Annotated in this window: 52 protein-coding genes and 1 riboswitch (1 of these 53 cut by a window edge); of the genes, 25 read left to right on the top strand and 27 right to left on the bottom strand. The window is 70.5% G+C overall.

What is annotated here, in order from left to right; genetic code table 11:
* Positions 1-291: 291 nt before the first annotated feature.
* From ACWDR3_RS12415 to ACWDR3_RS12430, 4 genes are all read left to right on the top strand, one after another.
* Complete coding sequence (locus ACWDR3_RS12415; RefSeq protein ID WP_450352433.1) at positions 292-975, top strand: FkbM family methyltransferase; 684 nt, start codon at positions 292-294, stop codon at positions 973-975.
* Positions 976-1,117: 142 nt separating this feature from the next.
* Positions 1,118-2,140 (top strand): glycosyltransferase family 2 protein, encoded by a 1,023-nt coding sequence (locus ACWDR3_RS12420; RefSeq protein ID WP_450352434.1) that lies wholly within the window; start codon positions 1,118-1,120, stop codon positions 2,138-2,140.
* The gene (locus ACWDR3_RS12425) at positions 2,133-2,558 is read left to right on the top strand and encodes a GtrA family protein (protein WP_450352435.1); all 426 of its coding nucleotides are present in this window, start codon (positions 2,133-2,135) and stop codon (positions 2,556-2,558) included. The genes ACWDR3_RS12420 and ACWDR3_RS12425 overlap by 8 nt, the downstream gene beginning before the upstream one ends.
* Positions 2,555-3,820: an NAD(P)/FAD-dependent oxidoreductase gene (locus tag ACWDR3_RS12430; RefSeq protein WP_450352436.1), complete on the top strand. Its 1,266-nt coding sequence runs from the start codon at positions 2,555-2,557 to the stop codon at positions 3,818-3,820. The genes ACWDR3_RS12425 and ACWDR3_RS12430 overlap by 4 nt, the downstream gene beginning before the upstream one ends.
* On the opposite strand, the gene ACWDR3_RS12435 is transcribed toward ACWDR3_RS12430, so the two are convergent.
* From ACWDR3_RS12435 to ACWDR3_RS12445, 3 genes are read right to left on the bottom strand one after another with little or no spacing between them, the layout of a single operon-like run.
* Complete coding sequence (locus ACWDR3_RS12435; RefSeq protein WP_450352437.1) at positions 3,810-5,516, bottom strand: hypothetical protein; 1,707 nt, start codon at positions 5,514-5,516, stop codon at positions 3,810-3,812. The two genes, ACWDR3_RS12430 and ACWDR3_RS12435, sit on opposite strands and share 11 nt — an antisense overlap.
* 2 nt (positions 5,517-5,518) lie before the next feature.
* Positions 5,519-7,852 (bottom strand): glycosyltransferase, encoded by a 2,334-nt coding sequence (locus ACWDR3_RS12440; RefSeq protein WP_450352438.1) that lies wholly within the window; start codon positions 7,850-7,852, stop codon positions 5,519-5,521.
* Entirely contained in the window at positions 7,849-9,315 is a 1,467-nt protein-coding gene (locus ACWDR3_RS12445; RefSeq protein WP_450352439.1) for a glycosyltransferase family 29 protein, read from the bottom strand. Before ACWDR3_RS12445 ends, ACWDR3_RS12440 begins: the two co-directional genes overlap by 4 nt.
* A 207-nt stretch (positions 9,316-9,522) precedes the next feature.
* Between ACWDR3_RS12445 and ACWDR3_RS12450 the strand changes: the two genes are divergently transcribed.
* Complete coding sequence (locus ACWDR3_RS12450) at positions 9,523-10,614, top strand: acyltransferase family protein (protein WP_450352511.1); 1,092 nt, start codon at positions 9,523-9,525, stop codon at positions 10,612-10,614.
* 97 nt (positions 10,615-10,711) lie between these two features.
* Here ACWDR3_RS12450 and ACWDR3_RS12455 read toward each other — a convergent pair whose 3' ends face one another.
* Positions 10,712-11,365: a TetR/AcrR family transcriptional regulator C-terminal domain-containing protein gene (locus tag ACWDR3_RS12455; RefSeq protein WP_450352440.1), complete on the bottom strand. Its 654-nt coding sequence runs from the start codon at positions 11,363-11,365 to the stop codon at positions 10,712-10,714.
* A 71-nt stretch (positions 11,366-11,436) separates the two neighbouring features.
* On the opposite strand from ACWDR3_RS12455, the gene ACWDR3_RS12460 reads away from it, so the two are divergent.
* On the top strand, positions 11,437-12,900 hold the full coding sequence (locus ACWDR3_RS12460; RefSeq protein WP_450352441.1) for an FAD-dependent oxidoreductase: 1,464 nt from the start codon (positions 11,437-11,439) through the stop codon (positions 12,898-12,900).
* A 4-nt stretch (positions 12,901-12,904) separates the two neighbouring features.
* On the opposite strand, the gene leuE is transcribed toward ACWDR3_RS12460, so the two are convergent.
* On the bottom strand, positions 12,905-13,555 hold the full coding sequence (leuE, locus tag ACWDR3_RS12465) for a leucine efflux protein LeuE (RefSeq protein ID WP_450352442.1): 651 nt from the start codon (positions 13,553-13,555) through the stop codon (positions 12,905-12,907).
* A 160-nt stretch (positions 13,556-13,715) separates the two neighbouring features.
* Here leuE and ACWDR3_RS12470 point away from each other — a divergent pair, with 160 nt between their 5' ends.
* Positions 13,716-14,582 (top strand): L,D-transpeptidase family protein, encoded by an 867-nt coding sequence (locus tag ACWDR3_RS12470; protein WP_450352443.1) that lies wholly within the window; start codon positions 13,716-13,718, stop codon positions 14,580-14,582.
* 203 nt (positions 14,583-14,785) lie between these two features.
* Here the strand turns inward: ACWDR3_RS12470 and ACWDR3_RS12475 are convergent, their stop codons facing one another.
* The 4 genes from ACWDR3_RS12475 to ACWDR3_RS12490 all read right to left on the bottom strand — a co-directional run bounded on the left by ACWDR3_RS12475 (position 14,786) and on the right by ACWDR3_RS12490 (position 17,719).
* Positions 14,786-15,847 (bottom strand): hypothetical protein, encoded by a 1,062-nt coding sequence (locus ACWDR3_RS12475; RefSeq protein ID WP_450352444.1) that lies wholly within the window; start codon positions 15,845-15,847, stop codon positions 14,786-14,788.
* Positions 15,847-16,509 carry an RNA polymerase sigma factor gene (locus ACWDR3_RS12480; RefSeq protein WP_450352445.1) on the bottom strand — a complete coding sequence of 221 codons (663 nt, stop codon included), beginning with the start codon at positions 16,507-16,509 and terminating at the stop codon, positions 15,847-15,849. Before ACWDR3_RS12480 ends, ACWDR3_RS12475 begins: the two co-directional genes overlap by 1 nt.
* Positions 16,510-16,862: 353 nt before the next feature.
* On the bottom strand, positions 16,863-17,051 hold the full coding sequence (locus tag ACWDR3_RS12485; protein ID WP_450352446.1) for a hypothetical protein: 189 nt from the start codon (positions 17,049-17,051) through the stop codon (positions 16,863-16,865).
* A gap of 47 nt (positions 17,052-17,098) precedes the next feature.
* Complete coding sequence (locus tag ACWDR3_RS12490; protein ID WP_450352447.1) at positions 17,099-17,719, bottom strand: RNA polymerase sigma factor; 621 nt, start codon at positions 17,717-17,719, stop codon at positions 17,099-17,101.
* A gap of 306 nt (positions 17,720-18,025) precedes the next feature.
* Here ACWDR3_RS12490 and ACWDR3_RS12495 point away from each other — a divergent pair, with 306 nt between their 5' ends.
* Positions 18,026-20,170 carry a peptidoglycan recognition protein family protein gene (locus ACWDR3_RS12495; protein WP_450352448.1) on the top strand — a complete coding sequence of 715 codons (2,145 nt, stop codon included), beginning with the start codon at positions 18,026-18,028 and terminating at the stop codon, positions 20,168-20,170.
* Positions 20,171-20,198: 28 nt separating this feature from the next.
* Here ACWDR3_RS12495 and ACWDR3_RS12500 read toward each other — a convergent pair whose 3' ends face one another.
* From ACWDR3_RS12500 to ACWDR3_RS12510, 3 genes are all read right to left on the bottom strand, one after another.
* The gene (locus ACWDR3_RS12500) at positions 20,199-21,677 is read right to left on the bottom strand and encodes an MFS transporter (protein WP_450352449.1); all 1,479 of its coding nucleotides are present in this window, start codon (positions 21,675-21,677) and stop codon (positions 20,199-20,201) included.
* A gap of 101 nt (positions 21,678-21,778) precedes the next feature.
* Entirely contained in the window at positions 21,779-22,282 is a 504-nt protein-coding gene (locus ACWDR3_RS12505) for a hypothetical protein (protein WP_450352450.1), read from the bottom strand.
* An 82-nt stretch (positions 22,283-22,364) separates the two neighbouring features.
* Entirely contained in the window at positions 22,365-23,975 is a 1,611-nt protein-coding gene (locus ACWDR3_RS12510) for a family 20 glycosylhydrolase (RefSeq protein ID WP_450352512.1), read from the bottom strand.
* 242 nt (positions 23,976-24,217) lie between these two features.
* Here ACWDR3_RS12510 and ACWDR3_RS12515 point away from each other — a divergent pair, with 242 nt between their 5' ends.
* The 6 genes from ACWDR3_RS12515 to ACWDR3_RS12540 all read left to right on the top strand — a co-directional run bounded on the left by ACWDR3_RS12515 (position 24,218) and on the right by ACWDR3_RS12540 (position 29,158).
* The gene (locus ACWDR3_RS12515; protein WP_450352451.1) at positions 24,218-24,766 is read left to right on the top strand and encodes a 2-oxo-4-hydroxy-4-carboxy-5-ureidoimidazoline decarboxylase; all 549 of its coding nucleotides are present in this window, start codon (positions 24,218-24,220) and stop codon (positions 24,764-24,766) included.
* Positions 24,767-24,956: 190 nt separating this feature from the next.
* Positions 24,957-25,337 (top strand): succinate dehydrogenase, cytochrome b556 subunit, encoded by a 381-nt coding sequence (gene sdhC, locus ACWDR3_RS12520; RefSeq protein WP_402352882.1) that lies wholly within the window; start codon positions 24,957-24,959, stop codon positions 25,335-25,337.
* Positions 25,338-25,342: 5 nt separating this feature from the next.
* Positions 25,343-25,825, top strand: a complete 483-nt coding sequence (locus ACWDR3_RS12525; protein WP_450352452.1) for a succinate dehydrogenase hydrophobic membrane anchor subunit — start codon at positions 25,343-25,345, stop codon at positions 25,823-25,825.
* A gap of 31 nt (positions 25,826-25,856) precedes the next feature.
* Positions 25,857-27,611: a succinate dehydrogenase flavoprotein subunit gene (gene sdhA, locus ACWDR3_RS12530; RefSeq protein WP_450352453.1), complete on the top strand. Its 1,755-nt coding sequence runs from the start codon at positions 25,857-25,859 to the stop codon at positions 27,609-27,611.
* Positions 27,611-28,390, top strand: a complete 780-nt coding sequence (locus ACWDR3_RS12535) for a succinate dehydrogenase iron-sulfur subunit (RefSeq protein ID WP_123998168.1) — start codon at positions 27,611-27,613, stop codon at positions 28,388-28,390. Before sdhA ends, ACWDR3_RS12535 begins: the two co-directional genes overlap by 1 nt.
* Before the next feature lie 159 nt (positions 28,391-28,549).
* The gene (locus tag ACWDR3_RS12540) at positions 28,550-29,158 is read left to right on the top strand and encodes a Uma2 family endonuclease (protein WP_450352454.1); all 609 of its coding nucleotides are present in this window, start codon (positions 28,550-28,552) and stop codon (positions 29,156-29,158) included.
* Here ACWDR3_RS12540 and ACWDR3_RS12545 read toward each other — a convergent pair.
* Together ACWDR3_RS12545 and ACWDR3_RS12550 are read right to left on the bottom strand one after the other, a co-directional pair.
* Positions 29,155-31,629 carry a DUF4132 domain-containing protein gene (locus ACWDR3_RS12545; RefSeq protein WP_450352455.1) on the bottom strand — a complete coding sequence of 825 codons (2,475 nt, stop codon included), beginning with the start codon at positions 31,627-31,629 and terminating at the stop codon, positions 29,155-29,157. The genes ACWDR3_RS12540 and ACWDR3_RS12545 overlap by 4 nt on opposite strands.
* Complete coding sequence (locus tag ACWDR3_RS12550) at positions 31,629-32,021, bottom strand: hypothetical protein (RefSeq protein ID WP_450352456.1); 393 nt, start codon at positions 32,019-32,021, stop codon at positions 31,629-31,631. Before ACWDR3_RS12550 ends, ACWDR3_RS12545 begins: the two co-directional genes overlap by 1 nt.
* Before the next feature lie 68 nt (positions 32,022-32,089).
* Here ACWDR3_RS12550 and ACWDR3_RS12555 point away from each other — a divergent pair, with 68 nt between their 5' ends.
* Positions 32,090-32,500, top strand: coding sequence for a VOC family protein (locus ACWDR3_RS12555; protein WP_450352457.1), 411 nt, complete (start codon positions 32,090-32,092; stop codon positions 32,498-32,500).
* A gap of 78 nt (positions 32,501-32,578) precedes the next feature.
* A complete protein-coding gene (locus ACWDR3_RS12560; protein ID WP_450352458.1) occupies positions 32,579-33,388 on the top strand; it encodes a TetR family transcriptional regulator in 810 nt (269 codons plus the stop codon).
* A gap of 4 nt (positions 33,389-33,392) precedes the next feature.
* Here ACWDR3_RS12560 and ACWDR3_RS12565 read toward each other — a convergent pair whose 3' ends face one another.
* Positions 33,393-35,813, bottom strand: coding sequence for an MMPL family transporter (locus tag ACWDR3_RS12565; protein WP_450352513.1), 2,421 nt, complete (start codon positions 35,811-35,813; stop codon positions 33,393-33,395).
* A 168-nt stretch (positions 35,814-35,981) separates the two neighbouring features.
* Between ACWDR3_RS12565 and ACWDR3_RS12570 the strand changes: the two genes are divergently transcribed.
* Entirely contained in the window at positions 35,982-36,671 is a 690-nt protein-coding gene (locus ACWDR3_RS12570; protein ID WP_123998176.1) for a response regulator transcription factor, read from the top strand.
* On the top strand, positions 36,668-38,149 hold the full coding sequence (locus tag ACWDR3_RS12575) for a sensor histidine kinase (RefSeq protein WP_450352459.1): 1,482 nt from the start codon (positions 36,668-36,670) through the stop codon (positions 38,147-38,149). The genes ACWDR3_RS12570 and ACWDR3_RS12575 overlap by 4 nt, the downstream gene beginning before the upstream one ends.
* Before the next feature lie 82 nt (positions 38,150-38,231).
* Here the strand turns inward: ACWDR3_RS12575 and ACWDR3_RS12580 are convergent, their stop codons facing one another.
* From ACWDR3_RS12580 to ACWDR3_RS12595, 4 genes are all read right to left on the bottom strand, one after another.
* Positions 38,232-38,633, bottom strand: coding sequence for an ATP-binding protein (locus tag ACWDR3_RS12580; protein WP_450352460.1), 402 nt, complete (start codon positions 38,631-38,633; stop codon positions 38,232-38,234).
* A gap of 97 nt (positions 38,634-38,730) precedes the next feature.
* Positions 38,731-40,287 (bottom strand): ABC transporter substrate-binding protein, encoded by a 1,557-nt coding sequence (locus tag ACWDR3_RS12585; protein ID WP_450352461.1) that lies wholly within the window; start codon positions 40,285-40,287, stop codon positions 38,731-38,733.
* A 303-nt stretch (positions 40,288-40,590) separates the two neighbouring features.
* Positions 40,591-41,853 carry a metallophosphoesterase gene (locus tag ACWDR3_RS12590; RefSeq protein ID WP_450352462.1) on the bottom strand — a complete coding sequence of 421 codons (1,263 nt, stop codon included), beginning with the start codon at positions 41,851-41,853 and terminating at the stop codon, positions 40,591-40,593.
* Positions 41,854-41,936: 83 nt separating this feature from the next.
* Positions 41,937-42,176, bottom strand: a complete 240-nt coding sequence (locus ACWDR3_RS12595; protein WP_450352463.1) for an SCO4848 family membrane protein — start codon at positions 42,174-42,176, stop codon at positions 41,937-41,939.
* 91 nt (positions 42,177-42,267) lie between these two features.
* Here ACWDR3_RS12595 and ACWDR3_RS12600 point away from each other — a divergent pair, with 91 nt between their 5' ends.
* Positions 42,268-43,563 (top strand): D-alanyl-D-alanine carboxypeptidase family protein, encoded by a 1,296-nt coding sequence (locus ACWDR3_RS12600; protein ID WP_450352464.1) that lies wholly within the window; start codon positions 42,268-42,270, stop codon positions 43,561-43,563.
* On the opposite strand, the gene ACWDR3_RS12605 is transcribed toward ACWDR3_RS12600, so the two are convergent.
* The 4 genes from ACWDR3_RS12605 to ACWDR3_RS12620 form a co-directional block, all read right to left on the bottom strand.
* Entirely contained in the window at positions 43,511-44,464 is a 954-nt protein-coding gene (locus tag ACWDR3_RS12605; RefSeq protein WP_450352465.1) for a YihY/virulence factor BrkB family protein, read from the bottom strand. The two genes, ACWDR3_RS12600 and ACWDR3_RS12605, sit on opposite strands and share 53 nt — an antisense overlap.
* Positions 44,452-44,904, bottom strand: coding sequence for a GtrA family protein (locus ACWDR3_RS12610; protein ID WP_450352466.1), 453 nt, complete (start codon positions 44,902-44,904; stop codon positions 44,452-44,454). The genes ACWDR3_RS12605 and ACWDR3_RS12610 overlap by 13 nt, the downstream gene beginning before the upstream one ends.
* 92 nt (positions 44,905-44,996) lie before the next feature.
* Complete coding sequence (locus ACWDR3_RS12615; RefSeq protein WP_450352467.1) at positions 44,997-45,989, bottom strand: decaprenyl-phosphate phosphoribosyltransferase; 993 nt, start codon at positions 45,987-45,989, stop codon at positions 44,997-44,999.
* 101 nt (positions 45,990-46,090) lie between these two features.
* Entirely contained in the window at positions 46,091-46,621 is a 531-nt protein-coding gene (locus tag ACWDR3_RS12620) for a phosphatase PAP2 family protein (protein WP_450352514.1), read from the bottom strand.
* A 160-nt stretch (positions 46,622-46,781) separates the two neighbouring features.
* Between ACWDR3_RS12620 and ACWDR3_RS12625 the strand changes: the two genes are divergently transcribed.
* Together ACWDR3_RS12625 and ACWDR3_RS12630 are read left to right on the top strand one after the other, a co-directional pair.
* A complete protein-coding gene (locus ACWDR3_RS12625; protein WP_450352468.1) occupies positions 46,782-48,149 on the top strand; it encodes an FAD-binding protein in 1,368 nt (455 codons plus the stop codon).
* Between the two features lie 109 nt (positions 48,150-48,258).
* Positions 48,259-49,014 carry a decaprenylphospho-beta-D-erythro-pentofuranosid-2-ulose 2-reductase gene (locus ACWDR3_RS12630; protein ID WP_450352469.1) on the top strand — a complete coding sequence of 252 codons (756 nt, stop codon included), beginning with the start codon at positions 48,259-48,261 and terminating at the stop codon, positions 49,012-49,014.
* Between the two features lie 75 nt (positions 49,015-49,089).
* Here the strand turns inward: ACWDR3_RS12630 and ACWDR3_RS12635 are convergent, their stop codons facing one another.
* Positions 49,090-49,668: a 2'-5' RNA ligase family protein gene (locus ACWDR3_RS12635; RefSeq protein ID WP_450352470.1), complete on the bottom strand. Its 579-nt coding sequence runs from the start codon at positions 49,666-49,668 to the stop codon at positions 49,090-49,092.
* 140 nt (positions 49,669-49,808) lie between these two features.
* Positions 49,809-50,801, bottom strand: coding sequence for a tryptophan--tRNA ligase (trpS, locus tag ACWDR3_RS12640; RefSeq protein WP_450352515.1), 993 nt, complete (start codon positions 50,799-50,801; stop codon positions 49,809-49,811).
* Between the two features lie 174 nt (positions 50,802-50,975).
* Here trpS and ACWDR3_RS12645 point away from each other — a divergent pair, with 174 nt between their 5' ends.
* The 4 genes from ACWDR3_RS12645 to ACWDR3_RS12660 all read left to right on the top strand — a co-directional run bounded on the left by ACWDR3_RS12645 (position 50,976) and on the right by ACWDR3_RS12660 (position 54,329).
* Positions 50,976-51,578: an RNA polymerase sigma factor gene (locus tag ACWDR3_RS12645; protein WP_450352471.1), complete on the top strand. Its 603-nt coding sequence runs from the start codon at positions 50,976-50,978 to the stop codon at positions 51,576-51,578.
* Positions 51,571-52,665: a hypothetical protein gene (locus ACWDR3_RS12650; protein WP_450352472.1), complete on the top strand. Its 1,095-nt coding sequence runs from the start codon at positions 51,571-51,573 to the stop codon at positions 52,663-52,665. The genes ACWDR3_RS12645 and ACWDR3_RS12650 overlap by 8 nt, the downstream gene beginning before the upstream one ends.
* A gap of 96 nt (positions 52,666-52,761) precedes the next feature.
* Positions 52,762-53,535, top strand: a complete 774-nt coding sequence (locus ACWDR3_RS12655; RefSeq protein WP_450352473.1) for a hypothetical protein — start codon at positions 52,762-52,764, stop codon at positions 53,533-53,535.
* Positions 53,532-54,329, top strand: coding sequence for a hypothetical protein (locus ACWDR3_RS12660; protein ID WP_450352474.1), 798 nt, complete (start codon positions 53,532-53,534; stop codon positions 54,327-54,329). Before ACWDR3_RS12655 ends, ACWDR3_RS12660 begins: the two co-directional genes overlap by 4 nt.
* A 30-nt stretch (positions 54,330-54,359) precedes the next feature.
* On the opposite strand, the gene ACWDR3_RS12665 is transcribed toward ACWDR3_RS12660, so the two are convergent.
* Together ACWDR3_RS12665 and ACWDR3_RS12670 are read right to left on the bottom strand one after the other, a co-directional pair.
* Positions 54,360-55,814 (bottom strand): glycine hydroxymethyltransferase, encoded by a 1,455-nt coding sequence (locus tag ACWDR3_RS12665; RefSeq protein ID WP_450352475.1) that lies wholly within the window; start codon positions 55,812-55,814, stop codon positions 54,360-54,362.
* Positions 55,815-55,845: 31 nt separating this feature from the next.
* Positions 55,846-55,936, bottom strand: a riboswitch (ZMP/ZTP riboswitch).
* 74 nt (positions 55,937-56,010) lie between these two features.
* Positions 56,011-56,401: the 3' portion of a glutathionylspermidine synthase family protein gene (locus tag ACWDR3_RS12670; protein WP_450352476.1), read on the bottom strand. It continues 797 nt past the right edge of the window; the window shows 391 of its 1,188 coding nt (coding positions 798-1,188); its start codon lies off the right edge, out of view — the gene reads right to left on this strand; its stop codon occupies positions 56,011-56,013.

Genomic DNA, 56,401 nt, shown 5'->3' on the forward strand with positions numbered 1-56,401 from the left:
CTGGGCTGTGGAGGCGGCTGCGGGCCGACCCTAGACCTGCGGTATCAATTGCCTGGTCTGCACGGGTCGCGGCCCGCTCGCATATGTTCCGGGAACCTGCAACAAACCGGGACAGGGCCCTACGATCGCAGCATGCGTATACCCCAGCTCCAAGAAGCGAATGCCCGCATGCTGGACCACGCACCATCCGTACGACCGGTCAGCACGAGCGACATCATCGTCACCCATCGAAAGAAGTATCCCTACAGAGGTTACGTAGAGATCAACTCGCCGCATTGCCCACCATTCGTCATGTTCTGTGTGAACGACGACGCGGTCGCCCTCGACACCTTGTGGAACGGCGAGTTCGGCTACGAACCCGGCAGTCTCGCCACCTGGTCCCGGCTGGCCGCGAAGAGCACGACGATCGCCGACGTCGGAGCGCATGTCGGCTATTTCTCGATGATCGCCGCCCTCGCCAACCCCAAGGCGAAGATCCATTCCTTCGAGCCGGTGGACCAGATCCACGCCCGCCTCTCGGTGAACGTCCGCTCGAACGGCCTGCAGAACATCAAGCTCTACCAGGCGGGCGTCTCCAGCCAGGCGGGCTGGGCCGAGATCAGCGTCCGCTTCTCAGGGAACCTGCTCTCCACGGGATCGACCCTGGAGACGGGCGCCGCGGGCGCCGAGTTGAAGCGGATCCGGCTGCTGCCGCTGGACGAGGTGTTCGCCGACACCAAGCTGGACCTCATCAAGATCGACGTCGAGGGCCATGAGATGTCGGTCCTCGAAGGAGCCCGTCAGGTACTGAAGCGCGACCGGCCGACCGTGATCCTGGAAGCGCTGGCGGACGCGGAGATGGACGGACTGCTCGCCGAGTTCAACCCCCTCGGCTACGAGTGCAACTGGGTCACCGAGGCCGACGGGACCCTCGTGCCGTGGTACGCGCCCCGGCCGCGCAAGACGCGGAACCTGCTGTTCACACCCAGCGACTGAGCGGACTGTGAAGTTCCGGCTATCGCCGTGGAGCATGGTAAATAGGAACGTAAGAGAAATAGGTACGAAGAGATACACGGAAGATTGCATTCCGACGCCATGTGTTGGTCGGGAGTTAACAACTGCTCCATAGCTTCCACCAATGGCGCAAACAGCTTCGCCGCCCGCCCCTGCTCCGGCTCCCGTCGCACTCGCGGCGGTCGAGCCGGAGTCGGCCCGGCGGCCGCTCATCTCGTATGTCCTGCCGGTCTACAACGAGCAGGACGGCATCACCGCATTCCACACCGAGCTCATCGCCGCGCTCGGCACCCGACCGGAGCTCGACTTCGAGCTGGTCTACGTCAACGACGGCTCCGCCGACGGCTCGCTCGCCCTGCTCAAGGGCCTGGCGGAGCAGGACGCCCGGGTCAAGGTCGTCGACTTCGCCCGTAACTTCGGGCACCAGATCGCCATCACCGCGGGCCTCGACCTGGCCACCGGCGATGCCGTGATCGTCATGGACACCGACCTCCAGGATCCGCCGAAGGTCAGCCTGGAGCTGGTCGACGCCTGGCAGGCGGGCGCCGAGATCGTGCACGCGCGCCGCCGCACCCGGCAGGACACCGCGTTCAAGAAGGCCACCGCGCACCTGTACTACCGCATGCTGCGCTCCTCCACCGAGGTCGACATCCCGCTGGACACCGGGGACTTCCGCCTGCTGGACCGCAAGGTCGCCGACGAGCTGCGCAAGTACCGCGAGCGCAGCCGCTTCGTGCGCGGCATCGTCGCCTCGATGGGCTACGCCCAGACCGAGGTCTCCTTCGACCGTGACGAGCGGTTCGCCGGCGAGACCAAGTACCCGCTGCGCAAGATGGCCCGCCTCGCGGTCGACGGCATGACGAGCTTCTCCACCACCCCGCTGAAGATGATCACCCGGCTCGGCTTCGTGGTCCTCGCGCTGTCGCTCGTCGGCATCGTCTACGCGCTCGCCATGAAGTTCTTCCAGCCCGAGATCACCGTCTCCGGCTGGACGATGCTGATGTGTGTGGTGCTGTTCCTGGGCGGCACCCAGATGCTCTCGCTGGGGGTCATAGGCACCTACATAGGGCGGATATACAGCGAGGCCCAGGGCCGGCCGCTGTATCTGGTGCGCGAAGTGATCGGCGGACCCGAGTCCGATGACTGAGATCACCGCCACCACCCCCGCGGTGACCGCCGAGAACCCCCGCTCCCAGACCGTGCGCCAGCTGGTGCGCTACACGGTGATCGGCGGCAGCGGCGTCGTCATCGACTTCGTCGTCTTCCTGCTGCTGCACAACCTCGCGGGCATGGACGAGCAGCTCGCCAACGCGCTGAGCACCACCCTCGGCATCGCCAACAACTTCGTCCTGAACGCCCTGTTCACCTTCGAACGCCGGGACCGGCTGGTCGTCCGCTTCCTGCGGTTCTACGCCGTCGGCCTGACCGGCATCGTCTTCACCAACCTGCTCTTCCTCGCCTTCACCGACGGCCTCGGCATCAATGCCAATGTCGTCAAGGCCGCCTCGCTGCCGCTGGTGCTGGCCCTTCAGTTCGTGCTCAACCGAAAGTGGAGCTTCGCATGAATCTCGGCATCATCGGCGCGGGTGCCACCGGCCTGACCGCCGCCTGGGACGCCGTACGCGCCGGCCACCAGGTCACCGTCCTGGAGGCGGCCGACGAACTCGGCGGTCTGGCGGCCTCGTTGGAGGTGGGCGGCGTTCCGCTGGAGCGCTACTACCACCACATCTTCCGCAGCGACAAGGCGATGATCTCCCTGATCGGGGAACTCGGCCTCGGTGACGCCCTGCGCTTCCACCGGCCCACCACCGGCATCTACCGCGGCGGCAGGCTGGTCGACTTCACCACGCCGTTCGACATGCTGCGCTACCCGGAGTTCAACCCGGTCGACGCCGTGCGCTTCGCCGGTTCCTCGGCGGTGCTGAAGGCGGTGCGGAACGGCGAGCGCTTCAACGACCTGACCGCGCTTGCCTGGTTGCGCCGCTGGGCCGGCAAGAAGGCCACCGCCGCGATCTGGGAGCCGCTGCTGCGCGGCAAGTTCGGCGACCGCGCCGAGCAGGTGTCGATGGCCTGGCTGTGGGCCCGTATCCACTGCCGTACCTTCGAACTCGGCTATGTGGACGGCGGGTTCGAGCGGGTCTACGCGGCGCTGCGGGACGGGATCGAGGAGCGCGGCGGCAAGGTGGAGTTCGGCAAGGCGGCCGAGTCCATACGCCAGGACGGCGACACCGTGGCGGTGGCCTGCGCGGACGGCTCGCGCTACGAGTTCGACCAGCTGATCGTCACCACTCCGCAGCCCGCCTTCGCCAAGGCGGCCGGGCTGCCCGCCGACAACGCGGTGTGGAAGAACCAGTACCTGGGCGCGACCTGCTTCGTGCTGGAGCTGGACCGCAGCGTGATCCCGTACTACTGGCTCAACATCAACGAGCCCGACTTCCCCTTCCTCGCGGTCGTCGAGCACACGAAGATGATCGACCCCTCGGTGTACGGCGGCCGGCACATCCTCTACGTCGGCAACTACGTCGAGCGCGAGGACTGGCGCTTCACCACCGAACCGCGCGAGCTGCTCGACCGGTTCGTGCCGTATCTGCGGCGCGTGAACCCCGACTTCGACGCCTCCTGGATCAAGGACTGGCACTTCTCGAAGGCCGGGTTCGCGCAGCCGGTGGTCACGCCGGAGTACCGGGCGCTGATCCCGCCCCACGAGACGCCGATGAGCCGGGTCACGCTGGCCACGATGGCGCAGATCTACCCGCAGGACCGGGGCCAGAGCTACTCGATCGCCCTGGCCCGCAAGGTCACCGCGTCCCTCGGGATCAACGCCTGACGCAGAGCACGACCCGGGTCCGGATGCTCGGGCAGTCGTAGACGGCCTTGACGCGCTTCCACAGTTCCGGGTCCACATGGCCCGGCTGGAACCAGGGCCGCTCAAGCACCGCGTACGGGGCCGGGTCGTGGTCGACGCAGTCGGCGTTCTCCTTGAACGACGGCAGCTCGGCCACGTCCGGCAGGAAGCGGCTGCGCTGCAGGAAGGTCGCGATCGGGTAGCGGCACTGCGCCGGGTGGTCGATGTAGTACGTCATCTCGCCGAACGCCAGGTACAACACCGGGACGTTCGCGGGCAGTCGGTCCCGGATCCGGTCGGCGTCGGCTTCTCCGCGCCGCATGCCGGCCAGGTAGTGGGAGCTGGTCTCGGTGACCTTGCCGTGCGAGACCAGGTGCGGGGAGCCGGGCCACATGGAGGCGGTCAGGCAGACCACCCCCGACAGCGTGACCACCACGGCGGAGACGACCCCGCGTCGGACGGTCGTCCGCCTGCTCCAGAGCACGTCCACGCCGGCTGCGAGCAGCGCGACCAGTCCCGCGACCCAGACCTCCCACGGCCGTTGCAGGCCCTTGGGTGCCTGGGCGTAGACCACGGGCAGCACGCCGCACACCAGGGACACGGCGCCGAAGCACCACGGCGGTGTACGGCGGGCGCCGCCCACCGCCAGGCCCCAGGCCGCGGCGGCCAGCACCGGCATCTGGGCCCCGTGGTACAGGAACCAGTTGCCCTGCACGACCACGACCGCCTGGGCGGCGACGCCGATCGTCACGGCGACCAGGAGCAGTTCGGCCCGCCGCCACCGGCCGCTCACCCGGGTCAGGATCAGCAGCAGCGCACCCGGCGCGAGCAGCAGCACCGGGGTGGTCACGGCTCGGTCGGCCAGGAAGTCGACGGAGCGGTCGAGGATGAAGTGCGGGTGGATGCCGGTACGGCCGATCGCCGACTGGTTGATCTGCGGCATGTCCTGGGTCCACTGCCACTCGTGGGACCCGCCCAGCAGACTCAGCCCGAACAGGCCCCCGGCGGCGGCCATCGCGACCACCGCGACCCGGACCGCACGGCCCCGGTCGACGGCGTAGACGAGCAGGATGCCGATCGCGGCGGTGTCCGCGGTGGAGTACTTCATCATCACCGCGAGCCCGAGCGGTACGGCGGCGTACAGGGCCGCCCGCCAGGGCCGCTCCGGGCCGATCGCGGCGGCGATGCCCAGCACGGTCAGCACCACCGCGGCCCACTCGGGCTGCAGGAAGTCGTTGCGCGGGGCGAGCGCCAGGGCGAGGCCGGTGGCGCCCGCGGTGACGGCCGCCTCGCGGCCGGTGACCCGGCGCAGCAGCGCGGTGTAGAGGGCGTAGGCGGCAGCGCCGGCGAGCAGGACGCCGGCCGCTCCCATCAGGGCCTCGCGGACCGCCGTACCGGCTCCGCCGAGGGAGGTGATCCGGTCGAGGATCGCGATGAACCACCGGTAGAAGTACGGCCGGTGGGTGAAGACCTCGGACGGCGAGTAGCCGGCCGCGCGGCCGGTGCGCAGCGCGGCCAGGACGTAGTGCAGGTCGCCGGTGAGCCGGCGGGTGGTCACGGTGTACACGACGGCCACCGCGGCCGGCAGGGCGACCACCGCCCACCACAGGGGTGAGCGGCGGTCGCGGATGCCCGGCCGGGCGACGGTGGTGTCGTCGGCCAGAGTGCTGGTCGCCACGCTCAGCCGCCCAGGATGACCCGGAGGTCGGCGGCGTTCGCCTGGGTCGCCTTCCACAGTTCCTGCTGGCGGCCGTGGACGTCGGCGACCGTCTTCGCGTGGTCGGCGAGCAGGTCCCTGGAGCGCTCCACCAGTCGGGCCGCGAGGTGGCGGTCGTGGACGGAGACACCCCACTCGGGGCGCTCGATGTCCCGCAGGAAGTACGCCATCTTCGGGTGCGAGATCAGGCTGATGATGGGCGTGCCGACGCCGAACGGGATCATGCCCGCGTGGCCGCGCATGCCGATCACCAGCTTGGTGCGGGCGTAGAGATCGAGGATCTCCTTGTTCTCGAAGTCGTACATCGGGATGACGGGCATCGAGATGCCGTGCTCGCGGCGCAGGTCGAAGACGATCTTCTCGTCGTCGAGGGAGTGGGCCACGCACTGGACCTCGGCGAGCTCGCCCAAGTCCTTGACCGCCTTGGCCATTTGGGCCAGGAAGTAGGCGTAGTCGTGGCCGAAGCGCAGACCCGCGCGGTCGTAGGCCGCGTTGATCAGGATGGTGTCGTCGCGCTTGGCCGGGTCCTGCCAGCCGGGCACCAGCTGGCGGGTGACCGTCGTCGGGCAGGGCTGGAAGCGGATCTTGTCGTGCAGATGGGCCGGGACCATCGCCCGGACCTTCTCGATCGAGCCGTGGTTGCGCAGGCCGAAGAAGCTGGACTTCTCGACCAGCAGGCGCAGCGACTGGCCGAACCGGTTGGCCCGGTAGGACTGTCCGTCGAAGGCGTTGAAGCCCACGGCGAAGACGGCGATCGGCACGTCGATGGCGCTCATCAGCTCGTCCGGGACGTTCCACTGCCAGGCGCTGTTGCCGTTGGGCATGGTGTCCGGGATGAACAGGCCGCCGCCGCCGATGACCAGGCCCCGGCGCTTGTTGACGCGCTCCAGGGCCGCCTTGTCGAAGAGGCGGTGGGCGTGCACGGAGTGCCAGCGCCGGGAGGTGGTGTCCGGGCCGAAGGCCGAACGGACGCTCTCCGGAAGGAGTTTGTCGCCCGCGTTGCCCTGCCGGTCCATGTAGAACGCGACGTGCGCGAGCTGGTCCTCGGGCGCGCCCTGCTCCTGCGCCGGCACGGAGGCCGCGCGCTGCGCCCACAGACGGCTGGGGCGGTGCGTCGGGTCGACGGCGATGCCGGCGGTGGCGTACTTCAGCGCGTCGGCGTTGTCGCCGTGCACCCACGCCATCTGGGCGAGCCGGGCGTAGGAGGTGGCGGCCCGGTTGGGGGCGGCGGTGGCCAGCAGCAGCCGGGCCTTGGCCTCCTCGTACCGGGAGACGCTCATCAGGGCGTGGCCGAAGACCTCGTGCGGCCAGGCCTCGTCCAGCGGGATGTGCACGCCGGCCAGGATGTCGACGGCGTCCTGGTAGTCGCCGTTGCCTATGTGCGCGGCGGCGACCTTGCGGGCGACCTCGACATCGCCGGTGCGGGCGACGTGCGGGGTGCCGTAGTGCACGAGCAGGTCGTGGTGCAGGCCGCCGGGGGCCTCCATGTACGCGGTGTGGAACTCGGCGTCGGTCAGCTCGAACTCGCGCCAGCGCGCCTCCGCCTGGCTGTAGCCGGCCTCGCCGCCCTGCCAGGGCTTGTGGCGCCCGGTGAAGTGCAGGATCGCGGTGTCCTCGGGGACCGGGAGGTCGCCGGACAGCCGCCGCTTGACGAAGTTGTAGCGCGGGTCGAGGCGGACGAAGTCGCCGTTCAGGACCGAGTTGAGGATGCCCTGGTCGTGCTTGTCCAGCTCGTAGTCGCCGGAGCGGCCGCAGCGGTCCAGGCGGGCGCAGAACTCGTCGCTCAGGTACTCCTTCTGGATCACCAGCAGACCGGAGTTGAGCTTGTGCTGCCCGTAGAAGAACTGCGGGACGGCCGCCAACCCCTCGCGCAGTTCGAGGAGTTCGGCCAGGCTGCCCAGGACGACCATGTCGGTGTCGAGCGTGATGACCGTGTCGTACTCGCGGATCTTGAAGACGTCCAGGATGAAGTACGCCTTGCGGACCAGGTAGTTGTCCTGGTCGCCCTTCTGGTACGAGTCGTAGTGGTCGGCGTCGACGCGCCGCATCACGATGCGCGGGTGCAGGGCGCGGATCTGGGCGATCGAGCCGGGCTTCAGATCGTCGTAGAGGACGACGAAGTCCTCGCACACGCTCGGGTTGGACAGCGCCAGGCTGCGCAGCAGGACGAGGAAGCCGGGCAGGTAGTTCTCGTCGACGAAGCTCGCGAAGGCGATGCGCCGCTTGCCGGTCAGGGCGGCCGCGTCGGTCGACGGGGCCTTGACGGCGGGGGCCCCGGTCAGGGAGGTCGTGGTCATCGCAGGGATATCCTCATGTCGGTCACGCTCTGGGCCCGCTCCATGACCCATGCCTTCTCGCTGGTGTACTCGTGCACGGAGGTGATGGCGAGCTTCATCGCTTCCTGGACGCGGTAGGCACCGCTCTCGTAGAAGTCGAAGCCGATCAGGTCGAGCTTCGGGCTGACGTCGAGGAAGTCCAGCAGGTACAGCATGTTGAAGCCGGTGGTCGGGATGCCCGACCAGACGTCCGTGCCGAGCTTGCCGATGTTCCGCACCGGCCAGCGCAGCGACTCGTCACCGAGGTAGGTCTGGGCGCCGGGCACCAGGCGGTTGCGCAGCGAGTACTTCCAGTCGCCGGAGATGCCGCCGAAGACCAGGCGCGTGGTGACCTGCTTCTCCCAGTTGAAGCCGTGCTTGTGGATCGTGGCGTGGATGTCCGTCTTGCTGCCGGTGCTCTTCGGGTCGATCTTGTACGAGTTGAAGCGCACCACGAGGTCGTACGCGTCGATCTCGGCGCCCATCGAACTGGCGCCCACCCGGCCGGAGTTGGCGATCAGGGCGATCGACTTGCCGGCGATCCGGTTGCGGAACTCGCCGAGGCTGAGCCACTCCACGCCGCCGATGGTCGGGTCGGCGACCGGTCCGCGCATGCGGGTGCGGCGCTGCTCGGCGTAGAGGGCGAGGGCCTCGGTGAGCGCGGGCAGGTCGACGCCGGGGGCGGTCAGACGGAGGTCCAGGTACTGGCTGAGCAGTTCCTGGCGGTCGTTGACCGGGGCCTCCTCGGCGGCCAGCGTCAGGAGCGCTCCCACCAGCCGGGGCTCCGCCTCGCTCCAGTCGCCGACGGCCTGGGCGGCCAGACCCTCGGCCCACACGTCGGTGGCGGGGCGCCGGGTGAACTCCTCGGCGCGCGGGTTCTGCCGCTTCAGGAGGGCGATCAGCTCGCTCTCCTTCTGGCCGGCCAGGCGCAGTCCGGCGATCCGGTTGCGGACGCCGAAGCCGTCGTCGTCGGTGAGGCCGAGGTACTTCTCGTACGCCTCCAGGGCCTCGGTCTCGTCGCCGATCGCCTCCAGGAGACGGGCCCGCAGGCGCCAGCCGGCGCGGGAGTTCTTGCGCTGGGCCAGGACGGTGTCGCTGATGACCAGGGCGAGGTTGAGCTCGTCGTCGTAACCGGCCTCAAGGGCCTTGTTGGCGACCGCGAGCAGGGCGTCGAGCACCTCGTTCGGGATGCCGCCCGTGGGTGCCGTGGCGCCCTTGACCGCGCGCTTGAGCAGCGCGGTGGCGCCGCCGGCGGGTGCGGGCGCGGGGGCCGCCACGGAGGTGGTGCCCCACACGACGAGCAGCTTGCGCAGCTGCTCGGCGAGTTCGACGCGCTTGCGGTCGATGCTGCCGACGAGCTTCCCGCTGTGCGCGGCGCAGGCGCGCAAGCAGTCGTCCAGCTCCCCTCCACGTACACGTGCCCGTCTGTTCTGGACCCTCGTCATGGCGCTCCTGGGTATTTGCCAAGCCAATGCTGTGAAAACTGAGTCGTTCGCCGGGTTTACCACGGCGTAGGGGGATGCTGGAAAAAATTAGGAAGCGAAAGCGACGTTCAGGTGAACCAATGGGAACCGGAGGACGAATCGTTGGCCCGTCAACCCAGCTTTCGCCACGATTCGGACTATTGGCGCCGACTCCCCCATAGAGAGCTCCTGACAGAAAGACCGTCCGCGGAATCCGAGGTCAGAGCCCCGGAGCCGCGGCTGCGGTCGCTGGACGGACTGCGGCTGCTCGCCGCCTTGATGGTGGCGGCCTACCACTACGGCGGCCGCGGCGGCGAGGTCGCCCGCGCATGGGGAAGTTCCCCACGCGACCAGTTCCCCACGTTGCATTCGTATTTCGCGTACGGCTGTCTCGGTGTACAGGTCTTCTTCGTGATCAGCGGGTTCGTGATCTGCATGAGCGGATGGGGACGCCCGGTGAAATCCTTCTTCGCATCCCGTGCCGCGCGACTGCTGCCCGCCTATTGGGCGGCCATCGTACTAGTGACGGCTGTGTTCGCTCTCCCGGTCGTCGCCTACGAGGCGGTCTCGCCCAGTGACGCGCTGGTCAACCTGACGATGCTTCAGCAGCCGCTGGGCGTGGACCGGGTGCTCGGGGTGTGCTGGACGCTGTGGGCGGAGGTCCGCTTCTACGCGCTGTTCGCGCTGCTGGTCGTGGTGCCGGGGGCCAGTCGCCGCCGGGTGCTGCTGTTCTGCGCGGGCTGGCTGGCGGCGGCGGCGATCGCCCGGGGTGCGCACGAGCCGCTGCTCGACATCGTCGTGATGCCCGAGTACGCGCCGTTCTTCGTCGGTGGTGTGGGCCTCTACCTGGTCCACCGCGACCGGCGGGACGTCTACGCGTGGTCGGTGGTGGCCGTGGGCTGGCTGATCGGGCAGCACGAGGCGGTGGCGGCGCTGTGGCGCCCGGCGAGCGCGGGCGCGTTCGCCCATCGCACCGTGTTCGGCATCGTCCTGGTGGTGACGCTGGGCTTCGTGGCGGTCGCGGCGATCGCGCTGGGCCGGCTCAACTGGGCGAACTGGCCCTGGCTGACGACCGCGGGCGCCCTGACCTACCCCTTCTACCTGGTCCACGAGCACCTGGGCTGGCCGGTGATCCACATGCTGCACGCCGTCCTCGGCCTGCCCGCACGCCTGACGCTCACGCTCACCGTGCTGGGCCTGCTGGGCCTGGCCTGGCTCATCCACCGGTTCGTGGAGCGGCCGTTCGGGCCTCGCCTGAAGCGGACACTGGCGTCGGCGTGAGGGACGGCGGCGATACGGGCTTGAGGACGGTCGGCGGCGATACGGGCTTGAGGACGGTCGGCGCCGATACGCGCTTGAGGACCGTCGGCGGCACGGCTCAGCCCGCCGGTCGGTAGCGGGCTTCGATCCCGGCGAGGATCAGCTCCAGGCCCTCCTCGAACTGCCCGTCGTAGTCCTCGAAGATCTCCACGCCGACCGCCGCCGACAGCGGGAACTCGGCCAGCAGCCGGGCCCGTTCCTCGACGTCGTAGCCCTCGCGCCGTTCGTCGGGCAGCGGCTGGACGCCCTGCTCCTCGGTGACGAAGCCGATCGTGTACGCGTTCAGCGTGGCCGCCGCGCGGACCGCCTCGGTGAGGGTGAAGCCGGCGGCCGTGAACAGCCGCAGGTTCGCCTCCATCTCCCGGCCGTGGTCGGAGCCGGTGAAGTGCGAGCCGCTGAAGACCCGCGCGCCGTCGCGGTAGCCGAGCAGGGCCGCGCGCAGTCCGCGGTTGGCCTTGAGCAGCCGCTCCCGCCAGGTGTCCGCGGGATCCAGGGCCGTCCCCGCGACCATCCGCCGGTACATCTCGGTCGCCATCTCGTCCAGCAGCGCCTGCTTGTCCTTGAAGTGCCAGTACAGGGCGGGCGCCTTGACGTCCAGCTCCCTGGCGATGGCGCGGAGAGTCAGGCCCTCCAGGCCGACCTCGTTCAGCAGCTTCAGGGCGGTGTCCGCGACCCGCTTGCGGTCGAGGGGCGCACGTCGTTCCGTACTCACGCTTGACAGCTTAACAGCGTTAAGGGCACTCTTGCGGACAACGGAACTTAACAGCGTTAAGGAGACGGATCATGAGCGTGCAGGGACTGCCGGCGGACAGGGCATCGGTGGACGTACTGATCGTGGGCGCGGGCCCGACCGGCCTCGCCCTCGGGATCGACCTCGCCCGGCGCGGGGTGGACGCGTTGATCGTGGAACGCGGCGAGGGACTGGCCCGCGGCTCGCGCGGCAAGGGCATCCAGCCGCGCACGATGGAGGTCTTCGAGGACCTCGGTGTGCTGGACGGGATCCTCGCGGCCGGGGGCGAGTACCCGGTCGGGATGATCTGGCAGGACGGGAAGCAGGCCGGCGAGCACCGGATGATGGACCCGGCCGAGGACGCCGAGGAGAACACGCGGTTCACCGGACCGTGGATGGTCCCGCAGTGGCGGACGCAGGAGATCCTGTTCGCGCGGCTGACGGAGCTGGGCGGACGGGTGGAGTTCGGGCGCGAGGTCGTCTCGCTGGACGAGTCCCCCGACCGGCACGGCGACGGCGTGACCGTGCGCTTCGCCGCCGGCGACCCGGTCCGCGCGCGGTACGTGGTGGCGGCCGACGGGGGCCGTTCGGCGGTGCGCAGGAGCCTGGGGATCGCCATGGTCGGCGAGACGGTGGACCCGAACCCGATGCTGGTGGCGGACGTCAGGATCACCGGCCTGGGCCGTGACCACTGGCACGTCTTCCCGCCGCAGGGCGACAGCGAGGGCTTCCTCGCGATCTGCCCGCTCGCCGGTACGGAGGACTTCCAGGTCGTCGCCCAGTTCCCGGAGGGCACGCCGGTCGACACCTCGCCCGACGGCGTCCGCAAGGTCGTCGCCGCCCGCTCCCACCTCGCCCCCGAGGACGTGACGGAACTGCGCTGGTCCTCCGACTTCCAGCCCCGCGCGGCCCTGGCCGACCGCTTCCGCGCCGGCCGGGTCTTCCTCGCGGGCGACGCGGCGCACGTGCACTCCCCGGCCGGCGGCCAGGGCCTCAACACCAGCGTCCAGGACGCCTACAACCTGGGCTGGAAGCTGGGCGCGGTGCTGCGCGGGGGCGCGCCGGAGGAACTCCTCGACTCCTACGAGGAGGAGCGGCGCCCCATCGCCGCCCAGGTACTGGGCCTGTCGACGGGCGTCCACCGGGGCGAGGTGAAGCGCGGCAAGGCGACGCGCCAACTCGGGCTCGGCTACTGGGAGTCGACGCTGACGGTGGACACGCGGACGGCCCCGGAGGGGGTGCGCGCGGGCGACCGGGCACCGGACGTGACGGTGGCGGGGGCGCGCCTCTTCGACGCGTTCCAGGGCCCGCACTGGACGCTGCTGGCGCTCGGAACGGACCTCGACGCTGACGTGCCGATGGCACTCCCGGAGTCGGTACGGGTCGTGCACGCACCGGCCGAAGAGACGTACGGCCAGGGCCTGTTCCTGGTCCGCCCCGACGGCTACGTCGGCTGGGCGGGCACGTCGGTCACCGGGCTGCCGGAGTACCTCGCGGGCTTCGGCGAGCGCCCGTGACCGCCTATACGCTCCCGGCCAGCGACAGCTTCACCGCGAAGCCGAGGAACAGCGCGCCCGCCGCCGAAGTCGCCGTCGCCGAGAGCCGCCTGCGGCGACGGAAGGCGGCGGCCAGCTTGGTGCCGCTGAATATCAGCGCACTGAGGTAGAGGAAGCTGGCGATCTGGGCCAGGGTGCCGAGGACGACGAAGGACACGGCCGGGTAGGCGTACCCAGGGTCGACGAACTGCACGAAGAAGGCGACGAAGAACAGGATCGCCTTCGGGTTGAAGAGGCTGACGAGGAAGGCCCGTCGATAGGGCCGTTCATCGGGCGCCGCGACGGGCGCCTCCTCGACGGCCCGCTCCCGCCGGGTCCGCCACATCGCCCACGCGGTCCGCAGCATCCCGACGGCGAGCCACGTCAGATACCCGGCCCCCGCGTACTTCACGATCCCGAACAGCACGGCGTTCGCCTGCAACAGCGAGGCGACCCCGGCCGCGGAGAGGGTCATCAGCACGGTGTCCCCGCACCACACCCCGGCAGCGGCGGTGTACCCGGCCCGCACACCCTTACGGGCGGCGACGGAGAGCACGTACAACGAGTTGGGACCGGGCAGCAGCACGATCAGGACGAGGCCCGCCAAATAGGTGGGAAGGTCGATGACACCGAACATGCAGACGAGTGTCGCATGTGGGTACGACAGTCGGTCGTCACCGTCCGGGGAGTGACCACACAGGGGCCGACGACTTCGGTCCCTGCCCCCTCGCACCAGGCAAACCCCCAGCTCAGAGCCCCCTGTTCGCAACCCCCCACCCGGGGGCAGACTACGGGGCATGGGGAGAACGATCGTCACGACGGCGGCACTCGTGGCCCTGGCGGCCGTGTACGGCTGCACCGTGCAGGGCGCGGACGGCAAGGGGAACTCGCCGGTGCACATCTCGCTGCCGAGCAGCGCTCCCCCGACGGCGAAGTCCGACGGCGGTGCCACCGGCGGCGACGGGAAGTCGAGCGACTCGCCCTCGCCTTCCTCAACTCCCTCCAAGTCGGCCGAGCAGACCGGGCCCGCGCCCGCCGTGCTGTGGGCCCGGGGCGACAGTGGGCGTGATGTGCGGGAGTTGCAGGCCCGGTTGCATCAGGTGCAGTGGCTGTTCGACGGGCCGACGGGGTCGTACGACGATCTGACGGAGCGGGCGGTCAAGGGCTTCCAGGGCAAGCGCGGGCTGCCGAAGACCGGCGAGACGGACACCGTCACCTGGCAGCGGCTGGTGAAGATGACCCATGAGCCGGGGAAGTGGGACCTGTATCTGAAGGGCGGCCAGCCCGCCGGCGCGCCCGATCCGCGGTGTCTGACCGGGCGGGTGCTGTGCATCGACAAGACCACCCGGACCCTGCGCTGGATGATCGACGGACGCACGGTGTCGACGATGGCCGTCCGCTTCGGCGCGACGGGCACACCCACCCGGGACGGCGTGTTCCACGTCTACTGGAAGTCCCGCAACCACTACTCGACGCTGTACGACTCCCCGATGCCGTACGCGATGTTCTTCAGCGGCGGCCAGGCCGTGCACTACTCGTACGACTTCTCGGCCCGCGGCTACGCGGGCGGTTCGCACGGGTGCGTGAACGTCCGGGACGAGGCGGCGATCGCGAGTCTCTACGCGCAGGTACGGAACGGCGACAAGGTCGTCGTGTACTGGTGAGACACGCGGCATGAGGTGTGCGGGGCGCGGACGGGACCGGGGGAACGTGTCCCGCCCGCGCCGAGTTGCACGAGCCGAAGGTACGGGGGGAACCCCGGCTCTGTGCGACGGCCGATGACCAGTCGGCTCATTCAGTACTGCGTCATCCCGGCCGAAAACGTCACACCCCGCGGCAGAACATTTGAAAACCGCAGGTCAGAGCCTTACAGAGCGCTGTACGTCGGATCCGGCGCCGGAGTCGGCGCTGCGGGCGTCGTCAGCCGCGTCGGCACCAGGGGCCGGACGGCGCCCGATCCGCCGGAGCCGGTGGTCTGTCCGGCACCGCCGGGCTGCCCCGCACCGCCGGGCGCTATGTGGTTGCCGTCGTCGGCACCACCCAGGTCCTCGCCCTTGCCGCCCTGATCGCCCTGGTCGTTCTGCCCACCAGGACCGATCTCGTTCTTGCCGTCGTCCTTGCCGTCGCCCTTGCCCTTGCCGTCGCTGTCCTTGGCGCTGGACCCGGCGTCCCCGAGCGCGTTCTTGCAGTACCGCCACACGCGGCCGCCCCCGACGCCGCCCGCCGCGTGCACCAGGGCCCGTCTGCGCTCGGCGCTCAGCTTCTTGCCGTCCCGCAGATCACGGCAGGCCGCCGGGCCACCGCTCCACCGGCCGTCGTCCTTGCCCTCGGCGCGGCCCTCGGAGCCGGGCGCGACCGTGACGCCGGGACCCGGCGTGTCCGAGGCGGTGGGCCCGCCGGTGGGTCCGTCGGGCGTGGGCCGGCCGGGCAGCAGCCCCTTCGGCGAGGGCGACACCTGCGGCTCGTCCGGTGACACGGCCGCCGTGACGGAGGACACGGGGCCGGGGTCGCCGCCGAACGGCGTCGGCAGGATCCCGGAGGTGGCCGCGACCGCGACCCCGCCGGCCATGCCGAGGGCCAGCACGGCGGTCAGCCCGAAGCGCACGGGCCGCCAGCGGGAGGTGCGGGCGCCCGGTCCTGGGCCGCCGATCCGCACGAGCCCGGCGTCGGAGGACCGGCCGCGGGTGGCCGGGCCGACCGCCGCCCCGGCGGACCGGTCGGCGCGCGCGCTGCGGAAGGCGGCCAACGCGGCGGCCTCACCCGGAAGTTCGGGACCGGGCGGGACGACATCGGCGGAGAGCGCGTCGAGCGTTTTGGCGAGCCGTTCGGCTTCGTCCCGGGCGGCCGCGTCGACAGCTTCCAGTGGCTCTCCGCGCAGCAGCGTCTCCGCTGTTTCCGGGTCCAGCCACCTGTACTGCTCGTCGGCCATCACATGTCCTTCTGCGTCCGCGGACGCGTATGCGTCACACTCGCGGACGTCACCGCACGGTCTTCGGGTTCTCGCTGGTGCGGCATCGCGTCGAGCGCACCCGCGGATTCCGCATCGTCGGCGAGCAACTCTGCCAGGCGTTTCAGACCCCGGTGCGCCGCCGTGCGGACGGCTCCCGGCCGCTTGCCGAGCGTCTCGGCCGCGGTCTTGGCGTCGAGGCCCACCACCACGCGCAGCACCACGGCCTCGGCCTGGTCCTGCGGGAGCCGGGCGATCAGCGCGAGGGTGCGGTCGGTGGCCAGCGCCTCGATGGCCTCGCCGGCGGTGTCGGACTCGGCGGCCCGGCCGGCCAGTTCCGTTTCGTCGCCGCCGATGGCCGGGCGGCGGCCGCGCATGCGTATGTGGTCCAGGGCGCGGTTGCGCGCTATCCGGGCGGCCCAGCCGCGGAAGCGGTCCGCGTCGCCGCTGAACCGTTCCAGGTCCCGGGCGATCTGCAGCCAGGCCTCGGACGCGACGTCCTCGGCGTCCGGGTCGCCGACCAGCGTCCGGACGTACCCGAGCAGCCGCGGGTGCACCGCTCGGTACACAGTCCGGAACGCGGTCTCGTTCCCGTCCTGTGCCGCAAGCACCGCGGTGGTCAGCTCCGCGTCGTCCCCCAGCACCCGTCATCCTCGATCGATGGTCAGCCGATGGTTGCGGCGATTGTTCGACATCCGCGCCCGGCGCGAAAGGCACGTTACGACCTGAAACCGCTGCTCGTCCATGTCCGTACAAGCTGGGACCAGCTTGTGATGTCGTGGGGTGTGACAGAAACCGCACTCATGGCGCTGTAGCAAGTACGGGTCGCCGCGCGGCCCGTGCCGCGCGACGGCCGGGGCCTCTCCTGTGGGGGGTGGCGGCCCCGGCCGTTGCTTCGGTGGGAGCGCTCCGCCACCTCCGCCGGCGCTTTTCCCGGCCGTTCCACCGGCTGGCCGAATTCATTCGCACACCCATGTTCATGGGCACACCCATGTGTTCACCCGGCCCGCCAGTCGTCCCGCCGCCGGGTCGGCGCCCGGTGCGTGCCCGCGTCCCGGGCGGCCCGGAACGCATCCAGCGCCCGTCGCTCCCCCTCGGGATCGAGCACGCCGCTCCGGATGGCCCCGGCGAACAGCACTGCCAGAACCGGGCCGCCGGTACGGCCGCCCTCCCGCCGTTCACCCATGTCCCCGCCCCCATCCGTGTCCTACGGCCGGCCCTCGCTGTCACCGTTCACGTCGACTCCCCCAGCGTGTGCGGGTCGTCGTTCGTCACACCCTCCGCGCCGAGCCGCCGCGCGAGCGAGCGCAGCCCCCGGTGCGCGGCCGTACGCACCGCGCCGGGGCGCTTGCCGAGGACGCGGGCGGCGGCGGGGCCGTCGAGCCCGACGACGACCCGGAGCAGTACGGCCTCGGCCTGGTCCGGCGGCAGGGTGCGGACCAGCGCCAGCGCGCGCTCGGTGGACAGCGCCTCCAGGGCCTGGTCGTCGGTGGAGTGCGGCCCGGGCAGTTCCAGTACGTCCTGTTCGAGCGCCGCCGGCCGGGGCCGTACCCGCTGGCGGCGCAGATGGTCCAGGGCCCGGTGCCGGGCGATGGTCGCCGTCCAGCCGCGGAAGCCCGCGCCGTCGCCCTTGAACCGGCCGAGGTCCCGGGCGATCTCCAGCCAGGCGTCGGCGGCCACGTCCTCGGCCTCCTCGCCGACGAGGCCGCGCAGATAGCCGAGCAGCCCCGGCTGCACCAGCCGGTAGGCGACCGCGAAGGCCGCCTCGTCGCCCTGCTGGGCGCGCGCGACGGCCGCGCCCAGTTCCCCGTCGTACGCCTGCACGCGGCGGGGTTCCCCTCCCTGGCCCGACACTGCCCTGACAGAAGTCGTGAACACAGTTGAATCGTTTACGTCTTCACGGTCATCAGCGCCGGGCCGCACAGAAGTGTCACAGCTCGTCGGCTGCCCCAACTGGTCAGCACCATCAGGTGACTTGCATCACTGTCGGCCGGACTCCTGTGACGTTTGCCGCCCGGTGACCGCTGAATGGTCTAGAGCACCCGTGTGACGGGTGCGTTTTCTGTGACTTTCTTCTGACTTCTGTGGCCTTCGGGCCTTCTTCGGGGTGGGGAACACGTGGTGAGTCGTCGTACGTCCCATGCGTACAGACCGCTGAGCATGAAGCGCCGGGCCTGGCTGACGCTGGGCGCCGTGGTCCTGGGCGGCGGAGGCCTGGCGTCCTACGCCATCGCCAGCCCGTCGGCCGAGGGCGCGGCGGACGGCCAGGCCAAGCGGCCGGCCAAGGTCTACGACCTGACGCTGAAGAACACCGCGACCGGCAAGCGTGAGCTGGCGCGCACGGAGACCAAGCAGTTCTCGCTGCTGGGCGTCTCCTGGACGGGCGCGACCAAGGACCTGGACGGCACGGCCCAGGTCCGCACCCGCAGCACCGACACCGGCGCGTGGACGGCGTGGCAGGACCTGGAGACGAACGTCGACCCGGTGGAGGACCCCGAGGAGCGGGCCGGGGCGCGCGGCGCCTCGGAGCCCCTGTGGGTGGGCCCCTCGGACGGCGTGCAGGTGCAGGTCGTCCACGAGGACGGCAGCACAAGTGCCGGACTGCCCAAGGGACTTGAGGTCAACCTGGTCGACCCGGGCGTGGTGACGGCCGCCGAGCAGAAGGCCGAGCCGGCCGCGTTCGTCGCGGACGCGAGCCCCTCCGCGACCGTGACCACCACGGCGTCGCCGACCACCACCGCGACCCCGACCGCCACCCCCACGGCGACGCCCACCGCGCCGCCGTCCACCGTGCCCGAGCCGCCGATCACCACGCGGGCCGGCTGGGGCGCGGACGAGTCGATCAGCAAGGACCCGTCGGAGTACAACGCCGACGTGAAGGCCGTGTTCGTGCACCACACGGACGGCTCCAACGACTACTCGTGCGCCGACTCGGCGGCCATCGTCCGGGGCATCTACACGTACCACGTGCAGACCAACGGCTGGAACGACATCGGCTACAACTTCCTGGTCGACAAGTGCGGCACGATCTTCGAGGGCCGCAAGGGCGGCGTCGACCTCCCGGTGCTCGGCGCCCACACCTACGGCTGGAACCGTGAGTCCACCGGCATCGCCGTGCTCGGCAACTACACCACCGCCGGGGCGAGCAGCGCGGCCCTGACCTCGGTCGCCCGCATCGCGGCCTGGAAGCTCGGCCAGTACGGCGCCGACCCGGCCGGCACGGTCCAGCTGACGGCGGGCGCGACACAGAAGAACCTCGCCGGTACGAGCTTCACCGCCGGCACCGCGTACACCTTCAACCGGATCTCCGCGCACCGCGACGGCTACGCCACCGAGTGCCCGGGCACCTCGCTCTACGCCCAGCTGCCGACCATCCGCACCCAGGCGGCGGGACCGGTGCAGGCGCTGAAGACCGGCACGGTGACCGGCGCGGGCAAGTCGGGCACGACGTACTACACCAAGGGCGCCGTCACGGTGAACTGGTCGACCAGCACCCCGACTTCACTGATATCGAAGTTCGAGCTGCTGGTCGACGGCAAGGTGGTCGCCACCACCGCCGGTACGGCCACCTCCGCCAAGACCACGCTCGCGCTGGGCAGTCACAAGGTCACCGTGCGGGCCACGCACCAGTCGGGCAAGACGACGACCACGGCGGCCCTCGCCTTCGTCGCGGAGACGACCCCGCCGACCTTCACCACCGCCCCGAAGCTCACCCTGCGCACCGGCACGGTCAGCACCACCGCCGTCCCGGTCACCCTCGGCTGGAAGGCCACCGACGCGCAGGCCCTGAAGGCGGTCGACCTGCTGACCCCGACGACGGCCAGCCTGGGCGTGACCGCGACGACGTCCAGCCGCACCGCCAAGTCCGGCTCCGCGTCCGTCTGGTCGATGCGGGCGACCGACTTCGCCGGCAACACCCGCACGTCCTCGCCGTCCTTCACGCCGCTGATCCTCCAGGAGACCTCGGCGACGAAGTCCGGTACCTGGACCAGCCGTTCGTCCACCAGCTACCTCGGCGGGAAGTCGTACTCCAGCGGTTCGAAGAACGCGAGCCTGACCTGGACCTTCACCGGCCGCTCGGCGTCCTGGGTGGTCTCGCGGGCCTCGACCTCGGGACAGGCGTACGTGTACGTCGACGGCACCAAGGTGGCGACGGTGGACCTGAAGTCCGCCACCACCAGCTACCGCCAGGCGATCTGGACGAAGAGCTGGACCACCAGCGCCAAGCACACGGTCAAGGTCGTCGTGGTGGGCACCAGCGGCCGCCCGACGATCACGACGGACGGCCTGGTGTACATCAAGTAGTTCGCGGGCCCGGGCTACTTCGACCAGCTCAAGTAGCCACGTCCTCCAGCGACTTGGGCGCCTGCTCCCCCGGACCACCCTGGGGAGTGGGCGCCCGATCCGCGTTCACGACCACTCCGGCGATCAGCGCGGCCAGCAGCAGCGCGGCCATGGCCCACCAGGTGGCCACGTTGAAGCCGTGCACGGAGGCCTTCGCCGCCAACTCCCGGGCGTCGACGCCCGGTCCGGCATGGGCCGTCAGATAGCGCGCGGTCACCGTCGCGGCGATCGTGTTCAGCAGCGCCGTACCGATCGAACCGCCCACCTGCTGGGCGGTGTTGAAGGTGGCGGAGGCGGCGCCGGCGTCCCGCGGGGCGACGCTGCCGGTGGCCAGGGACACGGACGTCATCATCGCGGTGCCCATGCCCAGGCCGAGCATCAGCATCCCGGGCAGGATGTGCGAGGCGTACGCCGGTTCCACGCCCACCTGGGCGATCAGCGCGAGCGCGCCGGCCGCGATCAGCAGCCCCGGGACCATCAGCACGCGCGGCGGCACCTTGTTCAGCAGCCGGGCGGCGATCTGGGTCGAGCCGATGACCATGCCGACGGTGATGGGCAGATAGGCGACTCCGGTCTTCACCGGCGAGTACCCGAGCACGCCCTGCATGTAGTAGGTCAGGAAGAGGAACGTGCCGAACATCCCGATGGTCACCAGCAGCACGGTCAGGAAAGCGCCCACCCGCTGCCGGTCCTTGACCACCGACATCGGCAGCAACGGCACCCGCGCCCGGGTCTGCCAGAAACCGAACGCGCCGAGCAGGACGACCCCGCCGCCGAGCAGCCCGAGCACCAGCCCGTCGCTCCAACTCCTGGACTCCGCCTCGGAGAAGCCGTAGACGATGGAGAGCATCCCGGCCGAGCCGAGCAGCGCGCCCGGCACGTCGAGGCGGCCGCCCGGGTGGCGTTCGCCGGGCGGGAGCAGGGTCAGGGCGCCCGCGAACGCGACCAGCGCGATGGGCACGTTGACGTACAGGCACCAGCGCCAGTCCAGGTACTGGGTGAGGAAACCGCCCGCGAGCAGACCGACCGCGGCGCCCGCGCCGATGATCGCGCCGAAGATGCCGAAGGCCTTGCCGCGGTCCTTCGGGTCGGTGAACGTCGTCGCCAGCAGCGACAGCGCGGAGGGCGCGAGCAGCGCGGCGAACATGCCCTGCAGGGCGCGCGCCCCGAACAGCATCCCGGAGTTGGCGGCGGCCCCGCCCAGCGCGGACGCGGCGGCGAAGCCGAGCAGCCCGATCATGAACGTGTTGCGCCGCCCGGCGAGGTCGGAGACCCGACCACCGAGCAGCAGCAGTCCCCCGAAGGCCAGGGTGTACGCGGTGATCACCCATTGCCGGTTGCCGTCCGACATGTGCAGGGCGGCCTGGGCGGACGGCAGGGCGATATTCACGATGGTCATGTCGAGCACGACCATCAACTGAGCCAGGGCGATGACTACCAACGCCCACCAACGACGATTGTCGGCCATGCGGCCATCGTGCTCCCGCCGACTCAGCTTTGGGAACGGTCGCGTCTCTTATTACGCTGTTTTTGCCGAGCCCATGGAGTGCCGGGGCGGGTCGGCGCGGCTCAGAGCGGCACGACACCCAGCCGGTCCAGCAACCGGAAGAAGAGGTTCTCGGCGAGCGGGTCGGGGTCGGCGGTCAGTACGTCGATCAGCGGCTCGTCGGGCACGTCGTGCCCGGCCTCGGCGGCCCAGGCGACGGCCCGGTCGGCGGCGTCGCGGGGGTCCAGGAAGTAGTCCTCCACGGTGAGCCCGTCGTTGCCCGCGCCGAGGTACCCGGCCATCGCGGCCCGCGCCAGACAGGTGGTCCACGCCCCGCTCTTGGGCCCCGCCGCCTCGACGACCACGGCCGTGCTGTCCATGACGTACCCGAAGAGAGCGGGGGCGCCGGTCTCGCGGGCGAGGACGTTCATGCTGCCGACCTCGCCGTCGCCGCTCGGGTACTCCCACACCTGCCAGCCCTCGGGCGCCGACTCCCGCAGCACCATCCCCTCGGCGTCGGCCAGCGCGTCCAGCTCGGCCAGCGGCCGCTCGCTGCGGCCCACGACGTAGTACCCCCAGTAGCCCATGCCCGTTCCCCCACGGTCTCTCGGCTTCGGCTCGCGCCGAACACACCACAGCCGTACGTCTGTTGGCAGCCCTATCCTGGGATCACCCCAGCTTGTCGGCAAGGGTCTTGAACTGCGTCCACGACTGGGCCGGCCGCCGCGGATCCCACAGCTTCTGGACCGTGGCCCGCAGCGGCAGCCTGATGCCGGCCGCGACCTGGTCCTGCGTCTGGGAGTTGGCGAGGTCGCACCAGACCGCGAAGGACCCGCCGAGGATCTGCCCGTCGTACTTCGAGGACACCGCCTGCGTGCCGCGCACGACGAGCGGGGTCCACTGCTCGTAGATCCGCTGCCCGGTCGGGTAGACGAAGGTGTTCGGCTCCCCGAGGACGTAGTAGAGGAACTCGTCGTTGTAGTTGACGACCTTCCGCCCGGCGCTCAGGTACTCGACCGGCAGCCGCGCCCCGATCTCCTTGCCCGTCCAGTACCCGACCCGCAGGTCCTTGGCCGCCGCCACGGACGTACCGGCGAAGAAGCCGTCGTTCCACGCGCGCATGGTGCGGTCGTGGGCGCGGACGGTGTCGGCGCGGTCGTTGAGCCAGCCCGTGGTCAGGTCGGCGACGGTCCCGCCGGAGCCGTAGGCCGCCCGGGCGGCGGTGGCGAGCTGCGGATAGGAGGCGGCGGGACTGGCCACGGTCAGCGCCTGGTACTCGTCGCCGCCGAGGTTCCACTGCCCGCCGGGGAAGAGCCCGGCGTACTCGTTCAGCAGGTCGTCGACGATCTCGGCGGCGGCCGGCTTGGAGATGTCGACGGCTCCGCGCGAGGCAACACCCTGCGTGTTGCGCAACTGAAGATCCGGATGGGCGGCGATGACCGCGCCCAGATGCCCGGGCGAGTCGATCTCGGGCACGACGGTGATGTGCCGGCTCTCGGCGAGCTCGACGATCTTCGTGACCTGGGCCTTGCTCAGATGGTCCTTGGACACGATCTCGGGATGACTGTCGGAGGCGATCCGAAAGCCCTGGTCGTCGGAGAAGTGCAGCCCGAGCTCGTTGAACTTGAGATCCCCCAGCTCCCGCACCCGGTCCTCGATCCAGGCCGCGGTGAAGGGCTTGCGCGCGATGTCCAGCATGAACCCGCGCACCTGCTTGGCCGGCTCGTCCCGCACGACCCCCTCGGGCGCGGTCCCGCCGCCGTGCACCTCCTGCTTGAGCGTCCGCGTCCCGTAGAACACGCCCGAGTCCGCGGGCCCGCTGATGTTCACCCGACCGCCGCGCACGGTCATGGCGTACGACTCCGGATCGGCCCCTTCGTCGTCGTTCAGCGCCAGCCGTACGTCCCCGGCGCGCACGTCGTCCTGCTCCCCGGCGTACGTCAGCCCCAGCTCACCGGCGATCAGGCGCCCCTCGTCGGCCAGCTCGGCATCGCCCACGACCACGCGCTCCCCGCGCACCGGACGCCAGCCGGGACCCCGGGCGGCGGTGTGCGAGCGCACGGCGGGAATCGTCCTCGGGGCCTGCGAGAGGGCGTACGAGCGGGTCGGCGTCGGCGTGGGGCTCGGCGCCCGGGACGCGCTGGGCGTCAGGCCCGAGCGGACGTCCGAGGGCTGCTGCGTGCGCGCCGCCCCGACGGGCCCGCTCTCGTCGCCGGAGGCCCAGAAACCGAGGCCGACCCCGAGCGCGACCGTCCCGGCGAACGCGCCCGCGACGATCATCCGCCTGTGCTTGACCTTCTGCGCCGGAGGCCGGCGCCTGTGCTGGCTCACAGCGCCAACCTAGGCCCCTCAGGGGGCGCGATGTGTCCACCACACGTTCCGAAACTCTCCCGTGCGGGTGAAATTCGGGCATCCGTCGGACACGTCGCGCTCTCGCTCGATAACGTGACGACACACCTTTCACAGTTTGCGCTGCTCTCCCAGCTTCCCTCGCTTCCTCTGCCGAAACTGCCGAAACCCACGTGACGCCCACACACCTTCCTGGCCGAGTCGGCATACCGGCACTGCCCACCGTCCTGGCCGCCTTCAACGGCGCCCCCGCCGACGACGCCCGCGCCCTCCTCCTGACCTGCCTCCGCAGCCACCGCTGGGCGGACCGGGTGGCGGCCCATCGCCCGTACCCGGACGTCGACTCTTTGTTGGCGGCATCGGACGAGGCGGCGTACGACCTCTCGTCGACGGACCTCTCGGAAGCACTGGCCGCGGAAACGCTGCCCACGCTGCCTGACGACACGTACTCGGCCGCCCACACGGCCCTGAGCGCGGCCCAGGCGGCCTACGAGGCCCGCTTCGGCCACGCCTTCGTCATCTACCTGGGCGACACCGCGCCGGGCCAGTGCCTGGATCACATCCTGGAGGGCATCCGCTCCCGCTTGACGAACGACCCGGAGGAGGAACGGGCGGTAGCGGCGGAAGAACTCCGGCGCCTGGCGAAGAAGCGGCTTCTGGAGGTACTCAGGGGCGCGGGGAACTGCGCGACCAGCCCCCGCGGCGCCGCACCCGGCGCATAGCAGAACCAACCACCCCAGAAGCCGCAAAACTTACCCATCCGCGTGCCACTTTGATCACACAGGTAGGCCCGAGGTAAACCAACCGACAGCGCGTCGCTACGATGCTGAGGGCCGGTGGACCGTACCCGGCCGGGCCCACCGACCGCACAAGCCGGCGCGGCCCCAATCCCCGCTCCCCGGAGGGACTTCCGTGCCGGCTGGAACGCTGTACCGCGGCCGGGAAGGAATGTGGTCCTGGGTGGCTCATCGAGTCACCGGCGTCCTCATCTTCTTCTTCCTGTTCGTTCACGTGCTGGACACCGCTCTCGTCCGTGTCTCCCCCGAGGACTACGACAACGTCGTAGCCACGTACAAGACCCCGCTCGTCGCGTGCCTGGAGTACGGCCTCGTCGCCGCCATCCTCTTCCACGCGCTCAACGGCCTGCGCGTCATCGCCGTCGACTTCTGGTCGAAGGGCCCGCGCTACCAGAAGCAGATGCTCTGGTCCGTCGTGGGCATCTGGGTCGTGCTGATGCTCGGGGCGATCTACCCCGTCCTCGGCCACGCCGCTCGTGAACTGTTCGGGAGCTGACACCGATGGCCACCACTGAATCCGCCGCCTCCGGTGTCGGCCCTGTCGAGGGCGAGTCCCTCTTCAACGTCGACAACCCCGCGCCTCTCATCGAGGCCCCGCGCCAGCGCACCAAGAAGACCCCCAAGTCCACCCGGGGCAACTTCGAGATGTACGGCTGGCTGTTCATGCGCCTGTCCGGCGTGGTGCTGGTCGTCCTGGTCCTGGGTCACCTGCTGATCCAGCTGGTCCTCGACGGCGGTGTCTCCAAGATCGGCTTCGCCTTCGTGGCCGGCCGCTGGGCCTCGCCGTTCTGGCAGGTCTGGGACCTGCTGATGCTGTGGCTGGCGATGCTGCACGGCGCCAACGGCCTGCGCACGGTCATCAACGACTACGCGGAGCGCGCGAACACCCGGCTGTGGCTCAAGGGCCTGCTCTACACCGCCACGGTGTTCACCATCCTGCTGGGCACGCTGGTGATCTTCACCTTCGACCCGAACATCCGCTAGGCCGCCGGGCTGAGGGACTGAGGAATTCCTGATGAAGATCCACAAATACGACACCGTCATCGTGGGCGCGGGTGGCGCCGGTATGCGCGCCGCCATCGAGTCGACGAAGCGCAGCCGCACCGCGGTCCTGACGAAGCTCTACCCCACCCGCTCCCACACGGGCGCCGCGCAGGGCGGCATGGCCGCCGCGCTGGCCAACGTGGAGGAGGACAACTGGGAGTGGCACACCTTCGACACGGTCAAGGGCGGTGACTACCTGGTCGACCAGGACGCCGCCGAGATCCTGGCGAAGGAGGCCATCGACTCGGTTCTCGACCTGGAGAAGATGGGCCTGCCGTTCAACCGGACGCCCAACGGCACGATCGACCAGCGCCGGTTCGGCGGTCACAGCCGCAACCACGGCGAGGCCCCGGTCCGCCGGTCCTGCTACGCGGCCGACCGCACCGGCCACATGATCCTCCAGACGCTGTACCAGAACTGCGTCAAGGAGGGCGTGGAGTTCTTCAACGAGTTCTACGTCCTCGACCAGCTGATCACCGAGGTCGACGGCGTCAAGCGCTCGGCCGGCGTGATCGCGTACGAGCTGGCGACCGGCGAGATCCACGTCTTCCAGGCGAAGGCCGTGATCTACGCGTCCGGCGGCTGCGGCAAGTTCTTCAAGGTGACGTCGAACGCGCACACGCTGACGGGCGACGGGCAGGCGGCGGTCTACCGCCGGGGCATCCCGCTGGAGGACATGGAGTTCTTCCAGTTCCACCCGACCGGCATCTGGCGCATGGGCATCCTGCTGACGGAGGGCGCCCGCGGTGAGGGCGGCATCCTGCGCAACAAGGACGGCGAGCGCTTCATGGAGAAGTACGCGCCGGTCATGAAGGACCTCGCCTCGCGAGACGTCGTCTCGCGCTCCATCTACACGGAGATCCGGGAGGGCCGCGGCTGCGGTCCCGAGGGCGACCACGTCTACCTCGACCTCACGCACCTCCCGCCGGAGCAGCTGGACGCGAAGCTGCCCGACATCACGGAGTTCGCGCGCACCTACCTCGGCATCGAGCCGTACACGGACCCGATCCCGATCCAGCCCACCGCGCACTACGCGATGGGCGGCATCCCGACCAACGTCGAGGGTGAGGTGCTGAGCGACAACACGACGGTCGTCCCGGGCCTGTACGCAGCCGGCGAGGTCGCGTGCGTATCGGTCCACGGCGCGAACCGTCTCGGCACCAACTCCCTCCTGGACATCAACGTGTTCGGGCGCCGGGCGGGCATCGCGGCGGCGGAGTACAGCCAGAAGGCGTCGTACGTCGAGCTGCCCGAGGACCCGGCGCGGCAGGTCATCGACCAGGTCGAGCACCTGCGCAACTCCACCGGCACCGAGCGCGTGGCGGTCCTGCGGCGCGAGCTGCAGGAGTGCATGGACGCGAACGTCATGGTCTTCCGCACCGAGCAGACGATCAAGACGGCGGTCGAGAAGATCGCGGAGCTGCGCGAGCGCTACCGGAACGTGTCGATCCAGGACAAGGGCCGCCGGTTCAACACGGACCTGCTGGAAGCGATCGAGCTCGGCAACCTCCTGGACCTCGCCGAGGTCATGGCGGTCTCCGCGCTCGCCCGCAAGGAGTCCCGCGGCGGTCACTACCGCGAGGACTACCCCAACCGCGACGACGTCAACTTCATGCGCCACACCATGGCGTACCGCGAGGTCGGCGACGACGGCACCGAGTCCATCCGTCTCGACTACAAGCCGGTCGTCCAGACCCGCTACCAGCCGATGGAGCGTAAGTACTGATGGCTACCCCTGTTCTGGACAAGGCGGAAGCGGCCGGCCAGCCCGAGCCCGGCTTCGCCGACTCCCCCTACATCACGGTCACCTTCCGCATCCGCCGCTTCAACTCCGAGGTCTCGGCGGAAGCGACGTGGGAAGACTTCCAGCTGGAGATCGACCCCAAGGAGCGCGTCCTCGACGGCCTCCACAAGATCAAGTGGGACATCGACGGCACGCTGACCTTCCGCCGCTCGTGCGCGCACGGCATCTGCGGTTCGGACGCGATGCGGATCAACGGCAAGAACCGTCTCGCCTGCAAGACCCTGATCAAGGACCTCAACCCCGAGAAGCCGATCACGGTCGAGCCGATCAAGGGTCTGACGGTCCTGAAGGACCTGGTCGTCGACATGGACCCGTTCTTCCAGGCGTACCGGGACGTGATGCCGTTCCTGATCACCAAGGACACGAACGAGCCCACGCGCGAACGCCTCCAGACGGCCGAGGACCGCGAACGCTTCGACGACACCACGAAGTGCATCCTGTGCGCCGCGTGCACGTCGTCGTGCCCGGTCTTCTGGAACGACGGCCAGTACTTCGGCCCGGCCGCCATCGTCAACGCCCACCGCTTCATCTTCGACAGCCGTGACGAGGCGGGCGAACAACGCCTGGAGATCCTCAACGACCGCGACGGCGTATGGCGCTGCCGCACCACCTTCAACTGCACGGACGCCTGCCCCCGAGGCATCGAGGTCACGAAGGCGATCCAGGAAGTGAAGAGGGCGCTGATCACTCGGCGGTTCTGAGCTTCTTGGCGATACAGCTGCGAGGGCCCCGTTTCCGGGTTGGGAGCGGGGCCCTTTGGTGTGCGGTAGCCCGTTTGGGTGACCGTGATCGTTAAGGACATGCCGACGCTGTCCGGCCTACGATGATGCTCTCGACACCAGCCCAGCAGGAGGCACGCGATGTCCGCAGCATCCGTCGAGCGGCCCCATGACGACCGTCCGCTGATCGCGGAGGCGAACCGGATCATGGATCGCCTCCCGGGCTACCGCGTCGAGATCATCGGAGGCCAGATCATCGTGTCCCCGCCCCCGGACGCAGCCCATGCCCGCGCTCTGAGCAAGCTCATGCGCCCTTTCGTCGCAGCTGGTCTCGACGACGGCGTAACAGAGGTGCTCCAGGGAGTGGGCCTCTGGCTCCCCAGCGGCACCGAGGATTACGCCATCCCAGATCTGGTGGTAGTTGACGCCGATATCGAGGAACACCTCGTCGAGAACAATTGCTACGACCCCGTCTGCTTTCGTCTGGTCCTGGAGGTCACCTCCAGCAACTACAAGACCGACCTGCGGGACAAGGTAAAGGCATACGCCACTGCCAAGATCCCGGTCTACGTGATCATCGACCGTAGGCACCAGCGCCTCCACGTCCTGACCGATCCCACCGGGGACGACTACGAGAGCCACCGCCCGCACTCCCCCGGTGAACTCGTCCTCCTCCCCGACTCCATCGGCGCGGAGGTCACCCTGGACGTGGCAGAGATCCTGAAGGCAGGCCAGCCGAAGAACACCTAGAGCTGGCTCAGGATCGACGGGTCCGTGATCCTCGTGTCGTTCGCCAGCAGCATCGCCTTGCTCAATATCACCGCCAGCATCCGGTCCCCCTCGTACGGCAGGTAACCCGTCTCCGGGATCGCGGGGTTGGACTTGGGGACGATGCACAGGTACTGGCCGCTCGGGGTCATGAGGATGTTGCCCGAGCCCAAGTGGATCTTGTATGTGTGGCGTTCGCCCTTGACGTGGAGGAAGCGGCCTTCCAGGGTGCAGCGGTTGGCTATCGCCAGGCGGGGGATCAGGCGTTCCAGGAGGGCTCGGCGGGTCTGGGCGCTCTCGTTGAGGGCGCCGAAGCTGAACGACGACCAGTACTCGTGGAAGCGGCCGGCCGGGCCGCCGTCCTGCCAGGTCGGGTCGTTGCCGACGCTTGCCACACCGACGAACAGGTCGACGTCGCGCAGGACTTCGGAGAGGACCAGGGGTGGGATCTCCGTGAGGGGGAGGGGAGTTGTGGGGTTCTCGCCGTCGCGGAGCCACATGCGGTAGTCGCCGCCGCAGCAGTGCGCCGAGTTCTGCGGGGCCTCCAGCGGGTAGAAGCGGACCTGGTCGGTGCGCAGGCGGAGGTAGGAGCCGGACTCCGTGGTGTCGGCGCCGTACTCCTGGCCCTCGCCGCTGATCCAGTACTCCGCCCGCAGGCCCCACTGGGGCAGTTCGCGTGTCGCCGGTGGTGCCTCGTCGTCCACCATCAGGCGCAGCTTGTTGCGCCAACCCCTGACCGCGGCCAGGGAGTTGAACTGGTGCTGGCGCAGGATGTGGGCCGCGAAACGGTTCGAGTACGTGCCCGTCGCGCGCTCGGCGTCCGTCAGCAAGTACACCTCGCGGTGCGCCTGTTTGAACGGCTGTGTGATGCCGTGCCGCTCCAGCCAGTCGCGCCACGCGATCGTCTCGGCCGGGTCGTGGCCGACCGGGTGCCAGAGGGTGACCTCGGCGCCTTCGGCGACAGGGGTGGCGGGGGTGTCGGTGAGGGTGCGGAGTTCGCCGTCCGCGTATCCGGCCGTCTGGCCGTCGATCGTCCACAGGAGGCGGCGGGCCAGCGTGCCCACCAACGGGTGATCCAGGTAGCGGGCGCGCCAGGCGCCGTACTGCCACGTGCGGCGGGACAGGAACTGGCGGTCCAGGCGCTCGCTCTGCGCCGACAGCATCTTGTCGATGTCCTTGGCCGCGGTCTTGAGGTCCTTGACGGCGTCGGCGTGGTCTCGGCGGACAGCCGCCGGGATGCTTTTGACCTGCTTGCCGGTCGCCGTCCGCCAGGTCAACACCGCCTTCGTGCCCTGGACTTCTAGGAGTGCGGTCGATTCACCGAGGGTGTGGCTCGCGCGGCCGACCTCCGTCAACCCGTATGCCGGTACGGCCAGTTCCTCGATCTCCTCGCGGGTCAGGCCGAGAGCGGCGGCACGGGTCTCCAGGGCCGTGTCGAGGAGCTTGGCGGTGGCCTTGTACGTCACCCGGGAGGCGAGGCGGGCCAGTTCGGCCAGGGCGGCTTCGCTGTCGATGCGGGACAGGGCGTTCACGCCCGCGTTGGCGACCTTCGGGTTCCGCGGACCCATGCCCGCGACCTTCTTGAGGGAGGTCTCCACCAGGGCGCCGAGGGCGCGGGCCGTGTCCGGGTGGGGTGGGAGGAGCGCGAGCAACCAGGCCAGACCACGCAGCGCGTTCGCGTTGCAGGGGTCATAGGCGCTGTTGATGTCGGGCTCGTACGCGCGCCGGTCGAGCGGGAGGGTGCGCGGGCGGCCGACGAGGGCGAACCAGGCCGGCACGGTCTCGCGGACCCGGTCGGCGCCGACGGCGTCGATCACCACGTGGGCCTGCTTGTCCCACCTGGCGGTGGGCTTGGCGGCGGTGGCCGTCGCCGCGTGCCGCAGCAGCGCCTCCCAGTCGGGCCCGGTGGCGTCCCGCAGAGCCTGCTCCGCCCACTCCTCGCCGACGTTGAGGGCGGGGTCGGTGAGCTTCTGCGCCAGCGCGACGACCGGCTTCGAGCGGTACGCCTCCACGGCCGAGCGGCAGACCACGGCGACGAGCGCCGGCGAGAGCGCGCGGCCCTGCGCGAGTTCGTGCTCGGCGAGGGACTCGAAGCCGGAGGCGTGCCAGAAGGAGTGCACCCGGCTGAGGTCGTCCAGCGCGCGGTGCCGCTCGGCAGCCAGCGGGTCGTCGTCGATGCCGTCGGAGAGCCGGATCGTCAGGGCGATGGCACCGCAGCGGGCGTCCAGTTCGTCGCCGAGGGCCGGGAAGCGCTCGGCCAGCGCGTGCAGCATCGCGCGGCGCCGCTCCACCGGCAGCGCCCGCAGCTCCTCGACGGCCTCGCTCCAGCCGGGCCGGCCGAAGTACCCCCGGCTGGAGGCCACCATCTTCATGGTCTCGTCGGCCACCCGGCCGGCGTCGAACACGGCGAGGCGGTTGCGCAGCCGGTCCAGGTGCGAGCGGGGAGAGCGCATCAGCCACCCACCAGCGGTACGAGCTTCAGGAACGTCACCTCTGTGCCCAGCGGCAGCTCGATCTCCTCGGTCACGTCCGTCACCTGACGGTCGCCCACCAGCACCAGGAATCCGTTCCCCGCGAACGCCTTCAGCACGAGGCCTGACTGCACCTCGGGGTCTATCCGGCGGGGCGTGCGCAGCGCGTACCCGTTCAGCACGCGCTCCGCGTCCTCCGGCTGCACCAGGCCCTGGAACACCCCGGGCATGCGCGCGTTGTACTCGGCGACCTCCTGGAACACCCGGCGCCTGATCAACTCACCCACGGTGAGCCGCTCCTCGGCGACCTCGAGCTCCCAGCCCGCGCCCCGCTCCCCCGCAGTCGTCTCGTCGACGAACGTCACGATTGCCATGCCGCCGACAGTAGAGGCCGCCACTGACAATCACGGGTTCCGGCCGATCTTCCGCCTAACCTGATGCCATGTCAGATGACCAGTCGTACGAGCTGCTCGGATTCGACAACGCGCTGCTGCCGGTCGGCGACCTCGCCGAGGCCGTGCGCTTCTACGAGAGCGCCGGGTTCGCCGTGGCGTTCCGCTTCGACGAGGCCGGGATCGCCCTGCTGAAGGTCGGTGCGGAGACGCCCGGGATCCTGCTGCGGCAGGAGGAGGCGCTGGGCCACCGGCCGCCGTCGTGGCCGGCCTCCCGCCTGTGGATCGAGGTGGCGGACGCCCGCACGGCCGCCCGCTCCCTGCGCTCGGCAGGGGTCGCGCTCCTCGACGAGCCCTTCTCGGTCGCCACCGGCTGGACCGTCGAGGCCGCCGATCCGTGGGGGAACGTCATCGGGTTCACGGACTACACCAAGCGCCCGGAGCTGGGCCGCAGCCGGTGAGTCGGGGCCGCAGTCGGTGAGCCCGGAGGCCGCGGGCTGTGGCCGGGAACCGGTCGGGCACCCCGTAGGCTCCTGTGCGTGTCCGCCACGAACGACAGCGCCCCGCAGAGCGACAGCGTGCCCAGCAAGTCCGAACAGACCCGCGCGCTGATCCTGGAGACGGCCATGCGGCTCTTCCAGGAGCACGGTTACGACAAGACCACGATGCGGGCGATCGCCAAGGAGGCCGGGGTCTCCGTCGGCAACGCGTACTACTACTTCGCCGGCAAGGAACACCTGATCCAGGGCTTCTACGACCGGATCGCCGCCGAGCACCAGGTGGCGGTCCGCGAGGTCCTGGACCGGGAGACGGACCTGGAGGCGCGGCTCGCGGGCGTGCTGAAGGTGTGGCTGGACATCGCGGCGCCGTACCACGAGTTCGCGGTGCAGTTCTTCAAGAACGCGGCCGACCCGGACAGTCCGCTGAGCCCGTTCTCGCCGGAGAGCGAGCACGCGCGCGTGGAGGCGATCAGCGTCCATAGAGAGGTGCTGGCCGGGGCGAAGACCAAGGTGGCGCCCGAACTGCGGGACGTGCTCCCGGAGTTGATGTGGCTCTCCCAGATGGGGCTCGTGCTGTACTGGGTGTTCGACCGGACCCCGGGGCGTGAGCGGAGTTACCGGCTCGCCGAGCGCGGGGCGCGGCTGACCGCGCGCGGGGTCTCGCTGGCCCGCTTCCGGGTGCTGCGGCCGCTCGTCCTGGAGGTGCACGAGCTGTTCACGGACTTCCTGCCCGGGATGACCCACGCGCTGCCCGACCCGGCGAAGAAGCGGTCCGGCTCGGCGAAGGAGAAGCACGGGGCGCCCGCCGACCTGCCCGATGACGAGCCGGAGGTCGACGGGCGCCCCTGAGCGCTCAGTTGACGGCGTCCACCTCGTCCTCCGCGAGCTCGATGTCGTACACGAGAGGCCCGTCCGCCACCATCACGTGCCTGGCCCGGGAACCGTGGGCCGGGGACGTGACGGCGAGCAGATAGGCGCCGGGACCCGGCACCGACACGATGTACGAGCCGTCGGCCAGGGTTGTCACCCGGTCCAGTTGGCGTCCGCCCTTGGACAGGACCGTGACCGCCGCGCCCTCCACCGCGTCACCGTCCGGGCTGCGCACGAAGCCGTGGACGGCGGAGGCGGGGCCGTCGGCCGCCGTCGCGGGCACGCTCTCGCCCGGCTCGCCGTCCTCCTTGGGCTCGACCGCGAGATGCGGCAGGCGCTTCTCCAGCCACTCCGGCAGCCACCAGTTGGAGTTGCCGAGCAGGTGCATCGCGGCCGGCACCAGCGCCGTACGCAGGATGAAGGCGTCCAGCGCCACCGCGGCGGCCAGGCCCACGCCCGCCATCGCCGCGCCCGAGTCGCCGCTCAGGACGAACGCCATGAAGACGCAGACCATGATGAGGGCGGCGGAGTTGATGACCCGGCTGGTCTCGGCGAGGCCCACGCGTACCGCGCGCGCGTTGTCCCTGGTGTGCACCCACTCCTCGTGCATCCGGCTGACCAGGAACACCTGGTAGTCCATGGAGAGGCCGAACAGCAGCGACAGCATGATGACGGGCAGGAAGGCGTTGATCGGGCCCTCCTTGCCGAGGCCGAGCAGCTCAAGACCCCAGCCCCACTGGAAGATCGCCACCAGGACGCCGAAGGAGGCGGCCGCCGCGATCAGGTTCATCAGGGCGGCCGTCAACGGGACCACCAGGGACCGGAAGGCGACCAGCAGCAACAGGAAGCCCAGGCCGATGATGGTGGCGATGAACAGCGGCAGCCGCTCGCCGGTCACCGTCGCGAAGTCCTTCGACACCGCCGTCACACCGCCGACGTGCGCGGTGACGTCGGCCTGCGGGATCACGTCGTCCCGGAGGGTGTCGATCAGGTCGTCGGTCTCCTTGGACTGCGGTGACGTGGTCGGCACGACCTGGATCACCGTCACGCCCTGGGAAGGTGGCAACGGGACCACCTTGGCCACCCCGTCGGTGCCCTGGATGCCCTTGACCAGGGCCGTGGTGTCACCGGCGTCCGTGACCACCTGGAGCGGCCCGTTGAAGCCGGGCCCGAAGCCGTCCGCGAGGAGGTCGTACGCCTTCCTGGTGGTCGACGAGGCGTCGTCGTTGCCCTGGTCGGTGGCGCCCAGGCGCAGCGACAGCACGGGCAGGGCGAGTACGGCCATGACGGCCAGGGCGAGCACGGCGATCCGGCGGGGACGCTTCTGCACGTTCATCGACCAGCGGGCCGAGAGGTTGCTCGTGGACTCGACCTCGGGGCCCTCGGCCGCGAGCCGGCGCCGCTGGCGGCGGCTGAGCACACGCGGACCGAGCAGGCCCAGCAGGGCCGGCAGGAGGGTCGTCGCGGCCAGCACGCTCAGCACCACCGTCAGGGAGGTGCCGACGACCACGCCGTCCAGGAAGCGCAGCCGGGTCACGAGCATGCCGGCGAGCGCGATGCAGACCGTGCCGCCCGCGAACAGCACCGCACGCCCTGAGGTGTTGAGCGCGGTGACCGCCGCCTCCTCCGGGTCCAGGCCCTTCTGGATGCCGCGCCGGTGCCGCGTCACGATGAACAGCGCGTAGTCGATGCCGACGCCGAGGCCGATCAGGGAGGCCAGCAGCGGGGCGATGTCGGGGATGTCGGTGGTGTGGCTGAGCAACTGGGTGGAGAACAGGCCCATGCCGACACCGAAGATGGCGATCGCGATCGGCAGCAGCATCGCGAAGAACGACCCGAAGGCCAGGAACAGCACGGCGGCCGCGGCGATGATGCCGACCATCTCCGACAGGCCCTGCGGGGGCTCCTGGACGCGCTGGATGGCCTGGCCGCCCAACTCGACCTCAAGACCGGCGCGTTCGGCGCCCTGCGCGGTGTCCAGGACGTCCTGGACCAGCTCCTTGGGCACCTCGTTGGCGGGCTTGGCGAAGGTCAGCTGGGCGTACGCGATCTTCCCGTCGCCGCTGACCTGGGCCGCGCCCTGCTCGCCCGCGTACGGGCTGGTGACCGCGCCGACGCCCGGCATCTTCGCGATCCTGTCGAGGGCGGGCTGGATCCGGGACTGGACCGCCGGGTCCTTCGCCGAGCCCTGGTCGACCTTCCACACCACCGTGTCGGTGTCCCCCGAGGTGTTCGGGAAGGCCTTCTCCATCAGGTCGTACGCACTCTTGGAATCCGTGTCGGGGAGAGAGAACACGTTCGCGTAGTTCGTGCCCGCGGCCGAGGCCGAGAAGCCCAGGCCGAACAGTGCCCCCACCCACAGCAACAGGACCACCAGCCGGTGCCGATAGCACCACCGTGCCAATGCCGCCACTGTCAACGCTCCTTAGTCGGTCGGTCGGTTGGTCCCCCAGGTCCTGGGCAACAGGATTGGCGGCGCCACGCGTGCGTGGACACGGCGCGCCCATGACTCTCAAGGAACTCCAAAGACCGATCCGGCCCCGTTGTCAGTGGCCCGGCCGATACTGGTGGCATGACGACGGCTCCAGGCACCGTGCTGGTGGTCGAGGACGAGCCGAGCATCGCGGACGTCCTCGCCATCGCCCTGCGCTACCACCGGTTCGAGGTGATGATCGCGGGCACCGTCCGCGAGGCGCTCGCGCTCGTCGAGCGCACCCGCCCCGACGCGGCGCTGCTCGACGTCATGCTGCCGGACGGCGACGGCCGGGCCCTGGGGCGTGAACTGCGCGCGAAGCGGCCGGAGCTGGCGCTGGTCTTCCTCACCGCGCGGGACGCGCCCGCGGAGATCGTCGGCGCCCTCGGCTTCGGCGACGACTACATCACCAAGCCGTTCAACATCGACGAGGTCGTCGCCCGCATCACCGCCGTCCTGCGCCGCACCCGCCGGGCCGACGTGCTGCCCCAGCGCCCGCCGCTGACCTACGGCGACCTGGAGCTGGACGAGACGACGTACAGCGTCCACCGCGCGGGCCGCACGGTCGAGCTGACCCCCACCGAGTACGCGCTGCTGCGTTTCCTGGTGCGCAACGGCGGCCGGATCGTGTCGAAGGAGCAACTGCTGCGGCACGTCTGGCAGTACGAGCACACCCCGGCCGAGTCGACCGTCGTCGAGACCTACATCAGCTATCTGCGGCGCAAGCTGGACGCCCTCGGAGCACCGGTGATCACCACGCGGCGTGGCGTCGGATACGGGCTTGCATGAAGTTCCTCCATCCGTATCGCCACCCGCTCCGCAACTCGTTCTGCAACCGGGGCCTGCACTCGCTGCGCGCCAAGCTGACGCTGGCCAACGTGGCGCTGCTGGCCCTCGGCATAGTGGCGACCACCGCCGTCAGCCTCATGGGGATGCGGTACTACCTGCTCGACCAGGTGGACACCGAGCTGATGAAGATGCGCGACTCGCTGAGCGACTCGGCGCTCACGATGCGGAACGTCGACTCGCTGGGCGCCCTGGGTTTCGTCAAGGAGCGGCTCGTCCCGGACGAGACGGACAAGGAGCGGTCGGCACCGGACTCGATCTACACGGCCGTCGACGACCGGGGCAAGGCCGTCGGCATCCTCGGCGTGCGGCTCACCGACGCGCAGATCGACCTGGCCCGCGCCGCCCGCGACGCCCCGGCGCTCGCCCGGGACACCGGCCCGCACGACGTGAAGGTGAACCACGCCTCGTACCGGGTCACCGCCGTCCGGCTCGCCGACGGCACGTACATCCTGATGGCGACCTCCACCGAGGCCCTGCACATGGGCATGGGCAAGGCCCTGCGGCTCGACTTCGCCGTCGGCGGGCTGCTTCTCGTACTGCTGGCCTGGCTGACCATGATGAGCGTCAGCCGCCGGATGCGGCCGCTGGAGGACATGGTGGAGACGTCGTCGGCGATCGCCGAGGGCGACCTGACCCGGCGCGTGCCGTCCAGTCACCATCCGACGCAGGAGGTCGAGCAGTTGCGCCTCGCCCTCAACTCGATGCTCCACCAGGTCGAGTCGGCGTACCGCACGCGCGAGCGCAGCGCGGCCCAGCTGCGCCGCTTCGTGGGCGATGCCTCGCACGAGCTGCGCACCCCGCTGTCCGCGATCCGCGGCTACCTCCAGCTGTACGACAAGGGCATGCTGAGCGACCCCGTGGAGCGCCGGCGGGCCTGGGACCGGGTGCTGGCGGAGACGGACCGCATGGGCCGCCTGGTGGACGAACTGCTCACGCTGGCCCGCCTGGACCAGGAGCCGCAACTGCTGCTGCGCAACGTCGACCTGAGCCGTCTGGTGCGGGACGCGGCCGAGGATCTGCGGGTGCAGCAGCCGGAGCGGCCCATATCGGTCGGCGCGGAGGGCGCGCTGCTGGTGCGGGCCGACGAGTCGGGCCTGCGGAAGGTGCTCGGCAACCTGACGGGCAACGTCCGCACGCACACCGCCGCGGACGTGCCGGTGCGGCTCGGCCTGGAGCGGGCGGACGGGGTCGTACGGCTCTGTGTCGAGGACAAGGGGCCCGGGCTGTGCGAGGAGGACGCGGCACGGGTCTTCGACCGGTTCTTCCGGGCCGGCGGCGGCGCGGGCAGCGGCCTCGGCCTGGCCATCGTGCAGGGCGTCGTCCAGGCCCACGGCGGCGAGGTGACGGTCCGCACGGCCCCGGGCGAGGGGCTGACGGTGACGGTGACACTGCCGGCGCGGGTGGCTGTGGAGGCGTAGGGCTCGGTCCGGTGCGGTCAGTTGTGGAGGCGGGTGCCTCGGTCCGCCGTAAGCCTCGATGAAGCCCGAGCCTCGGCCCGGTTCAGACCTCGGTCAGTACGAGCGCCCACACCGTCTTGCCGTGTCGGCCCCGGCTCCACACTCCCCAGGCCGCCGCGACGTGTTCCACCAGGCGCAGGCCGCGGCCGGTCTCGTCCCACTCCGTCACCAGGCGTAGGCGTGGTTCGGTCTGGCCCTCGTCCGAGACCTCTATCAGGCAGGAGCCGTCGGAGAGCGCGGTCACGGCCACCTCGAACTCGCGCTCCAGGAGCGGGCCGTGGCGTACGACGTTGGTGGCCAGCTCGGAGACGAGGAGGACGGCGTCGTGCAGGGCCGGGTCGTCAGGGCCGTGTCCCCAGTCGGCCAGGTGGTCGCGTACCCGGTGCCGGGCGAGGCCGACGGAGGCCGGGTGGCGGGGCAGTCGGAAGGAGTCGCGTCTCAGCACATGTACTCCTCACCCCGCGCACGCCTCCGTCACATCCTCCTGCGTCGGGTGGGCGTCGCGCGTCACTCGGGTGAAGGTCGATGCCGCCTGGCCGGCGTCAGATCCAGGTCAGGCTCCACAGCCGGAACACCCCGGTGGCGTCGGAGAGGTACTGGCCGCCGCCGACGTCCTCGTTGCTGAGGACGTACTCCTTGCCCTGCCACAACGGGATGACCGGCACATCGCGTGCGATGTCCTCCTGCAGCGTCTTGAAGTCGGACGCGGCATCCCCCCGGTCGGGGTACTGCTGGCTGGCCTGGATCAGCTGGTCGACGCCCTTGTCGCTGTAGCCCGTGTTCATGGTGCTGCCGGTGCCGACGAGCGGGCCGCCGAAGGTGTCCGGGTCGGGATAGTCGGCGACCCAGCCGACGGCGTACGCGTCGAGCTTCCCGGCCGCCCACTGCTTCTGGAAGTCGGTCCACTCGTAGCCCTTGAGCGTGACCTTGAACAGCCGGCCGGCCTCCAGCTGCTTCTTGAGGTCCTCGGCCTCCGCCTGGGCGGCGCCGCGGCCCTCGGCGTAGCCGTAGGTGAAGGCGACGGGGGTCGTCACGCCGGCCTCGGTGAGCAGTTCCTTCGCCTTCTGCTCGTCCTGCTTGGGGTAGGTGTCGAAGAACGACGTCGTATGACCGGTGATGCCCGTGGGGATCAGTGAGTACAGCGGGTCGACCGTGCCCTGGTAGACCGTCGCGGCCAGTTGCTCGCGGTTGATCAGCCAGGCCATCGCCTTGCGGACCTGGACGTCGTGCAGGGGCGAGCTCTGGCGCGTGTTGAGGTAGAGGTTGCGGGTCTCGGAGGTGTCGGACTCGTTGACACGCTGGTTGGGGTCACTGGGCGAGAGCCGGGAGAGCGTCGTCGGCGGCAACTGCCGGGCGGCGACGTCGATCTGCTTCGCCTTCCACGCCTTCTCCAGGGCCGCCGCGCTGCCGTAGTAGAGCAGGTCGATCGGGCGTCCGGTGTCGTGGACATCGCCCTTGTAGTGCGAGTTGGGGGCGAGGACGGCCTTCTTGTTCTTCGCGTACGACGTCAGCTTGTACGGCCCGGTGCCGTCGGCGCCCGGGTCCGTACGCAGGCCGTTCTTCGGGTACTTGGTGTGGTCGACGATCGAACCGGCCCCGGTGGCGACCTTGAACGGGAAGGTGGCGTCCGGCGAGGACAGGTGGAAGGTGACCGTCAGACCGCTGGCGTCCACCGACTTGAGCGTGCTCAGCAGCGAGGACGGGCCGACGTCGGACTTGATCGCCTTGACCCGGTCGAAGGAGTACTTGACGTCCTCCGCGGTCATCGTGCGCCCGCTCGGGAAGGTCAGTCCCTCCCGCAGCACACAGCGGTACGTGGTCAGTCCGCTGCCGACGAAGACGCAGCTCTTGGCCGCGTCGGGCACGGGCGAGGCACCGCCCGGGTCGAAGGTCAGCAGTGACTGGAAGACGTTGCTGAACAGCGCCCACGAACCCGCGTCGTAGGCGCCGGCCGGATCGAGCGCCGTGACGGCGTCCGTCGTACCGACCGTGATCGTCTTGCCGGTGTTCTCCTGCGACGGCAGCAACTGCCAGCCGCCCACTCCCGCGGCCGCGAGTACCAGTACCGTCGCGAGAATCCGCGTGCGAACCGAGCGCATCGGTTTGCCCTCTCCGGGCCCCACCGGGACCCACCCCACCATTCAGTCCCCAGACCGCTCCCCCGAGCGGCGCGGCTCACCTAACCACACGCGTTTCAGCCAGGGGAAGAGAAATCTGTCGAGATGAGAGAACACTTACCGAAGGATCGTTTCCGCCGAGTTTCACAGCTCATTCACAGGACGTGAAAACCGGTGAAATCGGGCTCCTGGAAAGGGAGTTGGGCTTCAGGAAGCGAGTCGATCGCCGGGACGGGAGTCGGCCTTCGGTAAGGAAGTTCGCCTTCTGGAAAGGGCTGCCGGCGCTCAGGCGCGCAGCGAGGCCAGCTCGATCACCGTGATGTCCGAGGGCGCGCCCACGCGCGTGGGCGGCCCCCAGGCGCCGGCGCCGCGGGAGACGTAGAGCTGTGTGTCGCCGTAGCGCTCCAGGCCCGCGACGGTCGGATTCGCCGCCTCCGCCACGAAGTTGCCGGGCCAGAGCTGGCCGCCGTGGGTGTGGCCGGAAAGCTGGAGGTCGACGCCGTGGTCGACGGCGTCGTGGATCTGCACCGGCTGATGGGCGAGGAGCACGCACGCGCGCGTGGTGTCACGGTCGCCCAGCGCCTTGGTGAAGTCGGGGCCCTGGCCCTCGCTCTCGCCCGCGATGTCGTTGACACCGGCCAGGTCGAACCAGGGCAGTTCGGTGCGCGCGTTCTCCAGGGGGAGCAGGCCGAGCCTGCGCACCTCCTCGACCCACTGCTCGGCGCCGGAGAAGTACTCGTGGTTGCCGGTGACGAAGTAGGAGGGCGCGTTCAGCTGCCGCAGCGGCCCGGCGGCCGGGCCCAGGTCCTTCACGCTGCCGTCGACCAGGTCGCCGACGACCGCGACGATGTCCGGCTGGGTCCCGTTGATCGTGTCGACGACCCGCTGCGCGAAACCGCGGCCGAGCGTCGGGCCCAGGTGGATGTCGCTGACCACGGCGATGCGGTAACCGTGCGCCCCGCGCGGGAGCTTGGCCAGCGGCACGGTGACCCGCTTCACGCGCGGGCCGCGCAGGACGCCGTAGGTCCCGTATCCGACGGTCGCGACGGCCGCCGCGGCTCCGGCACCGGCGACGACACGGGAGACGAAGAGGCGGCGGGAGGGGTCGGGGGCCGTGGGGGTGTCGGTCGAGGCCTCGGCCGACGCGGATTCCGGTTCGGCTTCGTCGGAGGCCGTCTTCGGCGGGACTCCCGCCGGCACGGGCTCCGGCTCCCGTACGTCCGCCGTGGTGCGCGCCCGGCGCTCCAGCAGGCGGCGCAGCAGCGGTCGTACGACCTCTCCCGCCACCACCGCGAGCAGCAGGTAGATCGAGAGGGCCAGCCACAGGAAGCCCGGCCAGGCGAGGGTCTGCTGGAGCCAGAAAGGCGCGCCGGACCGCTCGGCGACGAGCGCGCCGATCGCCAGCAGCCAGCCGCCCGCGACGACGCCCACGCCCACGCGGCGCATGACGCCCGGGCCCCGGGTGGTGTCGCGGAACAGGCGGCGCCACAGATACCAGTTGCCCGCCACCAGGACCGTGAGCGCGAGCAGCGCGAAGAGGATGACCACCGTGCTGTGAACCCCGCTGTCTTTTGTGAGGACTTCCGTGAGGGCTGTGCTGCGGACTTCTGCGCGGACTTCCGCGCCGACTTCTATGAGGCGCGGCGCAATGCGCGCAGTCCGCGCAACCCGATGCCCCCCACAACCGTCCCCAATACGAAGGAGACGACGGCGAGCGTCAGATGCACCCAGAAGTACGCCGTCGGGTTCCCGTCCTCGAACGCGAGCCCACTGCTGTCCTTGACAAGGTTTTTGACGAAAGTGACCCAGATGACCCAGCTCCACACCCCGAAGGCGAGCAGGAACCAGGAGACCGGGCGGCTGAGCTTCATGCGTTCAGTATCGCCGCCGCCTGTCCGGTTCCCTTCCCGGGGTGGGGTGGGCGGTGGGACTTCCCGTCGCACGCCATGTACGTTCTCGTCCGTGCCCGCTGCCAAGAAGACCGTCAGGCGAACCCTGCTGGTCACCTCCGCCGCCCTGTCGTCGCTCGCGCTGACCGCGCCCGTCGCCCTCGCGGCCCCGAGTCCCTCGACGAGCCCGAGCCCTTCGACGAGTCCGTCGGCCACTCCCCCGGCGAAGATGTCGACCGTGGGCGGCGCACGCCTCGGGGAGGCGGGCACGCAGGTCGATCTGGGCAGCGGCGCCCCGGTGCTCCCCAAGGACCTCACCGCCCGCTCCTGGATCGTCGCCGACGCGGAGTCCGGGGCCGTGCTCGCCTCGCACAACGCGCACTGGCGGCTGCCCCCGGCGAGCACGATGAAGATGCTGTTCGCGGACACGGTGCTGCCGAAGTTCCCGAAGACCGAGAAGCACAAGGTCGTCCCCGCCGACCTGGCGGGCATCGGTTCCGGCTCCAGCATGGTCGGGATAAAGGAGGGCGAGACCTACACGGTCCGCGACCTGTGGCTCGGCGTGTTCCTGCGCTCCGGCAACGACGCCGTGCACGTGCTGTCGGCGATGAACGACGGCGTCGACACCACCGTCCAGCAGATGAACGAGCACGCCGAGGAGCTCCAGGCCCTCGACACGAACGTGGTCAGCCCCGACGGCTACGACGCTCCGGGACAGGTCTCCTCCGCGTACGACCTGACCCTGGTCGCCCGCTCCGGGCTGCAGAAGAAGGACTTCCGGGAGTACTGCTCGACAGTGCAGGCGAAATTCCCGGGCGAGACGAAGAAGAACAAGAAGGGCAAGTCGGTCCGCGAGTCCTTCGAGATCCAGAACACCAACCGGCTGCTGAGCGGCGACTCCGACACGCCCGTGTACCAGGGCATCGCGGGGGTCAAGAACGGTAATACGACGAATGCGGGCGCGACCTTCACGGGCGTCGCCGAGCGCAACGGCAAGGTGCTGCTGGTCACCGTCATGAACCCGTCGAAGAACGAGCACAACGAGGTCTACAAGGAGACCTCCAAGCTCTTCGACTGGGGCTTCAAGGCGGCCGGCAAGGCGCAGCCGGTGGGCGAGCTGGTGCCGCCCAAGGGCGCGCAGGCCAGCGCCCAGCCGGGTGCCACGGCCTCCTCGGGGCAGGCGGGCGGGTCCGGCGACGCGTCGTCGGACCCGGTGACGAAGAAGGCCGCGGCCGCGGAGGAGTCCGGCGGCATCGGGACGGCGCTGGCCATCACGGGCGGCGCGCTGGTGCTGCTCGCGGCCGCCGCGTTCCTGGTCAACCGCCGCTGGCCGCTGCCTGATCTGGTACGTCGTCGTCCTCGTCCCTGACCTTGCGGATCTCCCCGCTGCGCTCCTCGGCCTCCTCCTCGCGGATCTCGTCCTCCTTGCTCTGCGTCGCCGTCCACGCGGCGCAGAACAGGACCAGTTTCGAGGTGAAGTTGATCCACAGCAGCAGGGCGACGGGCACTCCGAAGGCGCCGTACATGCTCTTCGCGGCGACGCCCTGCATATAGCCGCTCAGCAGCAGCTTCAGCAGTTCGAAGCCGATGGCGCCGGTCAGCGCGGCGACCAGCAGCCGACGGCGCGTCGGCTCCACGCCGGGCAGCAGGGTGAGGACGTACAGGAGCAGCAGGAAGTCGGCGAGTACGGCGACGGTGAACGCGGCGATCCGCAGCAGGGCGCGGCCGATGCCGCCCTCCTGGAGGCCGAGCTGCTCGCCGATCCAGCCGACCAGGGCGGTGGCGACGGTCGAGATGGCGATCGTCACGAGGACGGCGCCGCCGAAGCCGATCAGGATGATCGCGTCCTTGGCCTTGGACAGGATCGGGTTGCCCTCCCGGTCCGGCAGCTCCCACACCGCGCGCAGACAGTCGCGCATCGACCCGACCCAGCCGATGCCGGTGAACAGCAGGGCTGCACCGGCGATGAGGCCGATCGTGCCGGCGTTCTGCACCAGGCCGTGGATGTCGAGCTGGTCGGAGATGCCGGGCACCTGGTCGGCGATCTTGTCCTGCAAGGTGTTCTGCTGCTCGGTGCTGAGCGTGGCTGCGGCGACCGCGGCCGCGACGGTGAGCAGCGGGAACAGGGCGATAAAGCTGATGAACGTCATCGCGGCGGCCAGCCGCGACCACTTCACCCGGTCCAGGCGCTCGTAGGACCGCCACGCGTGCGTGGCGGTCAGGCGCGTCATCAGCGGCCCGACGACGGGGAGCTTCTTCAGCCAGTCCATGATCCGACTCTGCCCTCACTGCGGAAGACCAATGTGCGAGTACCCCAGAACCGCAGGATCGTCGCAAGGGCCATGCCGATTACAGCACCGGAGACGGTGTCCGCGCGCTGCGAGGTGAGGCCGAGGCCGTAGTGGCTGACGGCGAGACACAGCAGCTGGACGAGGGCACCGGCGATGTTGACGGCGACGAAGACCGCGTAGGGACGCAGGCCGCCCGGTCCGGTGCCCCGATAGGTGCCGAGCGCGTTGCCCGTGTACGCGACCGAGCAGCCGGCCACGAAGGAGAGCGCCTTGGCGGTGATCGGGTCGAGCCCTGCCGGGCCGCGCAGGCAGGTGAAGAGGGCGAGGTCGGCGGCGTAGGCGAGGAGTCCTACGGCGGCGAAGGCGAGGAGTTCTCGGCGGCGGGGCGGGCTCAGGGAGGCGGGGCGGGTGCGTGTCATGGCGGAGCTCGCGGCGGGCGCCGTGGCGGGGCGGGCGTGTGTCGTGGCGGGGCTCGTGGCGGGGCTCGCGGCGGGTGCCGGGCTCGCAGGGGTCACCAATTCGCCACCGCCAGCGCGTACATCGCCAGCCACACCAGGGCGATGAGGGCGAGTGCCCGGTCGTGCAGGACGACGTCCTCCGGTTCGCCGGCCGTGCCGCGGTCCGCGAAGACGGCGTACCTGAGGACGGCGAGGATGAAGGCGACCATGGACAACTGGCGCCAGGGCAGCACGCTCGCGTGCGGGACGCCGCCCTCCTCCAGGGCCCACAGGCAGTAGCCGAGCACGGCGACCCCGGCGGCCAACTGCCACACGAACCGCAGGTAGCCGGTGGTGTACTCGGTGAGCAACGCGCGCGTGGAGCCGCCTTTTCCGGCCATCTGGACGGCTTCGGAGTAGCGCTTGGCCGAGACCATGAACAGCGCGCCGAAGCCGGTCGTGATCAGGAACCAGCGCGAGAGCGGGATCCCCAGGGCGAGCCCGCCGATCATCGCCCGCATCAGGAAGCCGGTCGTGACGACGACGAGGTCGACGACCAGGACGTGCTTGAGGCTGACGCAGTACGCCAGTTGCATGCCCAGGTAGGCCGTCAGGAGCGCCGCGACGACCGGGGAGACCAGCCAGGCCGCGAGCACCGGCGCGAGGGCCGTGAGGGCGCCTCCTACGGCGTAGGCGACGGGTACGGGGACCTGGCCGGCGGCGACCGGGCGGTGCCGTTTGGTGGGGTGGGCGCGGTCGGCCTCGGCGTCGCGGGCGTCGTTGATCAGGTAGACGGCGGCGGCGCAGGCGGTGAACAGCGCGAAGACCAGGGCGAGTTGGGTGAGCGCATGCCGGGTGAAGAGCTGTCCTGCGGCTGCCGGGGCGGCGACGACCAGGACGTTCTTGATCCACTGCTTGGGACGCGCGGTCTTCAGCAGCCCGCGGAGGATCGAGCCGAGGCGGGATCCCTTGCGGGGTCGTGAGGTACGTCGCTGGGGCGCGCGTTGCTCCAGAAGCGCCGTCTCACGGGTGCGCGCGCTGCCGGTGAGGGGCGCGGTCTCTGTCACGAGCGCCCGCCTTCAACTAGCGCGATCTCCGTCATGAGCGCCCGCCTTCAACTAGCGCGATCTCCGTCATGAGCGCTCACCTTCAACCAGCGCGATCTCCGTCATGAGCGCCCTCCCTCATCCGGCGCGATCTTCATCCAGCGCGATCCGATGCGCGCCGTGAGCGCCCCCAGGGCCGCGCCCGCCACCACGTCCGAGGGGTAGTGGACGCCGACGACCAGGCGGGAGAGGCACATCGCGGCGGCGAGCGGCGGGACCGCGTGCGCGCCGAGCGCCCCGAAGGCGACGGCCGCTGCGGTGGCGGAGGTCGCATGGGAGCTGGGGAAAGAGTGCCGGCCCGCGGTGCGCACGAGGGGTTCGACGTGGGTCGGACGCGGGCGGCGCACCGCTCTCTTCACGCCCATGCTGACGACGTGCGCACCGACGGTGAGCGCCGTGCCGCGCAACCAGGCACCGCGCCGCGCGCCGTCCACAGCAGCGCCCGCGAGCCCCGCCGCGAGCCACAGCGCACCGTGCTCGCCGGCCCGGGAGAGGGCGCGCGCGGCTGCGGCGACGCGCGGATCGGCGCCGTACGCCCGGCAGGCCGAAAGGATTCGGTGGTCCAAGGGGTCCAAGGGGTCCAAAGGGTCCATGGGGTCCGTGTGGTCCGTGTGGTCCATGGGGACTCACTGTTCACGTCGACACCGCGGGAACTCCGGCAATATTGAGTGACATCCCATTAATCACCCATTTCGCGGAGGGAGGTCATGTTTCTGAACAAACCGATCGGATAGGGGCGATACGGTCGCCGACATGTCTGCCGACGCCGCCCCCACGTCCGCGCCCGTTCCCGTTACTGGGTGGGGCCGCACCGCGCCCACGGCGGCCCGTCTGATGCGCCCAGGGACGTACGAGGAGGCCGTGGCGGCCGTCCGGGACTGCGGGGCCCGCGGAAGCATTCCCAGGGGCCTGGGGCGGGCCTACGGGGACGCGGCGCAGAACGCCGGCGGCGCGGTGCTCGACATGACGGGTCTGGACCGCGTCCACGCGATCGACGCCCAGGGCGGCACCGTGCTGTGCGACGCGGGCGTCTCCCTGCACCGGCTGATGGAGGTCCTGCTGCCGCTCGGCTGGTTCGTGCCGGTGACTCCGGGAACCCGCCAGGTGACGGTTGGCGGCGCGATCGGCGCGGACATCCACGGCAAGAACCACCACGTCTCGGGCTCCTTCTCGCGGCACGTCCTGTCCTTCGAACTCCTCACCGCCGACGGCACGATCCGCACAGTGAGCCGGGGCACGCCCCTGTTCGACGCGACCACCGGCGGCATGGGCCTGACCGGCGTGATCCTGACGGCGACCCTCCGACTGCTGCCCGTCGAGACGTCCTTGATGTCGGTCGACACGGAGCGCGCGACGGACCTCGACGACCTGATGGCACGCCTCACGGCGACCGACCACCGCTACCGGTACTCGGTCGCCTGGATCGACCTCCTCGCGCGGGGCACGGCGACCGGGCGCGCGGTGCTCACGCGCGGCGACCACGCGCCCCTCGACGCGCTGCCCGCACGCACGCGTAGAACACCGTTGGATTTCCGGACCCGCCGACTCCCGGCCGCCCCCGCCCTCCTCCCGGAGGGGCTGCTGAACCGCGCGACCGTGGGCCTGTTCAACGAGCTCTGGTATCGCAAGGCGCCACGCACGCGTACCGGCGAACTCCAGCGGATCCAGGCCTTCTTCCACCCCCTGGACGGCGTGCCGCACTGGAACCGGGTCTACGGCCGCGGCGGCTTCGTGCAGTACCAGTTCGTCGTCGGACACGGCCAGGAGGACGCTCTGCGCCGGATCGTGCGGCGCGTCTCCGAGCACCGGTGCCCGTCCTTCCTGGCCGTCCTCAAGCGCTTCGGGGAGGCCGATCCCGGCTGGCTCTCCTTCCCCGTGCCCGGCTGGACGCTGGCCCTCGACATCCCGGCGGGCCTGCCAGGGCTCGGCGCCCTCCTGGACCGGCTCGACGAGGACGTGGCCGGGGCCGGCGGCCGCGTCTACCTCGCCAAGGACTCCCGGCTGCGCCCCGAACTGCTCGCCGCCATGTACCCGCTCCTCGACGACTTCCGGGCACTGCGCGCGGAACTCGACCCGCGCGGGGTGTTCGTCTCGGACCTCGCCCGCCGCCTCGCCCTCTGAGCAGCCCCAAGCTCCGGGCGACTTCCCAGACACCCTCCAGGCACCCCCAAGACCCCCAGGCACCCCCAGCACCCCCAGGCACCCCCAGGCACCCGCTAGGAGCTCTCTCGTGAAGGACGCCTTCGGTCTCCCCCAGTCCCTGCTCGTCCTCGGCGGTACGTCCGAGATCGCCCTCGCCACCGCCCGCCGGCTGATCGCCCGCCGCACGCGCACGGTGTGGCTCGCCGGACGCCCCTCGCCCGCCCTGGAGGAGTCCGCGGAGCAGTTGCGCGGCCTCGGCGCCGACGTGCACACCGTCGCCTTCGACGCGCTCGACCCCGACGCCCACGAGACGGCGCTCGGCAAGGTGTTCGCCGAGGGCGACGTCGACATGGTGCTGCTCGCCTTCGGGATCCTCGGCGACCAGGCGCACGACGAACGCGAACCGGCCGCCGCGGTGCGCGTCGCGCAGACCAACTACACGGGCGCGGTGTCGGCCGGGCTCGTGAGCGCCCGCGCGTTGCAGGCCCAGGGCCACGGCTCGCTCGTGGTGCTCTCCTCCGTCGCCGGCGAGCGCGCCCGCCGCGCCAACTTCATCTACGGCTCAAGCAAGGCCGGCCTGGACGCCTTCGCGCAGGGCCTGGGCGACGCGCTCTACGGCACCGGCGTGCACGTCATGGTCGTACGCCCCGGGTTCGTGCGCTCGAAGATGACGGCGGGTCTGCCGGAGGCACCGCTGGCGACGACCCCGGAGGCGGTCGCGACGGCCGTCGAGCTGGGCCTGCGCCGCCGCTCGGAGACGGTGTGGGTGCCGGGTGCGCTGCGGGTGGTGATGTCGGCCCTGCGGCACGTCCCGCGCGGGGTGTTCCGACGGCTGGCTCTTTAGGCGGGCGTCCGGGCGTCGGTCTCGTCGGCCCCGGTCGGCGCGTCGGCCGGGGATCGGCTCCCGGCCAGGAATCGGCTACCGGCTGGGGATGGTGCCCCGCTCCACATGACCGGCCTGCGGTGGCACCACCGAGCTCCCGAAGGGGAACTCCCGCAGCTTGCGCCACACGCCGTCCGCGCCCTGCTCGTACAGCGCGAACCCGGTGCAGGGCCACTCGGCCTCGTAGTCGGCGAGCTCCTCGAAGGCGCGGTCCATCGCCTCGTCGTCGATGCCGTGCGCGATCGTCACATGAGGGTGGTACGGGAACTGCAGTTCGCGTGCGACGGGCCCGGAGGCGTCGCGGACCTGCTTCTGCAGCCAGGTGCACGCCTCGGCGCCCTGCTCCACGCGCACGTAGACGACGGGTGACAGCGGGCGGAAGGTGCCCGTGCCGGACAGCCGCATCGGGAACGGCCGGCCGTTCCCGGCGAGCTCCGTCAGATGCGCCTCGACGGCCGGCAGCGAAGCGCCGTCGACCTCCGTCGGCGGCAGCAGGGTGACGTGCGTGGGGATGCCGTGGGCCGCGGCGTCCCCGAAGCCGGTGCGCAGCTGTTGGAGCTTGCTGCCGTGAGGCTCCGGGACCGCGATCGACACGCCGATCGTTACGGTCCCCACGTCATCTCCTGTCGTCGTGTCGGTGGGTCGTTCCCATCCGTTCGGCTATCGACTGTACGGCCACGGCTGGGATGCGGGCAGGCGCAACCGTAGTGATGTGCAGCGCTCTGTCCAGTGGTACGTGTGTGCGGTTGTGCGCCTCAGTGCTTCGCGGGCAGGAAGCCGACCCGGTCATAGGCCTGGGAGAGGGTCTCCGCGGCAACGGCACGCGCCTTCTCCGCGCCCTTGGCCAGAATCGAGTCGAGCGTCTCCGGGTCGTCCAGATACTGCTGCGTGCGCTCCTTGAAGGGCGTCACGAACTCGACCATGACCTCGGCGAGGTCCGTCTTCAGGGCGCCGTACATCTTGCCCTCGTAGTCCCGCTCAAGCTCGGCGATCGACTTCCCGGTGAGGGTCGAGTAGATCGTGAGCAGGTTGCTGACACCCGGCTTGTCGACGGCGTCGTAGCGGATGACGGTGTCGGTGTCGGTGACCGCGCTCTTGACCTTCTTGGCGGTGGCCTTCGGGTCGTCGAGGAGGTTGATGAGGCCCTTCGGCGTGGACGCCGACTTGCTCATCTTGATCGACGGGTCCTGGAGGTCGTAGATCTTCGCCGTCTCCTTGAGGATGTACGGCTTCGGGATCGTGAAGGTCTGGCCGAAGCGGCCGTTGAAGCGCTCGGCGAGGTCGCGGGTCAGCTCGATGTGCTGGCGCTGGTCCTCGCCGACCGGCACCTCGTTGGCCTGGTACAGCAGGATGTCCGCGACCTGGAGGATCGGGTACGTGAAGAGGCCGACGCTCGCCCGGTCGGCACCCTGCTTGGCGGACTTGTCCTTGAACTGGGTCATGCGGGAGGCCTCGCCGAACCCGGTCAGGCAGTTCATGACCCATGCCAGCTGGGCGTGTTCGGGGACGTGGCTCTGCACGAAGAGCGTGCAGCGGTCCGCGTCGAGTCCGGCCGCCAGCAGCTGCGCGGCGGCGAGCCGGGTGTTGGCCCGCAGCTCGGCCGGGTCCTGCGGGATCGTGATCGCGTGCAGGTCCACGACCGCGTAGAACGCGTCGTGGGACTCCTGGAGAGCCACCCACTGGCGGACGGCGCCGAGGTAGTTGCCGAGGTGGAACGAGCCTGCGGTGGGCTGGATTCCGGAGAGCACTCGGAATTTGGGCAGCGGCGCGGAGCGCCCCGTTTGAGGGCGGTGGTGGGCGACGGGCGGGCGGTCAGAAGCCATGTCCCCATTCTCTCAGGTCTGGGGGGCGGGTCCGGAACCGGTCGGAAACAGATGTGACACGGGTGGGAACCGATCCGGGTCGGGCGGTGTACCAAATGTGTGAGAACGCGGGAGGGGGGCCGCATCGTCGATGAGGCCGCGGTGATCGCACGCGTACGCGCCGGAGAGCCGGAGGCGTACGCGGAACTGGTGCGGGCCCATACGGGCATCGCGCTCAGGGCGGCCGCGGCACTCGGGGCGGGTGCGGACGCGGAGGACGTGGTGCAGCAGGCCTTCGTCAAGGCGTACTGCGCGCTGGGCGGATTCAAGGAGGGCGCCGCTTTCAAGCCGTGGCTGCTGTCGATCGTCGCCAACGAGACGAGGAACACAGTGCGCACGGCGGCCCGGCAGCGCACGCTCGCCGGCCGGGAGGCGGCGTACGCCGAGGCCGAGCCGCTGATACCGGAATCGGCGGACCCGGCGGTCGCGACCATCGAGACGGAGCGCCGCGCGGCCCTGCTGTCCGCCCTGGAGAAGCTGAGCGAGGAGCACCGCCTGGTCGTCACCTACCGCTATCTGCTGGAGATGGACGAACCGGAGACCGCCCAGGCCCTGGGTTGGCCGAGAGGCACGGTGAAGTCCCGCCTCAGCCGCGCCCTGCGCAAGCTGGGCAGACTGCTGCCGGATTTCCGACCTCGGGAAGGGGGTGATGAGCATGAGTGAGTCGCACGAGGACGACGGTTTCGAGAGCGAGAGCCACGAGGGTGAGAGCCACAGGAGCGAGAGCGACGGGGGGCGGAGTTACGAGGGTGAGGGCGGCCATGCGGGCGGAGGCACCGGTGGCCGGGGCCCACGGGGTCGTGGTGACGGTCGGAACGGAGGCCGGAGCGGCGACCGGGGTCCGCGAGGACGTGAGCGTGGACGCGAGCGGGGCCGGACCCGGGAGGATTCCGCGCGGCTGCCGGAGGAGCTGAAGGCGCTGGGCCGGTCGCTGGACGCGCCCGGCACCGGAGGCGCCGACGACTCCGAGACGATGGTCGAGCGGGTGCTGGGCCAGATACTCGCCGAACAGCTGCCGACCCCGGTCCCCGAGCCGCGGCCGGTCGGCGCCCGCCTGCGGTCGGTCCGGCACTGGACGCGGCTGCGCTGGCGCTCGCTGACCGCCCTGCTGTGCGGTCTGCTGACGGTGCTCGTGCTCACACCTCCGGTGCGGGCGGCGGTCTTCGACTGGTTCGACTTCGGCGGGGTCGAGGTGCGGTACGACCCATCGGCGGTGCCCTCCCCCGGCGCCGAGGTGCCCGGCTGCGGCCGGTCGGTGTCGCTCGGGCAGGCGGAGCGCCGTGCCGGGTTCGAGCCGCTGGTGCCGAAGGCGCTGGGCGTCCCGGACGCGGTGGCGGTGACCGGTGAGCCGCACGGACGGTTCCTGGTGAGCCTGTGCTGGCACGAGGACGGGCACACGGTCCGGCTGGACGAGATGCCGAACCCACTGGACCTCGCCTTCGCCAAGACCGCGAGGGAACAGCCGGAGTGGGTCCCGCTGGGCGAGGAGACCTCGACCGACGGCCTTCAGGACTACGCCCTGTGGTTCCCCCGCCCCCATCTGCTGAGCTTCTGGCTGATCGACGCGGACGGCACCCGCTTCACCCGCAAGGAGCGGACCGCCGGGCCGACGCTGCTGTGGATGCACCGGGCCGGCTTGGACGAGGTGACGCTCCGGCTGGAGGGGGTGGCGTCGAGGACGCGGGCGGTGGAGATCGCGAAGGAGCTGGAGAAGGCTGGCGGGATGTCTGCCGACGGCTCCACGAATTAGTGCGGTCGGAGTGGGAACCCCGGCGGGTCGGGCGGTGTACCAGAAGTGACATGCGGCTCGGGGACGGGTCGAGGGGACGACTGGTTGGGGGACGGGATGCACGGGTGGCGGAACAAGTGGCGGGGCCGGGTCCGTGAACTGGCGGTGTTGGCAGGCGCGTTGGCGGTGACGCTGGTCCTGATGACGTGGGTCGCGTCGTCGGCTTCGGCGGGCGGACCGACGAGCGTGCTGGTGACCTCGCCGAGCAGCGGCCAGGCCACCGGGTTGTACTACTCCGACAAGGAGTACGGCACACTGCAACAGCTGCTCGGCCCGGCGGACATGGGCAAGCGGGACCAGCCGCCCGAGGTCGAGATGGCGAACGCGCGCCAGATCAACGTCACATGGATGGCCCACGACATGTCGCCCTGGCGCGTGGACCGGGTCTTCCCTGTCGACTCCGGGTCCCATGCCGTCTGGATCCACACGGCGGCCAACATGCCGGAAACGCCGAACGGTTACTGGCACCGCGCCGACCGTCCCGCCGAACTGCGGTCTCTGCTCAAGAAGTTGGGCGTGATGGGCAAGGCCTCGGGCGACGGCGGCTACGGGGGCATCTTCCCGGAGCCGTGGCGGTCCGAGGAGCCGACCCCGGATCCGGCCACTGTGCCGACCGACGTACCGGACACATCGACGACCACCGTGTCGGCCGGCCTGCCGGGCCGGCCCGACGGCACCCGCTGGTGGTCCAACTGGTGGTGGACGCTGCCGGGTGCGGCGGCCGGAGCGGGGTTGGTGCTGGTGCGGCGCCCGTTGGCGTCGCGGCTGCCGTCGGGTCGGTGGCGCGGCGGACGGGAGTCGGGTCCCAGGCAGGAGCTGCGGGACGTATGAGGGGGCGCGGGATTCGGTCGACGGTGTGGGTCTCGGCGTTGTTGCCGGTGGTGGGGGTGGCGGTGAGCTTGTGCGGGGTGCCTACGGCCCACGCGGCGGTACGCGCGGGGGCTGGGACTGGCGCTGGCGCTGAGGTCCTGGTACCGGCGGGGGCTCCAACGCAGGGCCGGGACAGCCCCGACACGGCGGTGATCATCGCGGGTGGGACGGGCCGGACGATGGCGTTGCGTTCCCGAGAGCCCGCGTTCGCCCGGCTGTCGGAGTTGCTGCGGCCGACGTACACCGGGACGGAGCGGGTGCCGGAGGAGTGGACCGAGGGTCGGTATCCGCCGGTGGACTTCACGGTGATCTGGGGGCTGTCGGGCGTCGGAGGCTGGCCGCAGACCGACCGGGCGCCGGGCGGTGATGTGGCGGTGGAGCGGCAGGACCAACTGTTCGTCGCGGCGGACGGTTCGCCCTGGGTGCGCAGCGACCTCGCGCCGGATGTGGAGGACGACGACATCCGCTGGCATCGGGCGCCGCCCTCGGTGTTCGTGCGGTTGGAGCAGCAGGGCGTACTCGATGGGCTCGGGGACGGGCCTGCGAGTGGGCGTGGGAGTGGCCCCGGGGGCGGAACCGGCGAGGGCGCGAGTGGCCTCGGCCGAGGTGGTGTCTGGTGGACGCTGCCCGGGCTCGCCGTGGGGCTCGCGGTCGGTGCAGGGGGCACGCTGCTGATACACCGCGCGGCGGCCCGGCAGGGAGCCGGACCGCCGCGGGAGGAGCCACGACATGAGCTGATCGACCTCGACGTGTGAGGTGCGGTGCGCCCCGTCGGACCTCGGGCCTCAGCCCAGGTCGATCTCCGGGTACAGCGGGAAGCCGGCCACGAGGTCGGTGGCGCGGTGGGAGATCTCGTCGGCGACCTTGGGGTCGAGGACGTGCTGGGCCTTGGACGGCGCGCCCTTGCTGGTGGTGCCGGGCTCCGCGGTGGTGAGGACGCGGTCGATGAGGGCGGCGACCTCGTCCATCTCGGCGGTGCCGAGGCCACGGGTGGTCAGGGCGGGGGTGCCGATGCGGATACCGGAGGTGTACCAGGCGCCGTTGGGGTCGGCGGGGATGGAGTTGCGGTTGGTGACGATGCCGGAGTCGAGGAGCGCGGCCTCGGCCTGGCGACCGGTGAGGCCGTAGGAGGTGGTGACGTCGATCAGGTTGAGGTGGTTGTCCGTGCCGCCGGTGACGAGGGTGGCGCCGCGGCTCATCAACCCCTCGGAGAGGGCACGGGAGTTGTCGACGATGCGCTGGGCGTAGTCCTGGAAGGAGGGCTGACGGGCCTCGGCCAGGGCGACGGCCTTGGCGGCCATGACGTGCGGGAGCGGACCGCCGAGGACCATCGGGCAGCCGCGGTCGACCTGGTCCTTGAGGGAGTCGTCACACAGGACCATGCCGCCGCGCGGGCCGCGCAGCGACTTGTGCGTGGTGGTGGTGACGATCTGGGCGTGCGGGACCGGGTCGAAGTCGCCGGTCAGCACCTTGCCGGCGACGAGGCCGGCGAAGTGCGCCATGTCGACCATCAGGGTCGCCCCGACCTCGTCGGCGATCTCGCGCATGATGCGGAAGTTCACGAGACGGGGGTAGGCGGAGTAGCCGGCGACGATGATCAGCGGCTGGAACTCGCGGGCGGAGGTGCGCAGGGCCTCGTAGTCGATGAGGCCGGTGGTGGGGTCGGTGCCGTAGGAGCGCTGGTCGAACATCTTGCCGGAGATGTTCGGGCGGAAGCCGTGGGTGAGGTGGCCGCCGGCGTCCAGGGACATGCCGAGCATGCGCTGGTTGCCGAAGGCCTGGCGCAGTTCGGCCCAGTCGGCCTCGGAGAGGTCGTTGACCTGGCGGACGCCGGCCTTCTCCAGGGCGGGGGCCTCGACGCGCTGGGCGAGGACGGCCCAGAAGGCGACGAGGTTGGCGTCGATGCCGGAGTGCGGCTGGACGTAGGCGTGCCGGGCGCCGAAGAGTTCCCTGGCGTGCTCGGCGGCGAGGGACTCGACGGTGTCGACGTTGCGACAGCCGGCGTAGAAGCGGCGTCCGACGGTGCCCTCGGCGTACTTGTCGCTGAACCAGTTGCCCATGGCGAGGAGGGTGGCCGGGGAGGCGTAGTTCTCCGAGGCGATCAGCTTGAGCATCTCGCGCTGGTCCGCCACCTCCTGGCCGATGGCGTCGGCGACGCGCGGCTCGACGGCACGGATCACATCGAGGGCGGAGCGGAAGGCGGTGGACTCGGGAGAAAGGGGCGCAGAGTTGTCGGGCATCAGGACCTCCGGACGTGGCGTTCGGCGTTCACGGTACGGCCCAGGCGCACGGCACACAGTTTCCGCTCGGGCCGCTCCCCGATGGTTGGTCCCATCCCAGCGCGCCAGTCACGGCCCGCCGGTCAGCCTACCGGGGAGGTCGCCGGGCGGAGGTGCCGCGTCCACCATGCGAGCGAGGGCGGGCGGCGCGGTTGACTCATCGGATGACGTGCGGGAGGAAGCGGGCGTACTCGTCCGTGACCAGGCCGGACGACTCCCGGATGCCGAGGCCGGCCGACTCGTTCTCGACGACCCAGGCGCCGAGGACGACGTGGTTGCCGTCGAAGTCGGGCAGCGGGGCCAACTGCTGGTAGCAGCAGGGTTCTTCCGCGACGGCGGAGGGCGTGCCGCCGGGTGCGTGGATCGTCACGCCGGCGCCTTCGCGGCCGAGCAGGGGCTTGGCGACGTAGCCCGTGGTGCGGGCGAGGTCGCGGGGGCCGTCGAGATAGGACGGGAGGAGGTTGGGGTGGTCGGGATACAGCTCCCACAGGACGGCCAGCAGGGCCTTGTTGCTGAGGAGCATCTTCCAGGCGGGCTCGATCCACAGG

The sequence above is a fragment of the Streptomyces sp. NPDC001002 genome (genome assembly GCF_053599215.1).

Coding starts and splice junctions, on each gene's coding strand:
- ACWDR3_RS12415 (WP_450352433.1), top strand. CDS start 292: ATGTTCTGTGTGAACGACGACGCGGTCGCCCTCGACACCTTGTGGAAC.
- ACWDR3_RS12420 (WP_450352434.1), top strand. CDS start 1,118: ATGGCGCAAACAGCTTCGCCGCCCGCCCCTGCTCCGGCTCCCGTCGCA.
- ACWDR3_RS12425 (WP_450352435.1), top strand. CDS start 2,133: ATGACTGAGATCACCGCCACCACCCCCGCGGTGACCGCCGAGAACCCC.
- ACWDR3_RS12430 (WP_450352436.1), top strand. CDS start 2,555: ATGAATCTCGGCATCATCGGCGCGGGTGCCACCGGCCTGACCGCCGCC.
- ACWDR3_RS12440 (WP_450352438.1), bottom strand. CDS start 7,852: ATGACCACGACCTCCCTGACCGGGGCCCCCGCCGTCAAGGCCCCGTCG.
- ACWDR3_RS12445 (WP_450352439.1), bottom strand. CDS start 9,315: ATGACGAGGGTCCAGAACAGACGGGCACGTGTACGTGGAGGGGAGCTG.
- ACWDR3_RS12460 (WP_450352441.1), top strand. CDS start 11,437: ATGAGCGTGCAGGGACTGCCGGCGGACAGGGCATCGGTGGACGTACTG.
- leuE (WP_450352442.1), bottom strand. CDS start 13,555: ATGTTCGGTGTCATCGACCTTCCCACCTATTTGGCGGGCCTCGTCCTG.
- ACWDR3_RS12470 (WP_450352443.1), top strand. CDS start 13,716: ATGGGGAGAACGATCGTCACGACGGCGGCACTCGTGGCCCTGGCGGCC.
- ACWDR3_RS12475 (WP_450352444.1), bottom strand. CDS start 15,847: ATGGCCGACGAGCAGTACAGGTGGCTGGACCCGGAAACAGCGGAGACG.
- ACWDR3_RS12485 (WP_450352446.1), bottom strand. CDS start 17,051: ATGGGTGAACGGCGGGAGGGCGGCCGTACCGGCGGCCCGGTTCTGGCA.
- ACWDR3_RS12495 (WP_450352448.1), top strand. CDS start 18,026: ATGAAGCGCCGGGCCTGGCTGACGCTGGGCGCCGTGGTCCTGGGCGGC.
- ACWDR3_RS12500 (WP_450352449.1), bottom strand. CDS start 21,677: ATGGCCGACAATCGTCGTTGGTGGGCGTTGGTAGTCATCGCCCTGGCT.
- ACWDR3_RS12505 (WP_450352450.1), bottom strand. CDS start 22,282: ATGGGCTACTGGGGGTACTACGTCGTGGGCCGCAGCGAGCGGCCGCTG.
- ACWDR3_RS12510 (WP_450352512.1), bottom strand. CDS start 23,975: ATGATCGTCGCGGGCGCGTTCGCCGGGACGGTCGCGCTCGGGGTCGGC.
- ACWDR3_RS12525 (WP_450352452.1), top strand. CDS start 25,343: ATGGCCACCACTGAATCCGCCGCCTCCGGTGTCGGCCCTGTCGAGGGC.
- sdhA (WP_450352453.1), top strand. CDS start 25,857: ATGAAGATCCACAAATACGACACCGTCATCGTGGGCGCGGGTGGCGCC.
- ACWDR3_RS12535 (WP_123998168.1), top strand. CDS start 27,611: ATGGCTACCCCTGTTCTGGACAAGGCGGAAGCGGCCGGCCAGCCCGAG.
- ACWDR3_RS12540 (WP_450352454.1), top strand. CDS start 28,550: ATGTCCGCAGCATCCGTCGAGCGGCCCCATGACGACCGTCCGCTGATC.
- ACWDR3_RS12545 (WP_450352455.1), bottom strand. CDS start 31,629: ATGCGCTCTCCCCGCTCGCACCTGGACCGGCTGCGCAACCGCCTCGCC.
- ACWDR3_RS12550 (WP_450352456.1), bottom strand. CDS start 32,021: ATGGCAATCGTGACGTTCGTCGACGAGACGACTGCGGGGGAGCGGGGC.
- ACWDR3_RS12555 (WP_450352457.1), top strand. CDS start 32,090: ATGTCAGATGACCAGTCGTACGAGCTGCTCGGATTCGACAACGCGCTG.
- ACWDR3_RS12570 (WP_123998176.1), top strand. CDS start 35,982: ATGACGACGGCTCCAGGCACCGTGCTGGTGGTCGAGGACGAGCCGAGC.
- ACWDR3_RS12575 (WP_450352459.1), top strand. CDS start 36,668: ATGAAGTTCCTCCATCCGTATCGCCACCCGCTCCGCAACTCGTTCTGC.
- ACWDR3_RS12585 (WP_450352461.1), bottom strand. CDS start 40,287: ATGCGCTCGGTTCGCACGCGGATTCTCGCGACGGTACTGGTACTCGCG.
- ACWDR3_RS12595 (WP_450352463.1), bottom strand. CDS start 42,176: ATGAAGCTCAGCCGCCCGGTCTCCTGGTTCCTGCTCGCCTTCGGGGTG.
- ACWDR3_RS12605 (WP_450352465.1), bottom strand. CDS start 44,464: ATGGACTGGCTGAAGAAGCTCCCCGTCGTCGGGCCGCTGATGACGCGC.
- ACWDR3_RS12610 (WP_450352466.1), bottom strand. CDS start 44,904: ATGACACGCACCCGCCCCGCCTCCCTGAGCCCGCCCCGCCGCCGAGAA.
- ACWDR3_RS12620 (WP_450352514.1), bottom strand. CDS start 46,621: ATGGACCCTTTGGACCCCTTGGACCCCTTGGACCACCGAATCCTTTCG.
- ACWDR3_RS12625 (WP_450352468.1), top strand. CDS start 46,782: ATGTCTGCCGACGCCGCCCCCACGTCCGCGCCCGTTCCCGTTACTGGG.
- ACWDR3_RS12650 (WP_450352472.1), top strand. CDS start 51,571: ATGAGTGAGTCGCACGAGGACGACGGTTTCGAGAGCGAGAGCCACGAG.
- ACWDR3_RS12655 (WP_450352473.1), top strand. CDS start 52,762: ATGCACGGGTGGCGGAACAAGTGGCGGGGCCGGGTCCGTGAACTGGCG.
- ACWDR3_RS12660 (WP_450352474.1), top strand. CDS start 53,532: ATGAGGGGGCGCGGGATTCGGTCGACGGTGTGGGTCTCGGCGTTGTTG.
- ACWDR3_RS12665 (WP_450352475.1), bottom strand. CDS start 55,814: ATGCCCGACAACTCTGCGCCCCTTTCTCCCGAGTCCACCGCCTTCCGC.